The organism is Thalassospira sp. (genome assembly GCF_002709775.1).
GTDB lineage: Bacteria > Pseudomonadota > Alphaproteobacteria > Rhodospirillales > Thalassospiraceae > Thalassospira.
Genome location: NZ_PAQR01000053.1, coordinates 57,672 through 105,484 on the forward strand (window position 1 = coordinate 57,672; position 47,813 = coordinate 105,484).

40 protein-coding genes (1 of these 40 only partly in view) are annotated in these 47,813 nt (G+C 54.3%); 19 read left to right on the forward strand and 21 right to left on the reverse strand.

Translation table 11 applies throughout. The features are described 5' to 3' along the window. Positions 1-515, reverse strand: partial view of an aspartate aminotransferase family protein gene (locus CMO10_RS16490; RefSeq protein WP_297024298.1) — the 5' end (the start) only. It extends 793 nt beyond the left edge of the window; 515 of the gene's 1,308 nt are visible here — the first part of the coding sequence; its start codon is at positions 513-515; its stop codon lies off the left edge, out of view. Between the two features lie 134 nt (positions 516-649). Here CMO10_RS16490 and CMO10_RS16495 point away from each other — a divergent pair, with 134 nt between their 5' ends. Together CMO10_RS16495 and CMO10_RS16500 are read left to right on the forward strand one after the other, a co-directional pair. Continuing rightward, positions 650-1,525, forward strand: a complete 876-nt coding sequence (locus CMO10_RS16495) for a LysR family transcriptional regulator (RefSeq protein WP_297024299.1) — start codon at positions 650-652, stop codon at positions 1,523-1,525. 51 nt (positions 1,526-1,576) lie between these two features. Next, the gene (locus tag CMO10_RS16500; RefSeq protein ID WP_297024301.1) at positions 1,577-1,918 is read left to right on the forward strand and encodes an amidohydrolase family protein; all 342 of its coding nucleotides are present in this window, start codon (positions 1,577-1,579) and stop codon (positions 1,916-1,918) included. Positions 1,919-2,078: 160 nt separating this feature from the next. Here the strand turns inward: CMO10_RS16500 and CMO10_RS16505 are convergent, their stop codons facing one another. Then, complete coding sequence (locus CMO10_RS16505) at positions 2,079-6,077, reverse strand: NACHT domain-containing protein (RefSeq protein WP_297024305.1); 3,999 nt, start codon at positions 6,075-6,077, stop codon at positions 2,079-2,081. Positions 6,078-6,233: 156 nt separating this feature from the next. Further along, entirely contained in the window at positions 6,234-9,314 is a 3,081-nt protein-coding gene (locus CMO10_RS16510) for an FAD-binding and (Fe-S)-binding domain-containing protein (protein WP_297024307.1), read from the reverse strand. Between the two features lie 632 nt (positions 9,315-9,946). Here CMO10_RS16510 and CMO10_RS16515 point away from each other — a divergent pair. The 4 genes from CMO10_RS16515 to CMO10_RS16530 all read left to right on the forward strand — a co-directional run bounded on the left by CMO10_RS16515 (position 9,947) and on the right by CMO10_RS16530 (position 18,640). Then, on the forward strand, positions 9,947-11,824 hold the full coding sequence (locus CMO10_RS16515) for a ShlB/FhaC/HecB family hemolysin secretion/activation protein (protein WP_297024308.1): 1,878 nt from the start codon (positions 9,947-9,949) through the stop codon (positions 11,822-11,824). Between the two features lie 8 nt (positions 11,825-11,832). Continuing rightward, complete coding sequence (locus tag CMO10_RS16520) at positions 11,833-17,817, forward strand: two-partner secretion domain-containing protein (RefSeq protein ID WP_297024310.1); 5,985 nt, start codon at positions 11,833-11,835, stop codon at positions 17,815-17,817. A gap of 11 nt (positions 17,818-17,828) precedes the next feature. Continuing rightward, positions 17,829-18,248: an SMI1/KNR4 family protein gene (locus CMO10_RS16525; protein ID WP_297024312.1), complete on the forward strand. Its 420-nt coding sequence runs from the start codon at positions 17,829-17,831 to the stop codon at positions 18,246-18,248. A 146-nt stretch (positions 18,249-18,394) separates the two neighbouring features. Continuing rightward, positions 18,395-18,640 carry a hypothetical protein gene (locus CMO10_RS16530; protein ID WP_297024313.1) on the forward strand — a complete coding sequence of 82 codons (246 nt, stop codon included), beginning with the start codon at positions 18,395-18,397 and terminating at the stop codon, positions 18,638-18,640. Between the two features lie 79 nt (positions 18,641-18,719). On the opposite strand, the gene CMO10_RS16535 is transcribed toward CMO10_RS16530, so the two are convergent. The 4 genes from CMO10_RS16535 to speB all read right to left on the reverse strand — a co-directional run bounded on the left by CMO10_RS16535 (position 18,720) and on the right by speB (position 22,431). Then, positions 18,720-19,520, reverse strand: a complete 801-nt coding sequence (locus CMO10_RS16535; protein WP_297024315.1) for an ABC transporter ATP-binding protein — start codon at positions 19,518-19,520, stop codon at positions 18,720-18,722. 14 nt (positions 19,521-19,534) lie between these two features. Beyond that, complete coding sequence (locus CMO10_RS16540) at positions 19,535-20,329, reverse strand: ABC transporter permease (protein ID WP_044828618.1); 795 nt, start codon at positions 20,327-20,329, stop codon at positions 19,535-19,537. Between the two features lie 38 nt (positions 20,330-20,367). Next, positions 20,368-21,345 (reverse strand): ABC transporter substrate-binding protein, encoded by a 978-nt coding sequence (locus tag CMO10_RS16545; RefSeq protein WP_297024317.1) that lies wholly within the window; start codon positions 21,343-21,345, stop codon positions 20,368-20,370. Between the two features lie 69 nt (positions 21,346-21,414). Continuing rightward, positions 21,415-22,431: an agmatinase gene (gene speB, locus CMO10_RS16550; protein WP_297024318.1), complete on the reverse strand. Its 1,017-nt coding sequence runs from the start codon at positions 22,429-22,431 to the stop codon at positions 21,415-21,417. Positions 22,432-22,612: 181 nt separating this feature from the next. Between speB and CMO10_RS16555 the strand changes: the two genes are divergently transcribed. After that, on the forward strand, positions 22,613-23,566 hold the full coding sequence (locus tag CMO10_RS16555; protein WP_297024320.1) for a LysR family transcriptional regulator: 954 nt from the start codon (positions 22,613-22,615) through the stop codon (positions 23,564-23,566). 1 nt (position 23,567) lies between these two features. On the opposite strand, the gene CMO10_RS16560 is transcribed toward CMO10_RS16555, so the two are convergent. After that, complete coding sequence (locus CMO10_RS16560; protein WP_297024322.1) at positions 23,568-24,917, reverse strand: hypothetical protein; 1,350 nt, start codon at positions 24,915-24,917, stop codon at positions 23,568-23,570. 165 nt (positions 24,918-25,082) lie between these two features. Between CMO10_RS16560 and CMO10_RS16565 the strand changes: the two genes are divergently transcribed. Both CMO10_RS16565 and CMO10_RS16570 read left to right on the forward strand, forming a co-directional pair. Continuing rightward, positions 25,083-26,216, forward strand: coding sequence for a LysR family transcriptional regulator (locus CMO10_RS16565; protein ID WP_297024324.1), 1,134 nt, complete (start codon positions 25,083-25,085; stop codon positions 26,214-26,216). Between the two features lie 107 nt (positions 26,217-26,323). After that, on the forward strand, positions 26,324-27,367 hold the full coding sequence (locus CMO10_RS16570; protein WP_297024325.1) for a patatin-like phospholipase family protein: 1,044 nt from the start codon (positions 26,324-26,326) through the stop codon (positions 27,365-27,367). A gap of 4 nt (positions 27,368-27,371) precedes the next feature. Here CMO10_RS16570 and CMO10_RS16575 read toward each other — a convergent pair whose 3' ends face one another. Next, positions 27,372-27,992, reverse strand: coding sequence for a TetR/AcrR family transcriptional regulator (locus CMO10_RS16575; protein ID WP_297024326.1), 621 nt, complete (start codon positions 27,990-27,992; stop codon positions 27,372-27,374). 179 nt (positions 27,993-28,171) lie between these two features. Between CMO10_RS16575 and CMO10_RS16580 the strand changes: the two genes are divergently transcribed. After that, positions 28,172-29,140, forward strand: coding sequence for an alpha/beta hydrolase family protein (locus tag CMO10_RS16580; RefSeq protein WP_297024328.1), 969 nt, complete (start codon positions 28,172-28,174; stop codon positions 29,138-29,140). Between the two features lie 116 nt (positions 29,141-29,256). Further along, positions 29,257-29,811 carry a sugar O-acetyltransferase gene (locus CMO10_RS16585; protein ID WP_297024330.1) on the forward strand — a complete coding sequence of 185 codons (555 nt, stop codon included), beginning with the start codon at positions 29,257-29,259 and terminating at the stop codon, positions 29,809-29,811. 175 nt (positions 29,812-29,986) lie between these two features. On the opposite strand, the gene CMO10_RS16590 is transcribed toward CMO10_RS16585, so the two are convergent. Both CMO10_RS16590 and CMO10_RS16595 read right to left on the reverse strand, forming a co-directional pair. Beyond that, on the reverse strand, positions 29,987-30,520 hold the full coding sequence (locus CMO10_RS16590) for a cytochrome b/b6 domain-containing protein (RefSeq protein ID WP_297024332.1): 534 nt from the start codon (positions 30,518-30,520) through the stop codon (positions 29,987-29,989). A gap of 145 nt (positions 30,521-30,665) precedes the next feature. Continuing rightward, the gene (locus tag CMO10_RS16595; protein WP_297024334.1) at positions 30,666-30,968 is read right to left on the reverse strand and encodes a PepSY domain-containing protein; all 303 of its coding nucleotides are present in this window, start codon (positions 30,966-30,968) and stop codon (positions 30,666-30,668) included. 190 nt (positions 30,969-31,158) lie between these two features. Here CMO10_RS16595 and CMO10_RS16600 point away from each other — a divergent pair, with 190 nt between their 5' ends. Continuing rightward, positions 31,159-31,818, forward strand: coding sequence for a response regulator (locus CMO10_RS16600; RefSeq protein ID WP_297024336.1), 660 nt, complete (start codon positions 31,159-31,161; stop codon positions 31,816-31,818). Next, a complete protein-coding gene (locus CMO10_RS16605) occupies positions 31,815-33,215 on the forward strand; it encodes an ATP-binding protein (protein WP_297024338.1) in 1,401 nt (466 codons plus the stop codon). Before CMO10_RS16600 ends, CMO10_RS16605 begins: the two co-directional genes overlap by 4 nt. A gap of 13 nt (positions 33,216-33,228) precedes the next feature. Here CMO10_RS16605 and CMO10_RS16610 read toward each other — a convergent pair whose 3' ends face one another. Then, positions 33,229-34,419, reverse strand: coding sequence for an FAD-dependent oxidoreductase (locus tag CMO10_RS16610; RefSeq protein WP_297024340.1), 1,191 nt, complete (start codon positions 34,417-34,419; stop codon positions 33,229-33,231). 252 nt (positions 34,420-34,671) lie between these two features. Here CMO10_RS16610 and CMO10_RS16615 point away from each other — a divergent pair, with 252 nt between their 5' ends. Continuing rightward, positions 34,672-34,998 carry a DMT family transporter gene (locus CMO10_RS16615; protein ID WP_044828632.1) on the forward strand — a complete coding sequence of 109 codons (327 nt, stop codon included), beginning with the start codon at positions 34,672-34,674 and terminating at the stop codon, positions 34,996-34,998. A gap of 19 nt (positions 34,999-35,017) precedes the next feature. Here the strand turns inward: CMO10_RS16615 and CMO10_RS16620 are convergent, their stop codons facing one another. From CMO10_RS16620 to CMO10_RS16630, 3 genes are all read right to left on the reverse strand, one after another. Then, entirely contained in the window at positions 35,018-35,248 is a 231-nt protein-coding gene (locus CMO10_RS16620; RefSeq protein ID WP_297024342.1) for a hypothetical protein, read from the reverse strand. Between the two features lie 150 nt (positions 35,249-35,398). Beyond that, positions 35,399-35,926, reverse strand: a complete 528-nt coding sequence (locus CMO10_RS16625; RefSeq protein ID WP_297024344.1) for an NAD-dependent epimerase/dehydratase family protein — start codon at positions 35,924-35,926, stop codon at positions 35,399-35,401. 69 nt (positions 35,927-35,995) lie between these two features. After that, the gene (locus CMO10_RS16630) at positions 35,996-36,616 is read right to left on the reverse strand and encodes a LysE family translocator (protein ID WP_297024345.1); all 621 of its coding nucleotides are present in this window, start codon (positions 36,614-36,616) and stop codon (positions 35,996-35,998) included. Positions 36,617-36,739: 123 nt separating this feature from the next. On the opposite strand from CMO10_RS16630, the gene CMO10_RS16635 reads away from it, so the two are divergent. Further along, positions 36,740-37,597, forward strand: coding sequence for a LysR family transcriptional regulator (locus CMO10_RS16635; protein WP_297024347.1), 858 nt, complete (start codon positions 36,740-36,742; stop codon positions 37,595-37,597). 66 nt (positions 37,598-37,663) lie between these two features. Here the strand turns inward: CMO10_RS16635 and CMO10_RS16640 are convergent, their stop codons facing one another. Further along, entirely contained in the window at positions 37,664-38,128 is a 465-nt protein-coding gene (locus tag CMO10_RS16640) for a RidA family protein (protein WP_297024349.1), read from the reverse strand. A gap of 271 nt (positions 38,129-38,399) precedes the next feature. Here CMO10_RS16640 and CMO10_RS16645 point away from each other — a divergent pair, with 271 nt between their 5' ends. From CMO10_RS16645 to CMO10_RS16655, 3 genes are all read left to right on the forward strand, one after another. Then, positions 38,400-39,293, forward strand: a complete 894-nt coding sequence (locus CMO10_RS16645) for a DMT family transporter (protein ID WP_297024350.1) — start codon at positions 38,400-38,402, stop codon at positions 39,291-39,293. Positions 39,294-39,387: 94 nt separating this feature from the next. Then, positions 39,388-41,082 (forward strand): phosphoethanolamine transferase, encoded by a 1,695-nt coding sequence (locus CMO10_RS16650; RefSeq protein WP_297024352.1) that lies wholly within the window; start codon positions 39,388-39,390, stop codon positions 41,080-41,082. 63 nt (positions 41,083-41,145) lie between these two features. Then, on the forward strand, positions 41,146-41,766 hold the full coding sequence (locus CMO10_RS16655; protein ID WP_297024354.1) for a TetR/AcrR family transcriptional regulator: 621 nt from the start codon (positions 41,146-41,148) through the stop codon (positions 41,764-41,766). 17 nt (positions 41,767-41,783) lie between these two features. On the opposite strand, the gene CMO10_RS16660 is transcribed toward CMO10_RS16655, so the two are convergent. Then, positions 41,784-42,206 carry a secondary thiamine-phosphate synthase enzyme YjbQ gene (locus CMO10_RS16660; protein WP_297024356.1) on the reverse strand — a complete coding sequence of 141 codons (423 nt, stop codon included), beginning with the start codon at positions 42,204-42,206 and terminating at the stop codon, positions 41,784-41,786. Positions 42,207-42,255: 49 nt separating this feature from the next. After that, complete coding sequence (locus CMO10_RS16665; protein ID WP_297024358.1) at positions 42,256-43,083, reverse strand: DODA-type extradiol aromatic ring-opening family dioxygenase; 828 nt, start codon at positions 43,081-43,083, stop codon at positions 42,256-42,258. Between the two features lie 309 nt (positions 43,084-43,392). On the opposite strand from CMO10_RS16665, the gene CMO10_RS16670 reads away from it, so the two are divergent. Continuing rightward, positions 43,393-44,448 carry a helix-turn-helix domain-containing protein gene (locus tag CMO10_RS16670; protein ID WP_297024360.1) on the forward strand — a complete coding sequence of 352 codons (1,056 nt, stop codon included), beginning with the start codon at positions 43,393-43,395 and terminating at the stop codon, positions 44,446-44,448. Between the two features lie 144 nt (positions 44,449-44,592). On the opposite strand, the gene CMO10_RS16675 is transcribed toward CMO10_RS16670, so the two are convergent. The 3 genes from CMO10_RS16675 to CMO10_RS16685 form a co-directional block, all read right to left on the reverse strand. Beyond that, the gene (locus tag CMO10_RS16675) at positions 44,593-45,006 is read right to left on the reverse strand and encodes a hypothetical protein (protein ID WP_297024362.1); all 414 of its coding nucleotides are present in this window, start codon (positions 45,004-45,006) and stop codon (positions 44,593-44,595) included. 143 nt (positions 45,007-45,149) lie between these two features. Further along, positions 45,150-45,719, reverse strand: a complete 570-nt coding sequence (locus CMO10_RS16680; protein ID WP_297024363.1) for an isochorismatase family protein — start codon at positions 45,717-45,719, stop codon at positions 45,150-45,152. A 95-nt stretch (positions 45,720-45,814) separates the two neighbouring features. Beyond that, positions 45,815-47,813, reverse strand: a 1,999-nt coding sequence (locus CMO10_RS16685; RefSeq protein WP_472910365.1) for a TSCPD domain-containing protein, incomplete at its 5' end; no start/stop codon positions are given.

The following is a 47,813-nucleotide window of genomic DNA, read 5'->3' on the forward strand; positions in this document are numbered from 1 at the left end:
AATGCATTGGGGGCCGGAATGGCAAATGATCCGACCGCGGCCGGGCCATATCCCTTGCGCCCGGCACTATAGGTCGCCGATGCCGCCACCCCGGTCATCCCGTGCCAGCTTTTGGAAAAGGCCACGATCTCATGCTTGCCGGTAACAAGCTTTGCCATGCGAATGGCGGCCTCGTTGCTTTCGGCACCCGTCGACAGGAACAGAACCTTTTCCAACCCCGGTGCAAGGGCCGCCAACCGTTCGGCCAGATCCACCACCGGGCGGGTCAGCATGCTGCTGAACAGATGTGCGACGGTTTCGACCTGGCGCTGCACGGTTTCGACAATGCGCGGATGGCCATGGCCCAGAACCGCCGACATCTGGCCGGATGTAAAATCAAGGATCGCGCGGCCATCGGCGTCATAAACATATGATCCCTTGGCGCGCTCAATGATCGCCGGATCAAACGGGCTGCCATAACGGATCAGGTGGTTGTTGGCACTTTCCCAGAAGGCAGCATCGTCATTGCGTGACATGGTTTTCACTTTTCCCTGTGTTGGTCGTGTCATGTGATGGGAAAAGCCTATCTTGTGGCGCGCAAGCGGTAAAATTGATAATGCTTACACTCCGATATCAAAAATATTGATATCATCAACCAACGGAGCCCCACATGCAGGCGCTGCTTGATCTCAAATTGCTGACAACCTTCGTGCGCGCCGCCCATGCCGGCACGCTCAGTGCCGCCGCCATTCAGGTCGGCCGCACCCAATCAACCGTCACCATGCAGATCCAGCGCCTTGAAGATGCGCTGGGCCAAAGCCTGTTTCACCGCTCGGGCAGCGGGGTAAGACTGACTGGCGCGGGGGAGCGTTTTCTGGGCTACGCCGAACGTATTCTGCGCCTGCATGATGATGCAGTCTCAAGCTTTTCCGATCAGGGATTGCGCGGCGCGATCACCTTTGGCTGCCCGGAAGATTACCTGATCGCCTTTTTCCCGGCCCTGCTCAAAAGCTTCGGCGCCATCCACCGCGATATCGAAATCCGGGTGGTTTCGGCCCCGACGCCGGAATTGCAAAAACTCCTGCATGCCCGCCAGATCGACATGGCACTGGTCTCCACCCCGGACATTACACCCGGTGGCGACTTCATCCGCACCGAGCAACTCGCCTGGGTCGGCAGCAAACCGACCCTCGAACTCCATGATTTCAATCAGAATACCGCGCCACAAACCCCGATCCCGCTGGCACTCGCCGCGGCAAATTCACTGGATCACAGATCGGCCCGCGACGCCATGGACGAAGCCAAACTGCCCTATCAGATCGCCTATGCCAGCAACAGCTTGGCTGGCCTGATCGCCGTCACCCGTTCGGGGCTAGCCATCAGCGTGATGATGCAAAAGGCCGTCCCGAGCGACCTCTTCATCCTGAAATCCCCACTACCGCCGCTGCCCAAACTCGGCCTGCGCGTCATCACATCCGAACTCAACCCGACCCCCGCGACCGACGCGTTCGCCGATCACATCACAAAGATGCTGCCGTTTTTGTGAGGAGAGGACACAGGCATTTGAGGACGCCTGCCGATCCTGTTTTCTGAAGGTGTGCAAAAAGGCCGCATCGACCTCAATCGCTTTGTCGCGCTCACGGCCACAAACCACGCCAAACTTTACGGCATGTACACGCAAAAGGGTACAATCGCGATTGGCTCTGATGCTGACCTCGCCCTTTGGGACCCCAATAAAAACGTCACCATCACCAATGACATCCTGCAACAGGGCTGCGACTACAGCCCCTATGAAGGCCTCCAAGTCAAAGGCTGGCCCGTCCACACCATCGTGCGTGGCAAAACCGTGGTGAAAGACGGCGAAGTCACCGGTCAAAAGGGCGACGGCAAATACTTAGCCCGGCAGAAATCGAATTTGGTGACGTCAAAGCCGGTGTGATCAGACCGGCGAAACCCGCCGCCACCCCACACCGTCATTCCCGCGTAAGCGGGAATCTCGCGCCAGATGCACCACAGCCAAAAGGCAGCACTCGCAATCGGTGCTGCCCTTTGTTGTTATTGCTAATCTTTTCAGTAAGATGCCGATTTTTCCGTGGAAGTTATTGTGTGCGACTTAGGTCAATCACAAAGACATCAATCCTGCCTTTAAGCTCTTGTGGCATCGACTTGATTATCTCTGAGTCCAACTGTTCACTGGATTGGATTTCAGATCGCCTTCTATCTGCAATGGCCACATCTTTTCCAAACCAAAGGACTAGATAAACTCCCTGCTGCTCTGCATCGGGATGAACAGAGTACCGTTGGTCGAGCTGAGTCGACGCAGCACTAAATAACTCGCGGTGCCATTGGCCTTTTACCTCAATCATCAGTAATCTGCGTCGACCGTCTATCATCGATGCTACGGCAATGTCGCATCGGTTGCTGTCTCTCATATGTCGCTCTATTTCAATAGCCAGATTCAGCGCAGACATCCGGCCTTTTAGAAGTTCGACAAGGCGGTTTCGGGCAGTGTTCTCGTTAACGTGTTCGTAGCCTTCGTAAAAGTTTTCGAGAGTATCTGTCTCCGCCTCTCGAATTTGCTGCTCGAGGTCTCCAAGGTTCTCTATAATGAGAGCTCGTAAATCTTCGACGCTGGCGATCTCTTGATTTCGGAGTAAGGCCACGATGTCAGACGGTGACGGTGGAGAAAAGTGTTCTAGTGCTAGTTTCCTCAAACAGAACGCTCGCTCTGAAAGGAAAGCGTTTCTGAATTTCAAGAACCTTTCTTCAGCAATCAATCGATCGAGGATCGGGATTGCATTTGCTGGAGGCGTTCTGCCGATCCGTGATGGTATTCCAGAGATATATCTGTATGCCTTCTCCCCGGGTGGTGAACTGGATCCCCAAGATGAGGGAAGTTCTACCTCGGGCCATTGATCGAAGAAAGCGTCGAGCACAGCGTAAAGTTTTTCTGCGGATAATGGAGGTGATAAGTCGTCATCGTCTGCAAGGTACCTCTCGCTGCGAGCAGCTATGCCTAGAAGACTATCCCTATCTGATTTGAGCTCTTCCCATGCCACTTTGTTGTCGTCATGGAAAAACGAATTAAGAAGCCAAAACGTTCTTCTGTCATGGTCGCTACTAGAAAATTCTCTTTTTTCTTTAGGTGAGTAGAATTCTAGCCGTTGGGAGATCAGGCTGCAGATGTCCTGTTGAGAGTTTTCTTTGCATGCAGTTTTAAAAAGTTCGTATTCCGCATCGAAGCGCATGTCTGGAAAGCGCTCTAACCACTCCATTGAAAGTTTTTTGCGAACAGTTTTCAAGAATGGCCTGGAGCCTAGCCAACTGGCAAAGTTCGGTACTTCTAGCCTTTTTAGTCCAGGTTCTATAAAGGCACGAGCAAACTGCTCATTGTCATCGTCGTCAGAGAAAATCGCATGGTTAAGCTCTGTTTCAAAAGCATCTATTTCTGTATCGTCTAGGCCACTAGAGTTCCCTAATTTTACTCGAGCAGCATGTAAGACACTTTTTGGTAAGTCTTTGATAGGGAACCCGTTTCGCCAGAGGAGCAGACAAGCGATAAACAGGACTTGTGCGACTTGGTGTCCGCGATGTTGTCCCATTTCTTCAAGACTTGAAACGTGATTAGATAAAAAGGGAATGCAGTTAGAGAGTGCTTCTTGAGCGACTTCTCTAGAGACAAACTCTGAAATCTCCGACTCTCCAAACATCTCCCAGTTAGCAAAATGCTGCAGCCACCAGAAATGGTTGCCCGATAGAATAAATTCGAAGTTTTTCTTTAAATAATTTTCTATTTTTTCTTTGTTATCTCTGTCTCTGCGCTCGAATTTCTTCCTTCTGTTTGGGTGAGTGCGTCGGTTCTCATTCCAATGATTGATGTCACGTCGATTAAGATCGCTCCAAATAATTTGAAGCTCGTTATTGCCACGCGCTTGCTCGCGCATGAATGCTCTCACAGGATCGTATTTTTTATGTTCGCTATAAAATCTATGTGGAGCCCACAGACATTTCCAAAGTTCATAAAGATTATTCTCTTCTGCGTACTTAAGTAGTTCAATTAAATCTCTTTCTTGTATCTCAATCCCAGAGTGATGGTGGTCGATTAATAGTGCAAAGCGTACGTCACGGTATTCTTCCAACGTTTGCACTTCGCCAAAGGCCAGTTTGTGTATGCGTTGTCTAAGGCTATGGTTTGAAGCCAAAGCGTTTACAGAGCTGCTATGTTCTGGCATTAACCGATTGGGGAACCTAAGTTTCTTTAACCAAGTCCACAGACGGTCTGGGTCGTGAGGTCCGTTACGGGCTTCGAAATACCGATCCAGAAGGAGGCCAATGATCTTGCTAGGCCCGAAGCGGCATTTGCATTCGAAATCCCGCTCTTTTCCGCAAGTGCATTCTAAGTCTTCAGTTAATTTATCAAGATAGTATTCAATATTTTCAACTGGAAATTCTTCTAGAAATTTCCTGAAATAGTAAAAATTATATTTCTCTGTTATAAGTGATGTGCGCTGGCTTGAATGCAACGCAGATATTTTTCTTAAAAGAACCAAAAGTCTATCAAGCTTGAAGCGTTCTGCTCCGTATGAAGTTATTAGGCTGATGGCCATTTGTAACGAAGTTGCGGTGTCTTCTGAAATCAGCCCGCTCAATGTATGGTTCGCGTCGTAAGTCGGACAATCCAAAAGAAGCGCATATGCGGCGATCCTCTCTTGTTTGTTGCTTGAGGGGGATAAAGCAAGATTTTCTAGTTCATTAGTTACGTCGCTGACTACTGGCGTTCCAGCTATCAATTCGAGAATGAGAGTTCTTAGATGTGGTTTTACCGTTTTATCAGTTAGTAGGGGCCGCAGGGCTAAAACGGTGTCGTTTGTAAAGAACTGTCCAATGTTGAACGAGCGCCACATATCGCTTCTTCTGAAATATGGGTCTTGCTCGCTCAAACGCTGTAGTTGTTGAATTAGGAAAATCTTGTTTGGAGGGGTTAGCTGTGAAGGGTCACCGTTAGCAAGAACTGCGTAAGGGTCAATCTCAATAAGCTTCTTTTGGGTTTCAATGTTCCCTAACGCAGCCATCCACGCAAACAGGCCCCGCAGCTCGTCTCGTACGACTCCGTTTGGAGCGATTATCGCTAAACAACGTCGAACTGATAGGCGATTTGAAGAATCTTCAGTTTGATTGACGAGGTGCTTTGCCGCAAGAAATTCAGCTACGATACGATGAACTGGTTCGTGCTCATCTTGGGTGTTCCCTAGCTTGAATAGCTGTGAGTCTAGGAGAGCTGTCCATTCTATTGAAAGAACATCTTTAAACTTACCGATGTATGGGTAGTTGTGATCATCAATTTTCTCTTTAACAGTCACCCCCGACGCGCCGGATAACAAAAGATGTGCAAAGATATTGCCTGCTTCTTTTACAATTGCTGATGCTTCTGGGCGTCCTCTTGATGATCTACCGGAGTTAGCTTCAAGTGCTAACTGTCTAGCTGCATCTGAGTAAATTTGCAGTTTGCTCTGGAACTTTCCGTGGTTCTGAACAAAAGCATATCCAAATATCTGTAAGAACTGAGGATTCCCCAATAAGGGAGTAAGGTCGAACCGTTGTGTTTCTTCTAAGAAAGCTTCAAAGTTTTCGCCTTGAAACGCATGCTCAAAAAGCAACTTCTGCTCATCTTGGGTGAATTCAACGATAGATGCTGTTACTGCTTCTCGGCCAAATTGCTCCTCTATGAGCTTGGTTCGCGAACTCTCCCACTCACTAGATCTACTGGCAAAGATGACTGTTCCAGTTGCCTTGCTTGCTTTGCCAAAAATATCCCAAACGTTTTCCTCGCTTACACGAGCAACTTCATCCATAGCGTCGATAATCAAGTCATTCGCGAGGGATGCTTCAGGGCTGTTTCGGAAAACTGCTGCACGCAGGCTAGAAACCTGCAGTAATTCAGCTAATCTCTTTAAAAGTTCAGTTTTTCCAGCACCCGGTGGCGCGAGAAGAATAATGAGGTCCGAGCTAGCAAGCAGCTCCTCTTCGGTGAGGATGCTCTCTCCGACCCTGATATGTCTGCTGATGTAAAACGGTGGATTTTCCAATTCGTTGCTCAAGAATTCAGAGGGCCAAGGTCATATGACGTCTATTATAAGACAACCCTACATCTAATAATATGCAACGTAAAATGGATACCTGTTTAGATGGCATGCATCTTAATTTCTCTTATGTCCACGTCCCTGGAATAGAATTGGTCGGCTTGTCATGCCCAATCAGATTTGGCTCAATAAATACTCCACCGGATGCTGCGGCTTCACACCTTCATAGCGGTCGACCTGACAACGGCAGGAATAGCCGGTCACCAGCATGTTTGCCGCACCGGTCGCATCGACCTTCTTTTTCCAGCTGAGATCATAAAGCTCGCGCGAGGTTTCCTGGTGGCGGGTTTCGTGGCCATAGACGCCGGCCATGCCGCAGCAGCCGGTTTTTTCGGTGGTGAGCTTTAGGCCAAACGCGTCAAAGATTTTCTGCCATTTGACACCGACATCGGGTAGGGACGTCTTTTCCGTGCAATGGGGAAACAGGCTTGCCGGGGCATCAGTCGCGCCCATGTTAACGCCGTTATCAATTTTGGGCGGGGTGAGGCGGCCGTTCTCGATCTCGCCCGCCAGCCATTCATGGAACAGATGCACGCGATAATCCGGGCGGTTTGAAAGGCGCTGGGCGTATTCCTGCCGATAGGTCAGGGTCACGCTGGCCTCGATCCCGATCATTGGAATTCCAACTTGCGCGATTTTGCCCAGCACGATGTCATTTTGCCTGGCCTGATAATCAAAGCGTTTGAGGAACCCCTTCACATGCATCGCCTTGCCATTGGGGCGGTAGGGCGGCACGAAAACGCGGTATCCAAGGCGTTGCAACAGGTCGACATGGGCCAGCATCACGTTGGTGTCGTAATGCGTGGTAAAGCAATCCTGCACAAGGATCACCGACTTGGCCTTTTCATCCGCCGAAAGCCCATCGAGCTCCGCCTGCTTGAACTTGCCAATGCCGCGGGTGCGCAGGCCGGATTTAAGGCTCTGGCCGTGCAGTTTCGGCAAATCGGTCAGGCCGATGAAGCGTTTGAAAATCCAGGGCATCGGCGGGATGGATTGCAGCGCGTTAAACAGGCCCGGCGCCTTTGCCAGAAGCGGCGCCATGTTTTCAAGTGACGCAATCACATGGTCCTTGATCGGGCGTTTATATCGGGTGTGGTAGGTCTCAAGGAACCGGGATTTCATTTCCGGGATATCGACCTTGACCGGGCATTGCCCAGCGCACGCCTTGCACGACAGGCAACCGGCCATCGCCTCATAGACGTCATGGGAGAAATCGCGGCCATTGATGACGGCCAGGTCCTTGTTCATCGGATCGGTGCCGACGGATAGCTGGCGGATCCATTCGCGGATCATTCCGGCCCGGCCCTTGGGCGAATGAACGCGCGATCGCGTGACCTTATAGGACGGGCACATGGCATCCATCAGATCCCAGTTAAAGCACGCCCCGTTGCCGTTACACCGCGTCGCGTTCAGGTATTCATCGCGAAGTGCATCCTCGATCTGGCGGTCAAACTGGCCGCGCATGGGCGCCTCGTCAATCGCCGTGATCGGGGTGTTTTTGCTATAGGGCGATGCGATCTTGCCGGGGTTAAGTTGCCCTTCGGGATCAAAGGCTTCCTTGATGCGGCGCAGAACATCATAAAGCTCTTCGCCGAAATAGATCGGCGAGTATTCGCCCCGGAACCCCTTGCCATGCTCGCCCCAGATCAGGCCGTTATAGCGTTTGGTAAGCTCCGCCACCGCGTCCGAAACGCGCCGGATGCGGGCCTCGTCCTCCTCATCCATCATGTCAAGCAGCGGGCGGACATGCAGGCAGCCGACATCGACATGGCCAAACATGCCGTAATCAAGCCCCTCGGCATCCAAAAGCGCCCTGAACTCGGCAATAAAATCGGCCAGGTTTTCTGGCGGCACAGCGGTATCTTCGACAAACGGGGTGGCGCGGCGTTTGCCTTCAAGGTTGCCCAGAAGCCCCACCGATTTGGCCCGGATCGACCAGATGGCGGCGATTTGGCCCGGATCGGTCGCCTGCACAAAGCCGATGGGTGCAAAGTCTTCAGTCGGGTTGGCATCAAGGTAGGATTTAAGCTCCGCCTGTTTGGAGCTAACCTCGGCCTCGCTCTCGCCAACAAACTCGACGACGTTAAAGCCGCGTGTGGGGGTATTGCTGTTTTCCGTGCCGAGAAGCTTTCCCAGCATGTGCCAGCTTTCATCCTGCTCGGCCAGTTTCATGACCTTGTCATCGATGCTTTCAATCGCCACCGGATCAAACTGCACCAGCGTTTTGACGTGACGCAGCGCTGAATCAAAGCTGTCATAGCGGACCACCGTGACGGCCTTGTGTTTGGGCAGCGGAATGACGTGGAAGGTAATTTCCTTGACCATGCCAAGGCTGCCCTCGGCCCCGGCGATTAGGAAGGACAGGTTCATGTCGCCGGTGTCAGATACCGCTTCCTTGAGGTTATAGCCGGTAAGCCCCCGGTTCATTTCCGGGAAGGTCGCTTTGATCTGATCCCGCCGTGGCGCGATTTCGTCATGGACCTTTTTATAAAGCTGCCCGACCCGGTCCGCGCGCTCCATGGTGTCCTTGGCTTCCGTCGCGCTCATCGCGCGGGTATTGAAATCCGTGCCATCGATCAGAACCGTGGTCATGTCATGGATGTAATGGCTGGTCTTGCCATAAATCCGCGATCCCTTGCCGGAACTGTCCGATCCGATCATGCCACCCACCGTGGCGCGGCTTGCGGTCGAAACGGCTGGCGGGAAGAAATAGCCATGTGGCTTCAGCCAGGCATTGAGCTGATCCAGCACCACACCCGGCTCGACATGCACCAGGCCCTTCTCCGCATCAAAGCCCAGAATGCGATTGAGGTGCTTGGAGGTATCCAGAATGATGGTGTTGTTCAGCGACTGGCCATTGGTGCCGGTCCCGCCGCCCCGCGGGGTGATTTTGACCTCGGAAAACTTCTCCCGCCCCGCCATTTCCATGACGACATTGATGTCATCACGGGTTTTCGGCTGCAGGACTGCGGTCGGCATCACCTGATAAACGCTGTTATCCGTCGCATGGATCAGGCGTGTCGGGAAATCGGCATGGATTTCACCGCTAAACTTGCCCTCGGCCTCCAGTGTTTTGAGGAACCCCAGCGTCAAACTATCCAGCGACCGATCCGGGGTCAGGGCCGGCAATTTCGAAATCACGCTTTTATTCGAAGCACTCGTAACCGGAATGGCAGCCGGGGCAGAAACGGACATCAGGCTCTCTCAATATTCGTATGATAATATCATATGCCTTAATGGCGGGATCTCCGGTGCGGGCCGGCCCCCGAAATGGCAACGCGCCCATTTGACCTGATCGCGATTGAATAGACAAATCGAAAATTCCGAAAGATTATTCAAAATAAGTGAATAATCAAAACGGCAGGCAGAGTGGGCCATTTTGCCCTGATGTCGAGATCAATTCCGATCCGTGTTTATGTCCTAAATCCCGGTGCGCCAAAGCCGGTATCGGCCTGCAAATGGCACCTTAATTCTTGCATCAGGCGCGGTATAACAGCGGCAGGAGCTAGTGGCTCAGTTCTTGCGGGGGGAAAGGGCAGTGCAATCAGGTGCGCGGGCCGAGGTAATTGTCGTGGAAATGGCACGTTCGTTGGAGCGCGGTAGCTGCTGCAGTACCTAGAATTATTCCATATTCGTGAACGTCGGTCAGAAATTCTTCTTTGGGTTTACTTCCTTGGTTTAGGTGTAGACCTGAAAGGTATAGTCATCAAAAACCTATGGGTATTCAAGGTTGAACATTTATCAGTTGATTGTGGCTTATCTGTGATAGCCATCACTTTCGGTTTCTGAGTTTTGTCTTAGCGAAGAAAAATGACGATCAGTCATTTATGTCAGAAAAATCTGATGTAACCATCCAGTTTCTCTATCGGGTGCAGTCGCTAAGTAAGATGAATTCGAAGGTATCCAAATTTGGTCGTCAGAGCCAGAAGTCACAATCCAAACGTGACCGGGTTGAGTTGTCTGTACGTCGACTATCCGGTCGTTGTTGCATATGGGCAGGAGTTTTAGTCTTTGCTTGCATGTCTCTGGCTGCAGCACAGGCACAAACACCGTCTCAGCGTGACGAAATCATTCGCCAACAGCAACAATTGCTGCGACAGGATGAAGAACGTCGAAGAGAGATAGAGCAACAGAGAAAACTGCGCGAACTTACTCCTCCCGAGGAAGACGAAAAAGCGCCAAAAGAAATCGTTCCTTCGGGTGATCAATGCATTTTGATTGACGAGATCAGACTGGCAGAAAATGACGTTCTGTCCTCTGGGGATATTTCCGAAGTTCTGCGGGTTTTTGAGGGGCGGTGCCTTACGACGACTGACCTCGAAGAACTTCTTTCTGCCGTGAACGACGCGTTTCGGGAAACAGGATTCATTACGACGCGTGCTTATCTTCAACCTCAGGAACTTGCCGACCGAGTATTGGAAATAACTGTCGTTGAAGGTCGGGTCGAAGGCATTTCGATGGGAGAGAATACCCTCGAAGATCAGACCCAAATAACATTTGCGTTCCCAGTCTCCGATAGAGACCTGCTCAATATTCGCGATATCGAGCAAGGCCTGGACCAAATGAACAGGCTACCGTCAAACGATGCCAAAATGGAAGTCAGCCCTGGAACTCAAGCCGGTCTTTCTATCGTAAATGTAACAAATACGGTAACGCGCCCATACCGATTTACGATTGGGCGAGACAATTCGGGAAGTTCATCAACGGGAAAACTTCAGAACACCGCCGCAGCTAGCGCTGACAACATAATGAGCATCAACGATGCTTGGAGCCTGAATTATAGCAAGACAGCCAGAGACTTTGGCTCTGCACGACTTAGTGAGAGCCTTTCCGGGGTTTTCTCGATACCTGTTGGCTACTCAACACTTACCTACAGCGGCAGTTACTATCGATACAGCACTCTCGTCTCTGGCGATGCTCAAGACTTTATGACATCCGGGTTGAGCACCAGCCACAAGCTGGAATTTTCCAATATCGTTCATCGAGATCAGACCAGCAAAACGCGGCTGGATTTGTCATTGACCGCAAAACGGTCACGCAACTACATCGAGGACGTTCTGGTCAACACATCGAGCCGTGACCTTGTTGTTGGAAGAACAGCGATCGCGCACAGCACTCGGCTATTTGGCGGCGTCGGATCAATAGAGCTAGGTTTTGAGAAGGGTCTGAAAATCCTCGGCGCTCTTGAAGATCAACCCGGCCAAGAAAGCGACGCACCCAAGGCGCAATTCCGTAAATGGGATATCGACACTAGTTACCGATACCCTTTCCAGATTGGTCAGCATGCATTCTCTCTAAGCAACTCGACGCATTGGCAATACACCGGTGACACATTATTTGGCACCGAGCGGATTGGGGTTGGCGGACAGTATTCCGTCCGGGGGTTCAGAGACGATACGCTTTCCGGGGATATCGGCGGCTATGTCCGAAATGAATTGGTTTGGTCTTCCGCTGCGAACGCCCTTGGCCTACCCGATAGCATTCTCCACAGCATTCAGCCTTTTGGTGCATTTGATTGGGGCTGGATAAAACGAGACAACAGTGAAACGCGCGAGAAAGGCACGTTGCGAGGTGTCGCCATTGGTATTCGTGCATATGGCGAACATGTCAGCTTGAGTGCCGAGTATGCCCACGGCATGTCATCCCCCGATTTCCTTGAAAAGAACGGCCACGAAATCAATTTTCGCGCCGTATTTCATTTGTGAGAAGCGCAATGCCCCACAAGACCAGATCTCCTCAAAGCCATCTGTTTTTTTCCACGCTGAAAAAATTTGTTCGCGGTTCATTGGCTGCTGTTTTGAGCTTCAACCTCGTGGTGTTGCCAACACTTGCAAATGCACAAGCAGTGCCTGATACGAGCCAGCCCGGATCCAATCCAACGTTGGAAACGGCCCCAAATGGCGTACCGGTCATCAATATTGCGACCCCAAGCAATCAGGGCGTGTCGCATAACCGCTTTACGTCGCTCGATATCCAAAAGCAGGGGATGGTATTTAACAATTCCAAGAACCTTGGAACTTCCCAGCTTGGTGGTGTGCTCCTCGCAAACCCAAATCTCAAGAATTCCTCAACGGCAAAAATCATTCTAAATGAGGTGACGGGAACAAATGCCTCTCAACTGAACGGGTTCGCGGAAATCTTCGGGGACCGGGCACAGTTCGTTATCGCAAACCCCAATGGCATTACCTGCAAAGGTTGCGGGTTCATCAATACCAGCCGAACCAGCCTGACGACCGGCACTCCCGAAATGGAAAATGGTGCGCTCGCCAGAATTGATGTTGATGGTTCGAAGCCAATCACAATCGAGGGTGACGGCCTCAACGCAGAAGATGCAACCGCGCTACATCTGCTCGCAAGAACGATCAAGCTGAACGCACCGATCAATGCCAAGGAACTGAAACTCGTTGCTGGGCGGAACTTGATTGAATATGGCGCCGAGGTTGTTACGAGCAAAGTCGCTGATGGGTCATCGAAACCCGCTCTCGCCATCGATGCGAGCCATTTCGGTGCAATGTACGCTGATCGTATCAGCGTCCTTGCGAACGAAGACGGCGTCGGCGTCAAGATGCCAGAAAACATGGCCTCCGGCCTTGGAGATATCAGCATCACCGCGGACGGCAAAATTGCAGTCACCAATGCCGCAGCCGCAAAAAATTTCTCGGCGACGTCGTCAAACTCTGATGTCGAGGTCAACGGCACGGTGTCTGGTGGCAAGGATGTAAATCTCGAAGCCCAACAAATTTCAAACACGGGAAAAATAGTTGCTGGGCTTGATGCGAACGGAACGCTTCAATCTTCTGGAACAGCGTCGCTGATAGCGCAAACGGCGATCACCAATTCAGGAAAGCTCATCGGCGCCGGCAAAGTGGTTGTTAAAAGCAACGCGGGCTCGGTCGCAAACACTGGTGGTGCGACGATAAGCTCAAACGGCACGGTAGAAGTGTCGGCAGCAAATGATGTCAACAACAGTGGCAATATCGTCGGCGAAGGTGACGTCGAGATTTCTGCAAACAACATCACGAATGATAACGGACTTATCAATTCGAAAGCAGACCTGTCGTTTACTGCTGCAACTCTGACAAACCAAAATACCCAATCAGCCGGCAAGGGTTTGCAGTCAAGTGACAAGATCGACATTACCGCCGATCAAGTCGTCAATAGCTCCGGGCAAATTTCAGCAACAAACTTGGTGAAAGTCGCTGGCAAAACGGCTGGTCAAGAATTGACGATTACCGGCGGGAAGGTCGACAGCAACGGCAATGTGGACATAACTGCCGATGCAGTCGACACCAGCGCAGCAATAACCACGCAAGGCAACGCGTCGATTACGGCTCAAACGGGGAACTTGACGCAAACCGGTACAATCAAGGCAGGTGACAAAGTTGTTCTGAGAGCCCAATCCGGCATCATTGAAAACGGCGGAACCACTGTTTCGGTTAACAAAACAAGTTTGACCGCAAAAGAGATCAACAACACCGCATCCGGCACGATCAAAAGCGGTGGAAATGCAACAGTTCTAGCGTCAGATCAGTTCACTAATGCCGGACAGGTTTCATCCCAGACAGATCTAAGCGTTCAGTCCAGCATACTTGAAAACGACAAAGGTGCATTGCTGGCAATTGGCAATATCGACCTTTTGGGCAGTAACAACACGCCAGCCACGCGCATAGCAAACAGGTCTGGTGTCATTGAAACGCTGAATGGCGACATTTCGATTACGGCATCCGAATTCATTAATGAACGGAAAGATTTTAGCGTAACCCGTCAGCAAACATATTCAAGGAACGAAGGCACTATCATTTCAATTGGCGAGGTTGCCGGCGGGGTCAGCACTCAGTATCTCGAGTACAATGAGACAGGCGTTCTATTCTTCCGACATCCTGATGACCCGTCTTGGCTTCTTTATTACGATTATGGCCCGATCCTCGTACGCCAGTATCAGGATGTCGCGAGTAGCTCGAACGCGGCCGCTTACCTATCGTCCGGCGGCAACCTGACGGTCAACGCAGATACAATTCGCAACGCCTATAGTCACATCTCTGCGGATGGCGACATATCGATGACTGGCGACACATTGTCAAATGTGGGTCAGATTCTTACAAAGCAAACAACTGTTTACAAAGGTGGTGGGTACTATAACCGCTGCCAGTCAAACAAAGGCTGCCAATGGCTTCTTAACGGTGCTGGCGAAAGTCAGATCAGCAGTGTCGAGTATGACACTGTTGATGCAACCATCCAGGCTGGTGGGCAATTCCAGGGCGATTTCACCGGCCAAGTTGACAATGAGACGATTTTGGGTGCAGTCAGCGATGGAGATCGAATTTCGGCGAATTCGGTTCAGGCTGATATTACAGAAGTGCCTCCGCAAACCAGTATCTCTCTTGTTGATTTCTTCGATGAGCTTCCTGCCAAGGATGCTCTGACACAACTTGCTCCCTCAAACACCAAGGCCGTGTTTGAGTCCCGGGCGGAATTCAGCAATCCCTCTGTGGTGCTTGGCGGGGACTATTTCCTCAGCCGTGTTGACCTTGATCTAGAAGACGTCCCGGAACGTTTTGCCTTTGACCAAGCGCTTGAAGAGCGACTTGTCCAAAACGCAATCCGCATCGAAACCGGGCAACGGTGGCTGGACCCGTCGGTTCAGGATGCATCCCTGCAGCTCAAACAACTCGTTGACGGTGGTATTGCAGCCCAAGAAAGCCTCAATTTGACAGTTGGCGTCGAACTGACAGCTGAGCAGATCAACAGCCTTACCCAAAATATTGTTTGGTACGTCGAAGAGGAAATTAACGCCGAAACTGTTCTTGCGCCTAAACTCTATCTTGCAAATGCCAGTGACTTGGAATTTGCCGGTAAAGGCGGGCAAATCATCGCCTCATCAGTTGCCATTGATGCGGCGGGCATCAATAACAGTGGTGACATCGTCGCATCAAATGGCGACGTGAACCTGGCTGCAAATGATGACATCAACATCAGCAGTGGTCGCATCAAGGCAAGCGACGACATCACGCTTGATGCTGGCGGTGCCATCCTTGTTGAAACCGATACCACCAATGTCCGTACAGCCAATGGCGGTTCACAATCAATCGTCGGACGCAGGGCATCTCTTGATGCCGGCGCGAGTGTCAATCTTGATGCTGCTGAAGAAATTGCGCTTTTTGGCGCAGATGTGACCGCCGAAGACGACGTTTCATTCTCTGCCGGGTCAAGCCTTATCGTCGGCGCAACTGCGGTTGAGGAAAACGTCAATTGGGGCGATGACAGCACCTATGACAGATGGAGCAGAACCAGCAACCGTGGCAGCAACATTCAAGCTGGCGGGGAGATAACGTCCTTCTCGGTAGATGACACGATTGTACAAGGTTCCGAGCTCACGGCTGGTGAGGATATCAACCTGCTCGCCGTTGGTAATGTCGCGATCCTCACAGCGCGTGACACCTATGATTATGAGATGCAGCGAAACGGCGGCGAAAAATCCGGCACCGGGCATAGCGTTTCGAATGTCCGCAGCGAACTGACCTCTGGTGGAGACATCCAGGTCACATCTTTGACCGGAGACATCACGGCGCAAGCTGCCAAATTCGAATCCCTGAAACAGGATGATGGCACGGTTACCCTGAATGCCGAGCAAGGTCAGGTATCCCTGATATCGGCGACAGACGAAGAAAGCTGGACTTTCCAATCTTCGAAATCCAACGCGGTCAGCTTCAAGATGCGCGATGCGGGTGCGATTGACACCAATGTCGTGATGACCGAAGTCACCGCCGATGGCGGCTTGATCGTCAATGCCGGCAACGGTGTTGTGATTGAATATCGCGATACCGGTAATCTCGAAGACTCTGTTGATGCTCTTGCTTCAACGCCCGGACTTGAATGGATGGCCGACATGATGGCGCGCGATGACGCCACTTGGAAGGCTGTTCAGGAAATTCACAAAAGCTGGGATTACAAGGCACAGGGCCTGTCGGGACCGGCGGCAGCAGTAATCGCGATTGCCGTAACAGCGGCTACTTATGGTGGTGCAGCCGCTGCTGGCGGTGCGTTTGCAACAAACTTGGGAATGACCGCTACTGTTAATGGTGTAACAACTCTTACTGCTTCAGGAGTTGCAGTACAGAGCGCGATTGCTGCAGGACTCTCGTCACTGACCAGCCAGGCAGCTGTCAGCCTGATCGGTAATGGTGGTGACATCGGTGCAGTGCTGGAGCAACTGGGGTCTTCTTCTACGATCCGTTCGTTGGCCACAACCATGGTCACCGCCGGTGTTTTGAGCGGTATTGGTGCTGTTGATATCGGGAATGCGTTTGGAAACGAGACGCTTAACAAGCTCGCAACCAGACTGGTCAATAACAGCGTCCGCAATGCTATTTCATCCTCCATCAATACAGTTGTTGCCGGGGATGGAGAATTTGGCGACAACCTGCTCAATGCGCTGCAAAGTGCAGCTGTGTTGGCGATTGGTGCGACGGCTGCTGAGGGAATTGGCGAGCTGCGCAACGAAGATAATTTGGACTATGTCAGCCACAAACTGGCCCATGCTGCTCTTGGTTGCGCCATTGCAGTAGGCGCGGGGGGCGATTGTGCAGGCGGGGCAATCGGTGCTGCCGCGGGTGAGGTCGCAGGGGAACTGTATTTCAGTGAAGAGCGACAACAGGATTTTGCCGAGGAACTCAAGACATCAATTACCGATGACAATCTGAGTTTCGGAGAAGCAGCACTGAAAGTTCAGAAGTGGAAACAGCAAGGACTCGATGTTGCCCGTTTGGCTGGTGCCTTGTCTGCCTTTATCGCCGGTGCTGACGTCAACAGCGCAGATACAGCAGCAACCAACGCAACAGAAAACAATCTGTGTGGAACGGGTGCGTGCGCGACAGGCCTAGCATTGCTTCTTTCAGCAGCTTACACCTACACAGTTGCCGAGGGCGAAGGTGATTTCTATGCCGGGCTGGGCGAGATTGGTCGCGGCGAAGATTTCTTGAGCGAGATGAGTGCCGCAGCCGTTAGCTATGGCATTGAGGGCGCGTATGCGGTTGCGCCAGACACCACCACTGCGGTGCTGCAGGGGCTTGCGGCGGTGGGCGAACTAGAAAGTGCTGTTGTTACCTATGTTGATGATGTGACCGGCAATGTCATCAGCCGTAACTGGAACGCAATTCCACAAGAAACGAGAGATCAAATCTCGGGTGGTGTTACCTTTGCTACTGTTGTTATCCCGTCAACAACAATCGCAAAACTTGCGCCAGCTAATGTTAATGTCACAGGTGCTGCTCTTGCGAAGCTTAAGAAAAACTGGCCGGGGGGAGTGCCAAACCGCATTGGCACACAGGCTGATATTGTTGACCATTTCCAACAGAATCGGCAATTCTGGTCGCAGGATCCGGTGCAGTTCAATGGTAACAAGGTATACCAGCGGAACGACTTGATTGATCCGAACAAAATTGATGTGGAAACTGGATTGACAAACCAACAGTTGATGGCACAGGGATATGCACCTTACGGTCCTGACGGTAGGAAAATAAACCTACATCACATGATCCAAAAGCAAAATGGTGCAATTGCCGAGATGACAGCAACTTTCCATCAGCAGAATTCGGGAACTATTCACATTAACACAGGTCGATTGCCCTCAGGGATCAACAGGTCACAATTTGATCAATGGCGTAAGCAGTACTGGATTAACCGAGCAAACGATTTCTAGGATAATAAACAATGGATGAAAAACTATCAAACATACTGAATGAATTAAAATCCGTCAGAATGCAGCTTCCGGTTGCGCAGTACCTGCCAGACGACCAAGCTATCGAAGAATATGAAGCATTGGTTGGCGTTGCTTTTCCCTCTGACTATCGTGAATTCCTCAAGTCAGCTAGTGATAGTTTGTACAATGGAAAGGCAGCGCTACGGATTACTGAAACAAGGGATCATTCAAGAGAGCTTCTAAATGGAATACGTGAAGCTCGAGCGAATGGAGTTCCTGTTGATTGGCTCCCATTTTGCGAGGATAACGGAAATTACTTTTGTATTCTTCCCGATGGTACGATTCGTTTTTGGGATCATGATGGATCCTCAAGCGAGAGTTGGCCAAATTTGGCGACTTGGATTAAGGACGTTTGGATAGAAGGGAACTGAAAAATTTGGCTTCGGTCATATATCGCTGAACAAAAAATGAGAAAGCGGCCAGTCCACGTTTTTCCTAAAAGAGGGGACAGGTTTCTTTTTAGTAGCCTTTAAATCGTCCCCTGATCTCGGCCACCTTTACTGGTGCTAATATTGTCATGACCGGCACCAATGTCGGGATTGATTCTTCTGCCGGTGCGGCTGACGGCAAGCTTGATGTCATAGCATATAACGACCTGTCGGTTGCGGCGGGGATGGAAAATTCAAGCTATTCGCCTGTGTCGAGTTCTGGCGGCGCTTGCTTCTTTGGCAAGAAAAAATCCGAAAGCCTGACGGAAAATCACTTAACCATAAAAGTCGGGAATGTGCGGGATGGCTGTGTGCCGCACATTCCCTGTGCCTGAGCCTGTCGGGTGGTGGCAAGTCAGGCAGTTGTTTGCTCGTGCCCTTTAAACTGGGCGTTTTGTCGCTGTGCGCGCCGTTTTACGCCGACTTGCGCTGGTTGGCGGCGTCTTCGGCTTTGATGGCTTCGTCATGCATCAGCGACAGGATTGTGCGCTTATACTCCATGAATTCCGGGCTGGTGAGCGCATCGATATGGCGCGGGCGTGGGATGCTGATATCAAGCGATTGCTTGATCAGGCCCGGGCGGGCGGACATCACGTGCACTTCGTCACCGAGGAAGATCGCCTCGTCAATGTCATGTGTGATGAAAAGCACCGTTTTGCGGCGGCTTTGCCAGACATCAAGCAGCAGTTCCTGCATCATCTGACGGGTTTGGCTGTCGAGCGCGCCAAACGGTTCATCCATCAGCAAAATACGCGGATCATTGGCAAGTGCGCGCGCCAGCGCCACACGTTGGCGCATGCCACCTGAAAGTTCCTTGGGATAGGATTTTTCAAACCCGTCAAGGTGAACCGCCTTGATCAGGTCATCGGCAATGTCTTCGCATTCGGATTTCGGAAGGCCTTTGAGTTTCGGGCCAAACATGACGTTTTCACGCACGGTCAGCCAGGGAAACAGGGTGTAGCTTTGAAACACCATGCCGCGATCAGCAGACGGGCCATTGATAGGCTCGCCATCGAGTTCAAGGCGGCCCGATGTCGGGGTTTCAAGCCCGGCGACAAGGCGCAGCAGGGTGGATTTGCCACAGCCCGACGGGCCGACAATGACGGAAAAGGTATCGTTGGCAACATCAAGCGAGACGTCATCAAGGGCCAGAACCGGTGGTTTGCCCTTGGGTTCGAACCGTACCGTGATGTCACGAAGAGAAAGCATGCTCATGACTGTATCGCCCCTTAAAAATCGGCAGACCAGGGCAGCAAGCGCCGGCGTGCCCATTTAAAGAAGAAGTCGGTGATCAGGCCCAGGATGCCGATGGTAAAGACACCAAGCAAAATCACGTCGGTAAACAGCCCGCGCATGGCGTTCAGGATCATATAACCAAGGCCGGTATCGGCCGCGACCAGTTCAGCCACAACAAGATAGGTCCAGGCCCAGCCCATCGTGACGCGCAGGTTATCCATCACACCGGGCATGCAGGCCGGTACCAGCACGCGCGTGACAACCCGCCTGCGATCCGCACCCAGCGTATAGGCGCAATCAATCAGATCCTTGGAAATCCGGGCCGAAACATCAGAAATCAAAATCAGCTGCTGGAAAAAGGTGCCAAGGAAAATCACCATGATTTTCTGCTCGATCCCGATGCCGATCCACAGGATCAGAAGCGGGATCAGGGCGGAAACCGGGATATAGCGCATGAAGCCGGTGATCGGCTCAATCAGCGCCTGCACAGCCCGGAAGCTGCCCATCAGGATGCCGATCGGAACGGCAAAGACGGAGGCCAGGATAAAGCCCGACAGGATGACAACAAGGCTTGCCCACATATGTTCAAACAGCGACATATTGGCAATGCGTTTGATGCCGGCTTGAACCACCTCATGCGGGGCGGCAAGGAAGTCCTTGGGCGTGATCCCGCCATAGGTGAGCAAGCACCACAGGGCCAGGACAATAGCAACCGAGATCAGCGACAGGGTGACATAGGTCGACCTGTCGATGTCGGTCTTGGGTGAAAATAGCGATCTGGTCCACATGATGCTTGCTCTTTAAGTCTTTGTTTTATGGCGTTGCGTTACTTGACGATGTCAGAAGCGAGCATGCTTGCCGGATCGAGATCAAGCGAGAACAGACCGCCTTCCTTGCCAAGCGTCATGGCATTGGCAATGGTGCCGACAATGCCGTCTTCGTTGGCCGGATCCATGAAGGACTTGTTCATGGCCGCATCATAAAACGCGATTCCTGCACGGGTTTCGGCAAAGACCGCCGGGTCTTCAAGCCAGCCGCCAACACCCTTTGCCATGATGGCATCGGCTTCTTCTTCGTTGGCCTGCTGCCAGGCGATTGCCTTGGCCCATGCACGATACAGGGCTTCCATTTCCGGACGACGGGCTTCAAGGGTTTCGGTGGTGGTCACCGCGATGTCGGTAATCAGGCCCGGCGCCTTGGAGCTGTCGATCAGAAGATGACCATGTTCGGTGTCCTTGCCACGGGTCAGCCAAGGCTCCCAGGTCACGGCGGCATCAACGCGCTTGGCGACAAAGGCCGCACCGGCATCACCGGCCGACATGTTCATGGAGTTGACGTCAGCAAGGCTCATGCCGTTGTTTTTCAAAAGCACGCTCAGGAAGAACTGCGAAACCGAACCCTCGGTATAGGCGACGTTCTTGCCCTTGAGATCTGCGATCGAAGTGATGTCGGAGTTGGCAACAATGCCGTCGCCACCGCGTGAATCATCAAGCGCAAACAGATAGGTCAGCGGATGATCTTCGGTGTAAAAACCAAGCACCGTATCAATCGTGGTCACGGCAACGTCAATCCGGCCAGCGGCGAGGGCTGGCATACGGGTTTTGACGTCTTCCATGACGACAAGATCAACATCAAGGCCTTCTTCTTCAAAGAAGCCTTCTTCTTGCGCGATATAAAGCGGGCCATAGCCAACCCAGGTCGAATGCGCGATGGTCAGCGTTTCGGCCGATGCGGCCGTGGAAAGGGAAAAGGCGGTTGCGAGTGCCGCACCCGACAGGCAGATTTTCGATAGAATGCGTTTCATAGGTGATGTCTCCGGTATGAGATGCTCTCTGATGTATTTCTGGTCTTTTGTATGTTTTTTCGGATTGCCTCAGCCCGATTTTCGGTTCGGGTTACTGGTGGCTTTCGACCCGGCCAGCACGCACAGCAATTCATACATGAGCGAGATGCCAAGCCAGGCTGTTCCTCCCGAAGGATCGAAGGGTGGGGAAACCTCGACAAGGTCCGCGCCCACAAGATTAAGCCCACCCAGAGAACGGATCATTTTCTGGGCTTCGCGGCTGCTAAAGCCGCCGATTTCCGGCGTGCCGGTGCCCGGTGCAAAGGCCGGATCGACCGCATCGATATCAAAGCTGACATAGGTTTTATCGCGCCCGACAATGTCGCGTGCCTCCGCCATGACCTGATCAAGGCCGCGTTCAAGAACCTCTTCCATGCGGATGATGCGCACACCCTGTTCCAGGCCCCATTCGACATCCTCGCCGTCATACATCGTGCCGCGAATGCCGATCTGAACCACGCGGTGCGGGTCAAGGTAGCCTTCCTCGATCGCGCGGCGGAACGGGGTGCCGTGGGTGTATTTGAAACCGTTGAAATAGCTGTCAAACAGGTCGGTATGGGCATCGAAATGCACCATGCCAATCGGGCCATCAGATGCCAGTGCCTTGATGATCGGATAGGACAGCAGGTGATCCCCGCCGGCACTCAAGGGACTGATGCCCATCTCTTTCAGTTTGGCAATAAAGCCGGTAACACTTTCAAGCGTATCCATGATGTCGGCCGGATTGACCGGCGCATCACCGAGATCCGCGATATTGCGGTCTTCAAACGGGTTCTGGCCGGTCACGGGGTGTTTCGGGCGGATCATGGTCGAAAGATCACGCAACTGTCGCGGTCCGTGACGTGCCCCCGGACGGTTTGTCGTTCCACCGTCCCATGGCACGCCAAGGAGTGCGATATCGACCGCGGCACAAGCCGGGTTGGATATTGAAAGATGCGGGGCGCGCATGAAGCTTGCGACACCGGCATAGCGCGGCAAGGTCATCGCCGAGGGCGGAACAAAAGAAATGCCTGATGCGGTATCAGGCTTGTCGGTGGCGTTGCTCATGTGGTCGTCCCTCAAGGCGGTGGCGCTGGTGGCGCGGTGACGCAGGTGGCACTAGTGGCGCACTAGAATGGTTCAAAGCGTGCGCAAAGATTGCCATGCGGGAACGCGTTCAATAATATGAAACTTTCAAACTAAACGTCTGATTTTTTCAACGTATCGTTTTCGTAAAGGTTTGCGCCCGATGTCTGTCAATCTGCCACCGCTGAGTGACGTGGATTTCCGCCAGTTGCGGATTTTTCGAACCATTGTCGAAAGCAACGGCTTTACCGCCGCCCAGGATGATCTGGGTATCTCGAGGTCCACCATCAGCACCCAGATGGCCGCCCTTGAAACCCGTTTGGGGGTAAAGCTTTGTCGGCGCGGGCGGTCGGGCTTTTCGCTGACCGAACATGGGCAGAAGATCTATAGCGAGGTGATCAAGCTGTTTGCCGCTGCCGACTCCTTTCGCGCCGAGGTCGGGGCGATCCGCGGCAATATGGTCGGCGAGCTTCGCATTGGTGTCGTCGATGCCATGGTCGAAAATCCCAATTGCAAGCTGGACCGGGCGATTGCGCTGTTTAACGAACGCGCCCCCGGTGTGCATCCGACCTTTGTGGTTGTCTCGCCCAACCAGATTGAAAACGCATTATTGAGCCGGCAGATGGAAATCGCCGTCATGCCAAACCAGCCGATGAATGCCGCCATCCAGATGCAGCAGCTTTTCCACGAAGAACAGACAATGTATTGCGGCAAGGATCATCCGTTGTTTGAAAAGGCCCATGAAAAAATGCCAATCGAACAACTGGCCGAACAGAAATACGCCCGGCGTGGTTATTCGGTAGCACTCGCCTTTCAGTCGCTGTTCAAACATCCGCCCAGTGCGACGGCCTATGACATGGAAGGGCTGGCCTATCTGATCCGAAGCGGCAAGTTTGTCAGCTTCCTGCCGACCCACTTTGCCCGGCAATGGGTCGAGCGGGGCGAGATGCGGGCACTTCGACCTGATCTTCTCAGCTTCAAGATCGCCATGTGTGTCGCCAACTTCCCGCAATCGGTGATGTCACGCATGGCGCGTGTGTTCCGCGAATGCCTGATCGAGGTGCATCCGACGGTGACCGCGATCAAGACGGTGCCGCCGACGTTGGAAAAGAAGTGAGTTAGAGGCGGAAGCGGTTGCGCAGGCCTAGGCCGATCAGGAACAGGAATATGAAGCTGAGCGCACCATGTCCGATCATGATGGCGTCGATCAGCAGGCTTGGGTCATTGGAGTAAAGGGCCTTGATTGCATCGTCCCGTATACCACGTGATTGTGGAAGGAAAGGAAGGCTATTACTGGTGGCCAATGCAATTGCCTGTCCTAAATCTCCCCACCATTCGGGCTTGCCGATAGGATGCTCATTAGTTCCCATGAATTTATATAGGCTTGTGCCTATGGCCAATAAGCCAGCTAGCCAACAAAATGGTCGCAAAATACTTTGACCATAGTTGCTGAAACCGCTGAATGCGATATCCAGTATTGACCCAAGTTTAGATGTTTGAATCCATCTACTTGCTCTGTTTTCATCCGCAGAAAACCTAAGAGCTGCTTGATGGTCTTTGTTTGCTTCAGCTATTTCTTTTAGGCGCCGCAACCGACCTGAGTCTTCAACATTTTCCGAGCATTGGGAGAAGTATTTTAACAAACGGCTACTGCTATAGTGTGACAATCGACGGAGTTCGATTTTTAGCTCACCAAGCTCAATCTGGTGAGAGGAACGAATGCGTCTCAGGTCTGGAACAATATCTAGGTCCCCTGAAATAAAAACTGCTCCGTCAAAACTTGCCCCCTGAAAATCCAGCGTTTCAAGTGTACTTCCGTCCTTTAGCATAAGCACTCCCCATTGGCTGATCACGAGGCCTCGTGCTGAAATTGCGGTTAGTTTGTGAGCTTTTGGCGAAAACAGAAAGTGAGAAGCGCAAGCTTTTGCAAGTATTAGCTGGCCAGACCCAATAGTGGTGTCGGTGAGTAGGACGTCGCCATTGCCAAAGTCAGTTGCGAAGAAATTTATGTGTCCATCATCGAAATCAGCTTCCAAGAAGTTGACTTCCCCAGTGCCAAAAACTGTCTCTGAGAAGTCCTTGACACCCTTGCCGAATTTCACTTGATAGAAGATTACACCGCCATTTCCAAAGGTTGCAGCAGAGAAAATAAGCCGACCATCCCCAAAACTTGCACCAGAAAAATCACTTGTGCCGTTTCCGAAATTTGCGTGTCGGAAGGTTACATTCCCGTCTCCAAATTTCACATCGCGAAAGGTTACATCTCCGTTGCCAAAGTAGTAGCCTTCAAAAGAGAGCATTTCATCAGGGCGCCTCTCTGTAGAGAAATCAACACCGTCAAAGGAAATGTTGTAATCCGGATGGTTTCGACTCCATTCGTTCCAAACTGCTGGGCCTTGGCGCCAAAGTCGGACGGCATCGTCCCCCTTTAGTGACTGTTGTTGGTCTTGTGGGTCTTCGTCTGTCATCGACTTCTATTCATTCGTGATTTGGGGAGGTCAATCAGTTGATAATAGTGCCTACAAAAGAAGCGTTTGGCGATATAAAACCGGAATAGGGTTTTGCTCATGCCCTAATTGGAAGTTATGGTTTGACCGGGTAGGGGGGAATCACCGGAACGGACCATCAAGATCATGCTGTCATCGCTTAATATCCGTCATATGCGTGTGTTTGTCGCAGTTGCCGATCAGGGGAATTTTACGGCTGCGGCCGGGGTTCTGGGGCTTGGAGTGCCTGCGGTCACCGCGACCATTCGCCAGTTTGAGGATGTGACGGGCGCGGCCCTTTTTGATCGCACGACGCGACAGGTGGCACTGACCCAGACCGGCGAGCGGTTCTTGCCAATTGCCAGGCGTTTGCTGGCCGATTTTGAAGAGGCGCTTGGTGATCTTGATGCGCTATCCAAGGGGGTTGGCGGCAAGATTACGATTGCGGCAGCACCTTCGGTTCTGACGCGTATTTTGCCCGCCGTGATTTCCGAATTTGTTGCCGCCCATCCCGATGCGCGTATTCGTCTTGATGAACGCAATGCCGGTGAGGTGCATGAGGCCGTGGCAAATAATGCTGCCGATTTCGGGATTGCCGGGGAATGGCAGGCGCTGCCGGATATCGATTTCCGCCCGCTGTTTTCCGACCGGTTTGGTGTGCTGTGCCGGGCCGATCATGAATTTGCCCAAAAGTCGGTTTTGCGCTGGTCGGATTTATCGGGCCAAAAGCTTGTCGGGTTGGGGCCGGAATCAGGGACCGGCGCGCTGATGGCGCAGCCCGGTGTGACCAGCGATCTGTCATCAGACACCATGCCGGTTTTAAGTCCTGCCGTGCGTGATGCGGTGGCAGCAGGCATTCCGGCGGCAAAATCGGTTCTGGCCCGCGCGCAAAAGGCGATGCGGGCTGAGGAACGGGTGCTGAAATCGCTTGATTCTGACGGCCGTAAAGAAGCCAAGAAAGATAGCGATATCGCGCTGGGCGCAACCGGCCCGATCCTGCCGCGCCCGATTGTCGAAACATCGAACACCATCACACTGGCCGCCATGGTCGCCGAAGGGGTGGGGATTACGGTCCTGCCGGAACTGGCCGCGCGTGTGTCGGATATGGCGGCACCCGAAAAGCTGGTCTTCGTGCCGCTCACCACCCCGGAACGCCATCGCCATATTGGCGTGATCACGCGCAAAAGCAAAAGCCTGTCACCGATTGCGCGCCTATTCCTTGATCAGGTAATCGCGCTTGCCCCCAAACAGGACCTTCCGGCCAGTTTGACGTGGTATTGAGGCGGTTTCGCTTTTTGGCTCTGTGACATCGATGCTGGCACATCGTCCTGTTTGCGACATATCATGGCGGGAAGGCCTGACATGATGAGCCTGTCGCAGGAGATGGCATGAGCGAACACGCGAAGAAATCGACGAAACCCTGCAAGAAGATCAATCTGGCCCTGCAGGGCGGGGGATCGCACGGGGCGTTTACCTGGGGCGTTCTGGACCGGTTGCTTGAAGATGAAGAGATCGAGATTGAGGCGATTTCGGGCACCTCGGCGGGGGCCATGAATGCCGCCGTGGTGACGTCGGGCTTTTGCAAGGGCGGTCATGACGGGGCGCGCGAGGATCTGGAAACGTTCTGGTCTGCTGTTTCGGAAGCTGCGCGGTTCAGCCCGCTTCAGCGATCGCCGATTGATGTTTTGTTTGGCAACTGGTCGCTTGGCAATTCGCCGATGTATCAGTGGCTTGATATGTCGGCCAAAATGTTTTCGCCCTATGATTTGAACCCGGTGGGGGATAATCCGCTGGCGGGGCTTTTGGCCGATGTAGTTGATTTTGATCTTTTGAACAAAAGCCCGACCAAGCTTTTCATCACGGCGACCAATGTGGAAACCGGGCAGGGGCGGGTATTTCGCAACCCCGATATCACCCTTGATGTGCTCCTCGCCTCTGCCTGTTTGCCCAACATCTATAAAACCGTCGAGATTGATGGTGTGCCTTATTGGGACGGGGGGTATTCCGGCAACCCGAGCCTCGGTCCGCTGGTGCGCGACTGTTCGACCAATGACACGGTGCTGGTGCAGATCAATCCGGTCAAGCGGCCGGGCATTCCGAAAACCTCGCACGAGATTTCAAGTCGGCTCAATGAGATTTCGTTTAACAGCAGCCTCGTCAAGGAGCTGCGCATGATGTCGGTGATCCGCAAGGACATGCCACCCCATCAATGTGAAGCCAGCAGTTGGGGCACCATGCGCATGCATCTGATCGTCAGTGACGTGATGCTGGAGCTTGATCACACGACCAAGATGAATGCGGAATGGGATTTCATGACCATGTTGCGCGACAAGGGGCGCGAGGCAGCAGGTGCATTCCTTGAGGCGCATCGCGGCGATATCGGCAAACGCCCTACGCTTGATCTTGAGCAGTTCGCGCCGGATTACGTTTAGCGGATTATTCCGCGCTCCTGCCAAAACGCAGGCCATCAATCATCAGATCGAGCATGCGATAGGTATGCTGCATGCCTTCATTCTGTTCGGGGTCGTCTGTGTCGCCGCCGGACTGGCTTCCCGCACTGGCAAGGTTGCCAATGGCGCGCAGCAGGTCAAAGGCGTCAATGTCTGAGCGCGCTTCGCCGGCCTTGGCGGCGGCGGTCAGCAGGCTTTGAAGGGCCGGTTCGAAATTGCTGCGGAAGTAATCGGGCAGGGCATCAAAGGCCGGGTCGCCGGAATGCAGCGAGGACGCCAATCCCTTTTTGGTGACGATAAAGCGGCAATAGCGCCGGAGCCACTGTGACAGGGCAACGCCGGGCGGGTTGTCCTTTGCGAGCGTCTTGGCATCGGCGGCACAGGCATCGACTTCGCGCTTGAAGACCGCAACCACAAGATCGCTTCGTTTGGGAAAACGGCGATAGAGCGTGCCGACACCAACCCCGGCGGCCTTGGCAATTTCACGCACTGGCGCATCAACACCCGATTTGGCAAAAACGGTTTTGGCGGCCTCAAGCACGGCGTCTTCATTACGTGCGGCGTCAGCACGGATGCGTTTTTTTGTGCCGGTGGTTTTTTCCTGCATCACTTTGTTTTTCCACACTTAACCGGGTCAGCATGGCGCGGACGGAGTCCGGGCGCTGATATTCATGCTTGATAAACGGAACAGTGTTCCGTATTTAAATTGGCAACAGGAACGATGTTCCGTTTGTTGGTTTATAGGCGAAATTAGCCGTTTCGCCAAGCAGAACAAGGATGTTTGCCATGAATAACCTTATCACTCACGCCCGACATATTCCGGTTCGCGACGCGGTTCCTGCGATCTCGATCTGTCCGGTCATCTTGCCGGTGGCGGACCGACCCCAGCCGATTGAAATGCGGATTAGCTTGCCTGAAGTGGGTGAAAAGCATCCGGTGATCCTGTTGTCACACGGGCATGGGCCGTCGCTTTATATTCCGTCGATGAACGGCTATGGGCCGCTGGCACAGTTTTATGCCGAGCAGGGCTTTGTCGTCATTCAGCCAACCCATGGCAATTCCAAGGTCGCCGGATTTGGACCGGATGCACCGGGCGCGCCGTTTTTCTGGCGCTCCCGCGTGGAGGATTTCAAACATATCCTGGATCACCTGACCGAGATCGAGGCCGAGCACCCGATCCTTGCCGGGCGACTGGACCCAGAGCGGATTGCAGCCGTCGGGCATTCGCTGGGTGGGCATACTGTTGGCATGTTGCTGGGCACGCGCCTGAGCGATACGGCGGATCCGGCGGTGCAGGATGTGAGCCTTATTGAAACACGGATCAAGGTTGGTGTGTTGTTGGCAGCACCGGGCAATGGCGGCGATAGTCTGAGCGCGCATGCGCGTGCGAACTATACAATCATGAACCCCGATTTTTCGCATATGACGACACGGACCCTTGTGGTGGCGGGGGATGCGGACAATAACCCGCATCTGACCACACGCGGGGCGGCATGGCATACCGACCCGTTCCATTGCAGCCCGGGAAGTGACTTTTTGCTGACGCTTAAGGGCGGCAAACACGGGCTTGGTGGTATTGCAGGCTACGATGCAAAGGAAACCGATGATGAGGACCCCGATCGCCTTGCCGTGACCCAGAGGATGACGGCGGCCTATCTGCGCAGTGCATTTGACGAAAGTGACCCTGCATGGGCAGAGGCATGTGAGGCACTTGCCACCCATGGTGCGGATCTGGCGTATGTGACGGGCAAATAAAGCAGCGCGGTGTTTCAAGCTTTGGCGCATGGTGGTTGGTGGCAGGCGGTGTTGATTGCAGTTCCCGGCAATCCGGCGTACCTTGAAGGTCGTCCCGAACAACGTCCCTGATCATCATGCCCCGAAGCGCCCTTGAAAAAATGCAGGCCGGTGAATGGTATTCCTGCCTTGATCCGGAAATCACCTTGTTGCGTCACAAGGCGCTTGAAGCGTGTCATGAGCATAGCGTGCTTTATCCGTCAGAGCGCGGCAATATCGGGCCGAAGCTGCGCGCGTTGTTTGCGGAGTGCGCGGATGATGTGCGGATCGAGGCGCGGTTTCATTGTGCCTATGGCATCAATATTCATCTGGCCGAAGACGTGTTTTTGAATGTCGGCTGCGTGATCCTTGATACCGCGCCGGTGAAGATCGGGCGGCATTCGATGCTGGGCCCGAATGTGCAGATTTACTGTGCCGACCATCACCGCGATCCGGAACTTCGCAAGCAGCATCTTGAAATCGCCAAGCCGGTGACGATTGGCGAGAATGTCTGGATCGGCGGCGGGGCGATCATATTGCCCGGTATCACGGTTGGAGATGAGGCGATCGTTGGTGCCGGGGCGGTGGTGACGCGTGATGTTGCGGCGGGCGCCACGGTTGTTGGGAACCCGGCCAAGCCGATTGGGCGATAAGGTGTTTTAGCAGACTCCGAGATGTGGATTCCCGCCTGCGCGGGAATGACGGGGCAAAAAAAAGAGGCAACCGGCCAGGGGTGGACGCGGTTGCCGCGGAGTTCATCACGAGCTCCAAGTTGGGACAACCTTCAATGAGGATGTCACAGGGTAAGCGTTGAGCGGGAAAGCTCGTTCAGGAGATATCGTCGGTGGCCGGGCGGCGTTTGCGACCGGTGACCATGGCGCGCACAAGATTTTCATGATGGCGCAGGCTGGCCAGGATCACGCCGCCGACATGCAAAAGCACCAGGAATAGCAGGCCGTTTGCCAGTGCCTCGTGGGTTTCCTCCACCCATTCAGAGCCCCAGAACATGGTGGTGGTGTACATCCAGCCCGTCAGCGCACACCCCGCCATAGCGAGGATGAGGGCGATGATCATGGCCGCCCCGGCCGGGTTATGGCCAAGATAACGGGATTCCGTGCCGCGCAGGATATCGCCAAGATATTTAAGCGTTGCCGCAGGGCTTTTGATGAACTGGGTAAAGCGGGCATAGCGCGTACCGATCAGGCCCCAGACAAGACGCAGCGCAATCAGGCCACCGGCAGCATATCCGGCCCAGTGATGCAGGCTGTCCCATTCATCGGCCGTGATCCAGGCGATGACGAAACTGGCAGCCAGCCCCCAGTGAAACAGGCGGACAAACGGGTCCCATACTTTGACAGACATGATGCTTACTCCTGATGGTGCGTGTTTTGTCAGGTAAACAGGTTCGGGGAGGCGACCCTGAGCAAGGGCACCCGTGCAGGCAGGCACGAGGGCCAGGGGACAGCATTGCTCAGGGCCGCACTCAGCCGAGGGAGGCCTTTATTGATCAGTCGTCTTCCTTGACGATCTCGAAGGTGGCCGGGTTGAAATAGGCCTCAACCTTCTTGCCATCGGCCTTGATGGCGTAGACTTCGTAGCAGCCTTCATCTTCCTTGATCTTGCGGACGCCCCAGCCATCAGCTGCGAGCTTTTCTTTCAGCGCATCCATGCTCTGCCATTCGGTTTTCGGCACGTTGCAATAGTCATCGCTTGCCTGTGCGGCATTGGTGGTCAGGCCAAGGCTGGCAGTCGCCAGCAGGGCAGCGGCAAAGACGCCAAGGGCAGCTTTCGGGAAAACAGTGTTTTTCATGGCTCGGTTCCTTCATAAGATTGTGAGGGCACAAAATGGAAAAGTTTCTTTGAACGTCGCCGATATTGCCGTGCGTTCCTGACAGCAAACTGAAAAAGACAGACAGCGTCGTTCAGCTTATTGTCAGGATGCACGCTTAGGTCGTGAGCCGGGGCAGACCCGTTGACATAAAGCCGGATGTGAGGTTGGGGTGCGTATTCTTCTGGTCGAAGATGAAATGATGCTGGCAGACGCAGTGCGCGATCATTTGCTGGCCGCTGGCGAGGCAGTTGATCACAGCGCAAGTGTGGTTGATGCCGAGATCATGTTGCGCGGAACCAATTATGATGTGTTGCTGCTCGATCTGAACCTGCCCGATGGCAAGGGGCTTGATCTGTTGCGCGATTTGCGTCGCAAGGGATCGGCCACACCGTGCATTATCCTGACCGCACAGGATCAGATTTCAGACCGGATCGAGGGGCTTAATGCCGGGGCGGATGATTATCTGGTCAAGCCGTTTGACCTTAATGAGCTTTCGGCCCGGCTTGCGGCGGTGTCGCGGCGCTATAGCGGCAATCCCAATCCGTTTGTCGAGCTTGATGTCGGGGTCGAGGTCGACCTTGCCGGGCGGTCGGTTTTGCGCGACGGGGTGCAGGTTGATTTAACCTCGCGCGAATGGGCGCTGTTTGATCAGATGGTCAAACGGCCCGGCCAGACCTTATCGAAACGTCAGCTTGAAGAAGCGCTTTATGAATTTGGGGCGGAGATCGAAAGCAACACGGTCGAGGTTTATGTCAGCCGCCTGCGCCGCAAGCTTGGCAAGGAAGTGATTAAAACCGTGCGCGGTGTCGGCTATCGGGTTGAGGGATGATGAAGATCAGGGCGCAAAACAGTCTTCAGTTTATCCTGACCAAACGCCTGACGGTGATCGTTGCGGTGTTCTGGGTGATTGGTGCGGCGTTCGCGGCCTATACCGCGCGCCATGAGATGGAGGAGGGGGCCGATACCGCCCTTATTGAAACCTCGCGCCGGGCATCGACGCTTGTGATTGATTATTTGGAAAATCATCAGGATGAGGGCGAAATCGTTGTGCTGCCCGAGCCGGGATTTGACGTCGAGCTGGGTGACGACAGCGACTATGACGAGGATTTCGACGATTTCGATGACTTCATGCAATATCAGCTGCGCAACGCGGATGGCGAAGTTTTGCTGCGCTCCCAGAATGCGCCGGAAACACCGTTTGATACGCCGCTCAAGCCCGGTTTCAGTAATGGCGATGAGGTTCGCGTCTATACCAGTGTGACCGGCAATGGCGACATGTTCATGCAGGTGGCCGAGCCGACCGAACATCGCAATGAAGCGATAATTGAAACCGTGGTGTCGCAATTCACCCCGCTGATCTTCCTGATCCCGGTGACCATTCTGGCGGTGGTCTATAGTGTCACCCGCGCGCTTGGCCCGGTGCGCCAGGTCCGCAACGAGATCGAGGCACGCGGCGAAGGCAACCTGACCCCGATCGAGCAGGACGACCCGATCGAGGAAATCAATACTATTGTGACGGCCGTCAACCGGCTGATGGGCAAGCTCGAGGCTGCGCTCAGTGTCGAGCGCAGCTTTACCGCCAACAGCGCGCATGAGCTTCGCACACCGATTGCGGTGGCACTGGCGCAGACGCAGCGACTGGTGCTGGAACTGCCAGAAGGCCATGAAAGCCGCAAACGCGCGGTTCAGACCGAAGAGGCGCTTAAACGGCTGTCGCGGCTGGCGGAAAAATTGCTGCAGCTGGCACGTGCGGAATCAAGCGGTGGCTTTAGCCCGACCGGGCATAATCAGGATCTTGGCCCGACCCTTAATCTGGTGATTGAAGACCTCAGACGCGCCGGGATTGACGGGGCTGATATCCGCTTTGATGCCGATAATCTGACAACGCTTTCAGCCAATATTGACCTTGATGCCTTTGCGATCTGCATGCGCAACCTGATCGAAAATGCCCTGAAATATGGCGGCGATGAAGAACCCGTCGATATCCGCGTGGTCGAGGATCACATCGTGCAGGTGTCAAACGGCGGCGCACCTGTTAGCCCAGCAGAACTCAGCCAACTGACCACCCGGTTCAAACGATCGAGCAACAAGGCCGATGGTTCGGGATTGGGGCTTGCGATTGTTGAGGCGATTGCACGCAACACCAAATCCGAGCTCAAGCTTTATTCCCCGCGTCCGGATCATGCGGACGGCTTCATGGCCGAGCTTCGGCTGCATCAAAGCTAAGGCGCGGGTGGGCTTATTTGCCCACGCCGACCTTGATGGCGAGTTTGCGAAGCGGGCCGATGCGGTTGATGGCGGTGAGGCCGGCATAGCGCAGGTCGCGGAGCGTTTTCGGTTCGAACATCGATGCGCGGTTCAGAAGGTCAATGCCGCCGACGCGCATGACGGTTTTGGGTAGCTGGCGGCGTTCATAGGATTTCAAAAGCGGGGTTGCGCCGATATCCTCGCCATGCAGTTTGGCCTTGGCCATAAGTTCGGCCAGGGTTTCGATGTCATGCAGGCTCATATTCAGCCCCTGTGCGCCAATTGGCGGGACGACATGGGCGGATTCCGCAATCAGGGCAAGGCGGGCGGCAATCAGGCGTGATGGCACTTGTGAGATCATCGGCCAGACGGCGCGCGGGCTTGCGACCGTGAGGGGGCCAAACAGGTTCATGGTGTCCTTGGTGATCTCGGCGGACAGCGCCTCGTCACTCATGGCGTTCAGTTCATCGGCACGGCTTGCCGGGACCATCCAGACGACCGACGAGCAGGGCTTGCCATTCAAATCTGGCATCGGGACGAGTGTGAGCGGGCCGCCAGTGCGGTGGATTTCGGTCGAGATGCTGTCGTGGGGTTTGTCATGGGTAACGACAAAGACCAGCGCGCTTTGATCATAAGCCCAGCGTTTGTATTTGATCCCGGCCATGTCGCGCAGCGACGAGTTGCGGCCGTCTGCTGCAATCACGACCTTTGCCCGGACCGTCTGACCATCGGAAAGCGTTGCCTCGCCAAAGCGGGCAGTGCTTTTAAACGCGGTCACTGTGGTCGAGAAGCGGAAATCGACATTATCAAGCTTCGCCAGTCGCGCCATCAGGGCGACACGCGCGGCCTTGTTTGAGACGTTCCAGCCAAAGAAGCCGTTCTTGGTTTCAGAGCCATCAAAGTCGGCGGTTTCGCGCGGGGTGCGCTCCGCACCACCGGCATCGACAATCCGCATGACGCGCAATTCCGCACCGGTCGGCTTGATGGCATCCCAGACGCCGGCCTTTTTAAGCGTCTCAATGCCCGGCTCAAGGAAAGCGGTGGTACGCAGATCCGTGCCTTCGCCAATATCGGAAGGGGCCGGGTCGACAATCACGATCTGATGGCCGTCTGCCGCAAAACGTGCCGCAGCACTCATACCGGCGATGCCGCCGCCTGCAATCAGAATATCGGTTTCGATCATGACTGTTTATCCTGTTCCTTGGGCCGGGATGGCGCAAACATCCGTGCTGCCATCGCCTGCAAAACGTGTCGGGCAATGTGCCCTGTCAGGGGACTATACGCAACGGTTTTGCCATCCGTTTTGATCCAGATTACAGCAAGGCGATTTTGTCGGGCGGGAATGGGTGCTGGCGCGGGGATTGCCCCATAGGGAAAATTGGGCCATTTTGAACGGGCCTACCGCCACCACCCCTTACAGTTAAGGACGTCAAAGATGCTCGCCTGGGTATATCTGATTGTTGCGATCAGTCTTGAAGTGATCGGGACGATATCGCTTAAATTCTCCAACGGATTTACCGATTGGCGCTTTACGGTTCTGAGCCTTGGCGTCTATGGGCTCAGCTTCTGGGTGCTGTCGATGACGCTGCGCATCATTCCGGTCGGAACCGCCTATGCGGTGTGGGCCGGGCTTGGCACGGCCTCGGTCGCGATGATCGGATGGTTGTTCCTAAAGGAACCGATGACGGCCCTTAAGGCCGTGTTCCTTCTGATGATAATCGGCGGAGTGGTTGGCCTGAAATCGATCAGCACTGAAAGTTAATGCCGTTAACATTGGCGCGTTAGAAATCGGGCTTTGCCACCGATTGGATGTCGGCTGCGATGTTTTGATGGATCGGTGACCAGCCGAGATCGCGCATGGCAGCGTGAGTTTCCATGACCTGATGATGGGCAAGGCCGGCGACCCAGCTGCCAAGGCGGTCCATGGCGGTTTGGGTGCTGATGGTTTCGATCCGGCAGTCGTCACCGCCGAAATGTGTGGCGATCAGTTGGGCGCGGCGTTGATGGGGCACGCCATTGATGCCTATACCAAACCAGGATGATCTCGGTTTGGCGTGGCTTAGGGCCAACCGATAGAGATCAGCCAGATCATCGTTGTGGATGATGGGCAGGGTGATGTCCGGCGCACCGATGATCGTAACGCGGTTGCCGGTACGCGCGGTTTAGATATCACGCGACAGCATCCCGTAATGGCCATGACGACCGGTGCCATAGACGCAGGCCGGGTGGATGATGATGCCGTCAATGCCATCATTGCCAAGTACGCGGTCGATGCCCGCGCACATCCATGCAAAGTCCGGCAAGGGATCGAAAGCAGCGCTTTCATTAATTGCTTCATCCGGTTTGGTTTGCGGAAACAACCATGTGCCGCCGGTATAGATGAAACGCACCCGACCCGGCATTTGGCGGGCGGCGGGGATCAGATGATCAAGCAGGATGCGATCCGTTTCCGCCATATCATCCCCGAATGTGCAGGCGGTGTGAATGATGGCATCGATGGCGGGCAAGTTTCCGGCCCACGCGGCGGGATCGGTGATGTCACCCATGATCGGGGTTGCGCCGAGATCCGATAATAAGGTCTGGCTGGCCTGTGATCTGGCAAGTGCAAAAACTTGGTGCTGGTGAGCGATCAGGTTTTCAACAATGGCCGAACCGATCAGGCCGGTGCCACCGGTAACAAGGACACGCATTTAAATTTCCCGGTTGGATAAGGTGCGATCCTTGTCCGACCTCAACCGGGGTTGAGGTCAAGGCGATTTTTAAAGCCACATCGGAATGACCGAGGCAATCAGAAGCACGCCCAGCGTCACATTGACTGTCCGCCATTGCCAATCGGATGTGAGTAACAGCGACAGGCTGAACCCCAGCGAACACCAGAGCGCCATGGAAAGCATGCCTGAAAAGGCAAAGGCACCGCCAAGGATCATGGCCAGTTCGGTCGGGTCTTGCGTGATCGCAGAGAACGAGGCGGCAGCCCCGATGGTAACAGCCCAACCCTTGGGATTGAGCCAGAGCAGGCCAAAGGCGCCTACAAACGGGATCGGTTTGCTGTCTGAATTCGTGTCCTGTTCAAGGGGGCTTGTTTGGGCTGTGGGCGGCGGCGGGGCCATGGCGATTTTGACCGCCAGCCATAAAAGGTAGGTCGTGCCGATCAGTTTGGTGACGAGCTCGATGGTCGGAAAGGTTTGGATCAAATTGGCCAGTCCAAGCGCGCCGGCCGCGGCCAAGGTCAGCATGCCGATCGAGATACCGAGGATAAATGGCACCGAGCGGCGAAAGCCGAATTGCGCACCGGATGCGGTGGCAAGGGTGGTTGCCCCACCCGGGGATAGAGCAGCGGCCATGGTAAAGGACAAAACGGGCAGGAGGGTTTCGATCATTTGGTGTCCTTTGGTGGCGCGAGGGGCGAAGATCATGAGAAAACAAATCTTTGCATTAGGAAATCGAATGTTCATTATAGATGGCATTACAAGCTGTAATGCAGTGATTTCAGCGGCAGGGATATGATGCGAAACCTTGATGTGGCGGTGTTGCGCGCCTTTGTGACTGTGGCGCAGACCGGCAGCATGACCGGTGCGGCCGAGATGCTTAACCTGACGCAAGGGGCGATAAGCCAGCAGATCAAGCGGCTTGAAACCCAGTTTGAGCGCGCGTTGTTTGAGCGCACGCGCAAAGGTTTGCACCTGACGCAGGACGGGGAAAAGTTGTTGCGCAAGGCGCAACGGATGTTGGTGCTGAATGACGAGATCTGGCAGGAAATGCGTGATGATGGCTATGTCGGCAAGCTGACTGTCGGCATCCCCTATGACCTTGTTGGCAGCTTCATGCGCACACCGCTTCGCAAGTTTTGCGATCAGTATCCGGGGATCGAACTTTCGCTACGCTGTCACAGTTCGCCGGAACTGAAAACATTCTTGCAAAATGGCGAGGTCGACATTGCCCTGATCGAGGAGCCGGTTGGTCAGATCACAGGCGATTGCCTGTTGGTGGCGCCGCTGGTCTGGGTCGGGGCGAAGTCGGGAAAGGCGCAGACAAAACGCCCACTTCCGGTGTCACTGGTCAGTCGGGAATGCGCGTTTCGACCCGCCGTGATCGATGGCCTTGATAGGGCCGGGATTGCCTGGCGCAGCGTGTTTGAAAGCGGCAATATCGAAGCAACGGCGGCAACTGTGCGATCGGACTTGTCAGTCACGGCGTTTCTGGTCGGCACCATTCCCGACGGGCTTGAAGCATTGCGGGGCGGGGATGAATTACCGGAACTTCCGAAATACGCGATCAGCCTGATGGAAAAGACCGGGGCGCATAACGAAGTGCGGGATGTCTTTGCCGAGATGGTGCGCAGCCACTTTCATCAGATGTAAGCAGGCAAAAGAAAACACCGACCAGCGATGCGGGTCGGTGCGGAATTTTTGCGGCGGATCGAAAGATCAGGCGACTTCGAAAATACCGTCAATCTCAACCGCAACACCCAGCGGCAGGGCGGCAACGCCAACGGCCGAGCGGGCATGTTTGCCGGCATCGCCAAAGATTTCGACCATGGTGTCAGAGGCGCCATTGACGACTTTTGGCTGATCGGTGAAGTCCGGGGCGGAATTGACAAAGGCGTTCAGTTTGACAACGCGGGTGACCTTATCAAGATCGCCGATGGCGGCTTTGAGCTGTGCAACGAGGTTCAGCGCGCAAAGACGGGCGGCCTTCTGACCGGTTTCGACATCATAGTCGGTGCCGAGCTTGCCAACAAATTTCAGCTCGCCATTTTCCATGGTGATCTGACCGGAGATATGAACCAGATTGCCCGAGACAACATAGGGTACATAGTTCGCCACCGGGGCGGTCGCGGTCGGAAGCGTGATGCCGAGATCGGCAAGATGGGCGTCGATTTTACCAGCCATGATGATCCATCCTTTTGCTTGGCAGATGTTCAAATTTGTCCCCAACTTATCGGGGTTGGCGGGCAAACAAAACAGTTTCTTTGTAGGGCTGCAATTGCCAGCGATGTTGGCTGGTCCGGGGTTTGAGCTGCATTTCAGAATTGTTGAAAAAAATCGAATTGCCATAAGGGGAAAGCCCCGCAACAATAGGTTGTTCGCAGCACGTTCAAGGACGCGCTGCTTTGTTTTTTGTGGATTTGATGCGGCGACAGCCGGGTGAAGGACAGATCAGATGGCATTCAAGGACCGGCTGGAAAATGTGCATGGTGGCTGGATTGCCCTTTTGGGGGTTGTGATCCTGTCGCCCGATGCGCTTTTGCTGCGTCTGATCGAGGCCGATGATTTTACGACCGCGTTTTGGCGGCTGGGCTTTTTGACCGTCGCCCTTTTGCTGGTTGCACTTTGGCACGGGGCCAAGCGCGGTGAGGGCGTTTGGCAGTCAATTGTTCCCGGCCGGTTTGAAATGCTGACCGGGCTGTTTTACGGCGGGACCTGTACACTTTTCATGTTTTCGGTGCGCAATACCGATGCGGCCAATACCCTGATCATTATTGCCGCAACGCCGCTTCTGGCCGGGTTAATCGGGGTATTTATCTTTAAGCGCGGCCAGCCGATCCGCACCTGGGTGGCATCGGTTGTGGTGTTTGTCGCTTTGTTGGGCCTGTTCAGTGCCGGGTTTGGTGGCAAGAATGCGCTGGGTGATATGCTGGCCCTTGGGGCCGCGATCTGCATGGCGGGCTATTTCAATGTGCTGGGTGCCAAGCCAGAAGTTGATGCGATCAAGGGCATGTTGTTTGGCGCGTTTGTCGTGACGCTTATCCTGCTGCCCGGTGCCGAGCCGTTCTCGCCAGTTGGTGCGGACTGGGTTTGGATGCTGCTGCTCGGCTTCTGGGTGTTGCCGGTGTCGTTCCTTTTGATTGCGCATGCATCGCGCAAAATTCCGGCGGCGGAAGTCAGCCTGATCATGCTTAATGAAGCGATCTTCGGATCGTTTCTGGTCTGGGTGTTTGTCAATGAAGTCCCAGACGAAATGACGCTGATCAGCGGGACGGTGGTGATCACGACCCTTGTCATTCACAGCCTTTTGGGGCTGCGTGCAAGCAAGCGGGCACGCGCGGTGGCCTGACGGGCGGGCTTATACATATTCCGAATGATTTCAGTTTGCTGTCAGGTTCGCGCGGTATCCTTGGGGCATGGTTCATTGCCCCAAGGATACCCGGATGCCGCGACATCGTTCGTTTTTACGCCTTTCACCGATCGATTATCGATATTGTTTGCTGGCGCTGGCGGTTTATTTCACGCTGGTTCTGAACTGGAAGGTGCTGGGGCATTTTTACAGCATTCTGGCGGGGCTTGGCGATTATGATGCCGGCTTTGCCATAAGCGCACCGGTGGTTTTGATCTGTGCGTCGCTGGTGGTGTTTACGCCGTTTTCCTGGCGGTATCTGTTCAAGCCGTTCTTTGTTTTCCTGATCCTGACCGGGGCGCTTGCGCATTATGCGATGTTGAAATACGGCATCGTGTTTGATCGTGGCATGATCGAAAACGTGGTCGAGACCAATCAGGGCGAAGCGCTTTCCTATTTCAATCTGCAGGCGGCGTTGTGGTTTGTTGCGACCGGCATTGTTCCGGCGGTGTTGCTGATCCTTGTGCCGCTAAAGTTTCCGAAAACCGTGTTGCGCGGGGTTGGACAGCGGGTGGTTTTGATGCTGGTGCCGTTGCTTGTCCTTGGCGGGATCGGGGGACTTTATTTCAAGGATTACGCATCGGTCGGGCGCAACAACAAGGTGCTGGGCAAGGAGATCGTGCCGTCCAACTACATCACCGGCACGATCCAGCTTGTGAAGCGGCGCTATCTTTATGCCGACATGCCGTTTCGTGCCATCGGGCAGGATGCCCGCAAGGTGGTTCTGGAAGACAGCGAAAAGCCGACATTGATGTTTCTGGTGATCGGTGAAACTGCACGCGCACAAAGTGTTGCCGCCAATGGCTATGACCGCCCGACATCGCCCTTTACCAGCCAGATTGACGGCATGTTGGCGTTTCAGGATGTGTCATCGTGTGGGACGGCAACGGCGGTTTCGGTGCCCTGCATGTTTTCGCCGATGGATCATGCTGGTTATGACGGCGAGGTCGCGCGCCATAGCGAGAGCCTGATGGATGTGCTGGATCATGCCGGGGTTGACGTGCTGTGGAAGGAAAATGACGAGGGCTGCAAAGGGGTGTGTGATCGGGTGCGCCAAATCGAGATTTCGCCTGATGACTTCCCCGAGGATTGCGTTTTGGGAACGTGTTTTGATGCGGTGATGCTGCGCGATCTTGACGGGCAAGTCGCATCCGACAAGCCGCATGACCAGTTGATTGCCTTTCATCTGATGGGCAGTCACGGGCCGACCTATTACAAGCGCTATCCTGATGAACACCGGGCGTTTGCCCCCGATTGCCCGCGCAGTGATATTGAAAATTGCAGTGCCGAAGAGCTGATCAATACCTATGACAATACGATCCGCTATACCGACTATGTCGTGGCCCAACTGACCGAAAAGCTTAAATCCTACGAAGCGGATTACAATGTCGTGCTGCTGTATGTTTCGGACCACGGAGAGTCATTGGGTGAGGGTGGGTTGTATCTACATGGCGCGCCCTATGTTCTCGCACCCGAAGAACAAACCAAGGTGCCGATGATGATCTGGATGTCGGATGATTATGCCAAGGCCAACCGGATTGAGACCGGTTGCCTTTCGGGATTGGCGCAGTCAGGGCATTTTTCGCACGACAATCTGTTTTCCACCGTGCTGGGCGCGATGCATGTCTCGACCGGCCTTTATCGGCCGGGGACAGACATTTTTGCGGCATGTCGCGGGCCTGTGATGCAGGCAGCGCTTGAGCAGTCAGCAGATATCGCCCGGAATTGACTTATCCCATCTTCTGATTTAAATGAGTGAGCTCAGTGAGTGTGCTCATCTCAGGGGATGTTGATGAATATTCGGACTGCGCAACGCGAAGAAACCCGCCAGAAGATCCTTGCCGCCGCGCGGGAATGCTTTTGCAGCGGGGCCTTTGATGCCGTGCCCACGCGCGAGATCGCCAAAAAGGCCGGGGTTGCGGAAGGCACGATCTTCAATCACTTCCCGACCAAGGAAGAATTGCTGATTTGCTGTGTTGGCGAGCAAATGGCAGAGGCGATTGAAAAGGGGCTTTATACGATGGATCCGGAATGGTCCTTTGTCGATAAAGTCATGCATGTCGCGTCCTATCGCTTTACCCAGGTCGGGCTTAATCCCGGTTTGTGGCAGGTGATCATGCAGCAGATTGTCTTTTCCCCCAGAAAGGGGGCCGTGCACTCCGTGATGGAAAGCAGCGGGCTGATTGCCGCCATTCAGGCGTTGATTGAAGAAGCGCAGCTTTCAGGCGAGCTCAATCCTGATTTGCCGCCTTATTTGATTCAGAAGACCCTGATCGCGCTGTTTCTGTTCACCATTCACGAGCATTTCAGCACGCAGAATTTTGACTGCGAAGATATGTGCGCAACCTTGCGCGAACTACTTGAAATTCAGGTGAAGGGGCTTTGGGTGTCCGGGGCGGAACAGGCGGCCTAGTCCAAAGCAGAACGGGCCTATTCGCCGATCAGATGCAGGGTGACCTTGCGGGTATGGGGTGCGCGGCGATGTTCAAACAGATAGACGCCCTGCCAGGTGCCCAGCACAGCGCGGCCGTTGGATACCGGAATGGTCAGGGATACATCGGTTAGCGCCGATTTGATGTGGGCGGGCATATCGTCCGGGCCTTCGCAGGTATGGCGGTAGAGGCTGGGATTTTCCTGCACCAGCTGGCCAAAGAAGGTTTCAAGATCAAGCCGGACATCGGGATCGGCGTTTTCCTGAATGGTCAGGCTGGCCGAGGTATGGCGGACAAAGATCGTCAGTTGCCCGCGCGAAAGACCGGTACTGGCCACCCATGACTGGATCGGTTCGGTGACCTCATAAAGGCCCTGACCGCTGGTGGTGATTTCAAGAGTGATCTGATCTTGCGCAAGCATGATATCCGTCCGGCTTGGGGCCGGACGGGATCACAAAGAAGAACCGCCGTCAGGCTGCAGTTTTGAGCTCATCCTGATCGTAGAAGCGAAGGGCTGTCATGGCAAGGTTGCCGAACTCGTAGCTGTTATGCAGGACCTTGGCGGCAAAGCCTTCGGGCGCGGCACCCAGCGCGACATAAAGCGGCATCAGGTGGTCGTCTTCGGGATGGGCCATTTTTGCACCCGGGGCGGTGTCGCGATAATCAAGCAGGGCATCGATATCGCCAGCCTCGATTTTCTTAAGCATCCAGTCGGTGAAGTCGGTCGCCCAGGTCTGCGGTGGGCCTTCGTTGAAATCAAGCGCACGCAGGTTATGGGTCATGGCACCACTGGCAAGGACCAGAATGCCTTTTTCGCCCAGTTTGCGCAGTTTCTTGCCCAACTCATAATGGTCGCGCGCATTGCCGCGTCCCAGCATGGAAAGCTGAAATACCGGGATGTCGGCATTGGGGCGGGCAAGATACATCGGCATCCATGCGCCGTGATCAAGGCCACGGTTGGCATCGGTATCAATGCCGAGTTCCTCGGCGATTTCACGCGCCAGTTCCGGCGCACCTTCGACACCATATTGCAGATCGTAAAGCGGCTGCGGGAAGCCATAGAAATCGTGGATGGTTTCCTGCTTGGCGGCGGTGGAGATCGTCGGGCTTGCTGCCTGCCAATGGGCGGAAATCATCAGAATCGCGCGGACGCCATCGGTTATTTTTGACAGTTCATCGACAAAGAAGTGGAAGGCCGGCGTGCTTTGACGCGCCACCACCATCGGGGACCCGTGGGAAATAAAGATCGGCGCAAGGCTTTTTGCGGTGCTGCCGGTAGTTGCAGATGTCTGGGTCATGGGTAAACCTCATCGGATTGCTAAATCACTTGATGAGAATATGCGCTTCCGATCCGATGTTGACCAGTCGCGTTTTGGCAACAGTGTGTTGCCATTTGCTGTTTTTGTTCGCTGGATGGAAACATTTCGACAGGTGACAACGAGCGAAACATTCGGCAATGACGACAGCTGGTTTGAGTCAATTCTCGACCGGTTCTTATCTAAGCATGTCTCTTACATGATGGTGTTCGAATGTTAAGGTCCTTGAAAATCAACGAAAACAGGCGCACTGTGGCTACATAATTATTTTCTGAATTTGGCTGTCAAGGTATGACGCAACAAACAGAACCCAAAAGCGCCGCGCTTGAGCGATCGCGTTTTTCTTTGCGTGATTTGCCCAGCGCAACACAGTTCGAGATCTGGAAAGAAAGCATCAACTGCATCTATAGCGTTGATGCGGACCGTCGCACGCGCGCCGATGGCTTTGTTGCCGATCTTGATTCCTGGCGCCATCGCGACCTGATGATGGTCGAGGCGCAAAGCTGTTCGCAAAGCTTTTCACGCACGTCCCAAATGATCGCGGCAGACGGCATGGACCACTATAATGTCCAGCTTTACACCGATGGCGGGGTGAAATCCGATATCGGCGTTGGTGGCGATGTCCTTAAGCCCGGCGGGTTGCTGTTGCTTGATCTGTCGCAGCGCACCGAAGCCCAGGCCAGCGAACAGTTCAATTCCCTCCATCTGTTTTTGCCCCGGCGTCTGGTTGAGGATCATCTGAGCAATCCGGAAGACCACAATCTGCGTTTTCTTTCCGAGCGCGACCCGCTGGTCGGCATGTTGTTTAATCAGATCCTGTCGATGCATCGTTATATTGATCAACTGGACGACGGTCAGATATCCGTCATCCAGCAAACCATCGTCATGATGTTGTCGACCTGCCTGAATGGTGCAACGGGCGAAACCAACGCGACCCAGGCAATGCGCCAGGACATCGAGAAGGGCGTGATGATCCGGCGGTATTTCCGCGAGCGTCTTCTTTCACCCGACCTTAATGCCGAAACAGCGGCCGATGACCTTGGTCTGTCGCGATCAAGCCTTTACCGCCTGTTTAAACAGTATGGCGGGGTGAACCAGTATCTGCGCGACATGCGGCTTCGCCACGCCCTTAAACTTCTGGGCGACCCGACGCAGCGCAGACGGTCGATCTATGACATCGCGCTGGAATGCGGATATGAAACCGATGCTGGCTTTATCCGTGCCTTCCGCGCCAAATACGATGTCACGCCGGGCGATGTGCGTGCAGGTGTTACGCCGCACGCACGCCACCTTGATGAAGGGGCACTCGACAAGCGCTATGAGAACTGGCTGCATACGCTTGCCTAGATTTTGTTGCAGTTCAATCTAACCGCAACAGGCTCTATTGCCTGATCGACGGAGCTTGCGATCAGGCGAGGGGGGGGGACGCGAGTATCTTGTCCTCTTCATCTATTTCGTTTTCCATACGCATCGATACGTAATGCGCACAGATCAAATCACGGCCTTGAACGGCACGACGACGTTTTGGTGAAACAGGCCGCCAGATGCGTGGGGGGACGTTTGGGACACGACCTGCTGATCGTTGCGCAGGGGTGATGCATCTGGTCTGGAATGTTTCGCCGAAAGCGGAATGGATGCCGGGTTATCCGGAAAACCCAGAACCGCCAGAATTCCGATATTGTGGGTCTGAAGCGATTTGATCAGCGTGGTTGCCGCGTTCCAGTCCGGTAACAGGGCCAGACGGGCACGGCCGAGATAAGCCCCCATCAGACGGGCCAGATCCGGCGTATCACGCGCGATAATCACAACAGGAAGAGGGTGAGACTGGACAGACGTCGAACGTTCCGGCTGCAGTGAAACGCCGACCTGTTGCAAGTCCGATTGAGTTGTTCCGGATGAATTCATCACACCCTCCGCATGACTGATCTACATGATCAGCGGTTTGTACCCATGCTTGAGAATAGCCGGGCCTGCGCGAAGGATTATGCATGGCGTGCCGGATTATTGACCGGCTGTGCCAAAACACTGTTTTTGGGTGCGTTTTCCGATCAGGCGAGCGCTGCGATGACGTCAGCACTTTTGGTGAGCTGGCAATATTCAGAGGCCAGAACCGCGGCATAAAGATCAAACACGTCCTGGGCTGCGAAGGTCCTGCCATTGGCATCGGTGACATCAATGGCCGTGGTGGCATCAAGCACCAGCCAGTTTTCAAAACCAAGGCAATGGGCCATGCGGATGGTGACATCCATCGAATTGTGGATGACGACCCCGGTAAAGATCAGGCGTTTGATCCCGCGATCATGCAGGTGCTTTTCAAGTGCTGTGCCGACAAAGGCGCAGTTCTGTTGCTTGGCGATGACGGTTTCACCATCAATCGGCAGGGCTTCGTCCTTGAACGGTTGTCCCGGTCCGTCGACATAAAAGCTTGATGCGGGGTTGGCTTCTTCGTGGCGGACATGGATCACGGGCAGGCTGGCCGCACGGAAGTCAGCCAGCAGCTTTGCAATCACATCGGCGTAGCCCGGATTGTTTTTGCTGTTCCAGCGCGGGTTATCGATGGCCTTTTGTACATCCAGAACGATCAGGGCTGTGTCGTTACCAAGTGCGGGCAGGGTCATAGCGCGTTCCCTTTTTCCATATCTAAAAACAAAACCGGCCGGGAAAGCCCGGCCGGTTTGCTGATCAGATCAGTTGTTCGGTAGGGCCGAGACCCTTAGGAGCAACCGGTGGTCGCGCCACAAGAGTCACATTTCAGGCAAGTGCCGTTACGCACCAAGGTGAAGTTACCGCAATCCGGGCAACCGTCGCCTTCGTAGCCTTTCATGCGGGCTTCGCGGATCTGGTCCATCTTGGCATCGGTTTTGGCGATGACTTCTTCGCTGGTGGACAGGATCGCTGCGGCCTCGGTCGTGGTGGTTTTGGTCACCGTGGTGGTGCTTGCCGTTTCCGGGGTATGGCTGTGGCCATGACCGTCGGTGCCGGTTGATTTCACCTCGAGAATGCGTTCCTCGGCCGGGGCGCCGCCATCAACAACATAGAGGTTGCGACGTACGAAGCCGGAAGAAGCCACCTTGCGGATGGTTTCGATCGCCTGATCGCCAGCTTTCTCGGCGGTTTCGCCAAGGTCGCCTTCGGCAACGCCTTCGCCAACGGCATCCGGCAGGATGTCGGACGGCTGAACGTGGGCGAGGTCGTTACGGCCAAGGTAAGAGATCGCCAGTTCGCGGAACATGTAATCAAGGATGGAGGTTGCCATCTTGATCGCATCGTTACCCGAAACCATGCCGGACGGCTCGAAGCGGGTGAAGGTGAAGGCTTCGACATACTCTTCGAGCGGCACGCCATACTGCAGGCCGATGGACACCGCGATTGCGAAGTTGTTCATCAGCGAGCGGAACGCAGCGCCTTCCTTGTGCATGTCGATGAAGATTTCACCAAGCTTGCCGTCTTCGTATTCACCGGTACGGAGATATACCTTGTGACCGCCAACTGTGGCCTTCTGGGTGTAGCCTTTGCGGCGGCCCGGAAGGGAGCGACGGTCGCCACGAATGACGCGCTCGATGATTTTCTCGACGATCTGCTCGGACGCCTGGGCTGCCTTGGCAGCGGTCGGCTGATCCGCGTAATCGTCTTCTTCGACCAGTGCGGAATTGAGCGGCTGGCTGAGTTTCGAGCCATCACGATAGAGCGCGTTGGCTTTGAGGCCCAGACGCCAGGACAGCATGTAAGCGTCTTTACAATCCTGGATGTTTGCGCTGCTCGGCATGTTGATGGTTTTGGAAATCGCACCCGAGATGAACGGCTGTGCCGCGGCCATCATGCGGATGTGGCTTTCAGCCGAGAGGTAACGCTTGCCGATACGGCCGCACGGGTTTGCGCAATCAAAGACCGGCAGGTCTTCTTCACGCAGATGCGGGGCCTGTTCCAGCGTCATCGAACCGCAAACATAGGTGTTGGCTGCTTCGATCTGCTTTTTGTCGAAACCAAGGGCTGCGAGCATGTTGAAGTCCATGCTGTTGATCGCCTTGGCATCGAGACCCAGCGTGTTGACGCAGAAGTCATCACCGAACGTGTATTTGTTGAAGACGAATTTGATGTCAAATGCGTTCTTCAGAGCACCTTCAACCTTGGCAAGTGCTTCGTCGTCAAAGCCCTTGGCTTTCAGGTCTTCGTGCGAGATCGCCGGCGAACCAACCAAGGTGCCATGACCAACCGCGTATTTTTCAATGTCGCGGATCTGGTTTTCGGTGTAGCCGAGCGTTGCCAGTGCTACCGGAACGGTACGGTTGATGATCTTGAAGTAACCGCCGCCAGCAAGCTTTTTGAACTTCACGAGTGCGAAGTCAGGCTCGATACCGGTGGTGTCGCAATCCATGACCAGACCGATGGTGCCGGTCGGTGCGATAACGGTGGTCTGGGCGTTACGGTAGCCGTGCTTTTCACCAAGCTCGACCGCCTTGTCCCAGGCAGCGCGGGCTGCAACCGGAAGATCGGCATAGGGGCTGTCGGCAGCAACCAGCGGAACCGGGTTGATCGACAGGCCTTCATAGCCTTCCTGTTCGCCGTAAGCGGCACGGCGATGGTTGCGCATGACACGCAGCATTTCCTGTGCGTTATCGCCATAACCCGGGAATGCACCCTGTTCGCTGGCCATTTCAGCCGAGGTCGCATAGGACACGCCACACATGATGGCGGTCAGGGACGCGCCAATC

Excerpts from the sequence above, each read along its gene's own strand:
- CMO10_RS16565 (WP_297024324.1), top strand. The coding sequence starts at position 25,083 with ATGCTGTCATCGCTTAATATCCGTCATATGCGTGTGTTTGTCGCAGTT.
- CMO10_RS16515 (WP_297024308.1), top strand. The coding sequence starts at position 9,947 with ATGTCAGAAAAATCTGATGTAACCATCCAGTTTCTCTATCGGGTGCAG.
- CMO10_RS16520 (WP_297024310.1), top strand. The coding sequence starts at position 11,833 with ATGCCCCACAAGACCAGATCTCCTCAAAGCCATCTGTTTTTTTCCACG.
- CMO10_RS16645 (WP_297024350.1), top strand. The coding sequence starts at position 38,400 with ATGGCATTCAAGGACCGGCTGGAAAATGTGCATGGTGGCTGGATTGCC.
- speB (WP_297024318.1), bottom strand. The coding sequence starts at position 22,431 with ATGAGCAACGCCACCGACAAGCCTGATACCGCATCAGGCATTTCTTTT.
- CMO10_RS16570 (WP_297024325.1), top strand. The coding sequence starts at position 26,324 with ATGAGCGAACACGCGAAGAAATCGACGAAACCCTGCAAGAAGATCAAT.
- CMO10_RS16650 (WP_297024352.1), top strand. The coding sequence starts at position 39,388 with ATGCCGCGACATCGTTCGTTTTTACGCCTTTCACCGATCGATTATCGA.
- CMO10_RS16605 (WP_297024338.1), top strand. The coding sequence starts at position 31,815 with ATGATGAAGATCAGGGCGCAAAACAGTCTTCAGTTTATCCTGACCAAA.
- CMO10_RS16615 (WP_044828632.1), top strand. The coding sequence starts at position 34,672 with ATGCTCGCCTGGGTATATCTGATTGTTGCGATCAGTCTTGAAGTGATC.
- CMO10_RS16540 (WP_044828618.1), bottom strand. The coding sequence starts at position 20,329 with ATGTGGACCAGATCGCTATTTTCACCCAAGACCGACATCGACAGGTCG.
- CMO10_RS16675 (WP_297024362.1), bottom strand. The coding sequence starts at position 45,006 with ATGAATTCATCCGGAACAACTCAATCGGACTTGCAACAGGTCGGCGTT.
- CMO10_RS16495 (WP_297024299.1), top strand. The coding sequence starts at position 650 with ATGCAGGCGCTGCTTGATCTCAAATTGCTGACAACCTTCGTGCGCGCC.
- CMO10_RS16630 (WP_297024345.1), bottom strand. The coding sequence starts at position 36,616 with ATGATCGAAACCCTCCTGCCCGTTTTGTCCTTTACCATGGCCGCTGCT.
- CMO10_RS16635 (WP_297024347.1), top strand. The coding sequence starts at position 36,740 with ATGATGCGAAACCTTGATGTGGCGGTGTTGCGCGCCTTTGTGACTGTG.
- CMO10_RS16510 (WP_297024307.1), bottom strand. The coding sequence starts at position 9,314 with ATGTCCGTTTCTGCCCCGGCTGCCATTCCGGTTACGAGTGCTTCGAAT.
- CMO10_RS16660 (WP_297024356.1), bottom strand. The coding sequence starts at position 42,206 with ATGCTTGCGCAAGATCAGATCACTCTTGAAATCACCACCAGCGGTCAG.
- CMO10_RS16580 (WP_297024328.1), top strand. The coding sequence starts at position 28,172 with ATGAATAACCTTATCACTCACGCCCGACATATTCCGGTTCGCGACGCG.
- CMO10_RS16530 (WP_297024313.1), top strand. The coding sequence starts at position 18,395 with ATGACCGGCACCAATGTCGGGATTGATTCTTCTGCCGGTGCGGCTGAC.
- CMO10_RS16590 (WP_297024332.1), bottom strand. The coding sequence starts at position 30,520 with ATGTCTGTCAAAGTATGGGACCCGTTTGTCCGCCTGTTTCACTGGGGG.
- CMO10_RS16585 (WP_297024330.1), top strand. The coding sequence starts at position 29,257 with ATGCCCCGAAGCGCCCTTGAAAAAATGCAGGCCGGTGAATGGTATTCC.
- CMO10_RS16670 (WP_297024360.1), top strand. The coding sequence starts at position 43,393 with ATGACGCAACAAACAGAACCCAAAAGCGCCGCGCTTGAGCGATCGCGT.
- CMO10_RS16625 (WP_297024344.1), bottom strand. The coding sequence starts at position 35,926 with ATGCGTGTCCTTGTTACCGGTGGCACCGGCCTGATCGGTTCGGCCATT.
- CMO10_RS16555 (WP_297024320.1), top strand. The coding sequence starts at position 22,613 with ATGTCTGTCAATCTGCCACCGCTGAGTGACGTGGATTTCCGCCAGTTG.
- CMO10_RS16610 (WP_297024340.1), bottom strand. The coding sequence starts at position 34,419 with ATGATCGAAACCGATATTCTGATTGCAGGCGGCGGCATCGCCGGTATG.
- CMO10_RS16680 (WP_297024363.1), bottom strand. The coding sequence starts at position 45,719 with ATGACCCTGCCCGCACTTGGTAACGACACAGCCCTGATCGTTCTGGAT.
- CMO10_RS16535 (WP_297024315.1), bottom strand. The coding sequence starts at position 19,520 with ATGAGCATGCTTTCTCTTCGTGACATCACGGTACGGTTCGAACCCAAG.
- CMO10_RS16560 (WP_297024322.1), bottom strand. The coding sequence starts at position 24,917 with ATGACAGACGAAGACCCACAAGACCAACAACAGTCACTAAAGGGGGAC.
- CMO10_RS16545 (WP_297024317.1), bottom strand. The coding sequence starts at position 21,345 with ATGAAACGCATTCTATCGAAAATCTGCCTGTCGGGTGCGGCACTCGCA.
- CMO10_RS16525 (WP_297024312.1), top strand. The coding sequence starts at position 17,829 with ATGGATGAAAAACTATCAAACATACTGAATGAATTAAAATCCGTCAGA.
- CMO10_RS16655 (WP_297024354.1), top strand. The coding sequence starts at position 41,146 with ATGAATATTCGGACTGCGCAACGCGAAGAAACCCGCCAGAAGATCCTT.
- CMO10_RS16665 (WP_297024358.1), bottom strand. The coding sequence starts at position 43,083 with ATGACCCAGACATCTGCAACTACCGGCAGCACCGCAAAAAGCCTTGCG.
- CMO10_RS16595 (WP_297024334.1), bottom strand. The coding sequence starts at position 30,968 with ATGAAAAACACTGTTTTCCCGAAAGCTGCCCTTGGCGTCTTTGCCGCT.
- CMO10_RS16640 (WP_297024349.1), bottom strand. The coding sequence starts at position 38,128 with ATGGCTGGTAAAATCGACGCCCATCTTGCCGATCTCGGCATCACGCTT.
- CMO10_RS16575 (WP_297024326.1), bottom strand. The coding sequence starts at position 27,992 with ATGCAGGAAAAAACCACCGGCACAAAAAAACGCATCCGTGCTGACGCC.